A 57,671-nucleotide genomic window follows, 5' to 3' on the forward strand; every position below is an offset into this window, starting at 1 on the left:
GGAAGAAGAAGCCGAAGAGGAAGAAGAAGCTGAAGAGGGAGAAGAAGCCGAAGAGGAAGAAGAAGCCGAAGAGGAAGAAGAAGCTGAAGAGGAAGAAGAAGCTGAAGCGGAAGAAGGAGCTGAAGCGGAAGAAGAAGCTGAAGAGGAAGAAGGAGCTGAAGAGGAAGAAGGAGCTGAAGAGGAAGAAGAAGCTGAAGAGGGAGAAGAAGCCGAAGAGGGAGAAGAAGCCGAAGAGGAAGAAGAAGCTGAAGAGGAAGAAGAAGCTGAAGCGGAAGAAGGAGCTGAAGAGGAAGAAGAAGCTGAAGAGGGAGAAGAAGCTGAAGAGGAAGAAGAAGCCGAAGAGGAAGAAGAAGCTGAAGAGACCGAAGAAATTAAAGAAACTGAATACGAAACAGTAGAAGAAAGTGATGAAGATACAGAAAAGGCTGAAGAGGAGACTGAAAAAGCGAAGGAGCAAACAGAGGAAGCTGAAGAAAGAGCTCAGCAGGCAGAGCAGGAAGCTGTTAAAGCTGAAGAGGAAGCTACTAATGTCAAAGAAAAAGCAGAGACCGCGGAAGAGAAAGCCCAACAAGCTGAGAAAGAAGCTGAAGAAGCCGAAAAAGCAGCAAAAGAAGCTGAAGAACAAAACGGACAAGAACCAGAAGAAAACAGAGACGAGGAGGAAACAGAGAGTTCTGACGACGATGAAAGAAAAATAGATGAAAAGGTTGCTGAGGCTGAAGCGAAAAGGGCAGAAGCCGAAGAAGCAAGAGCTGAGGCTGAAAAAGCACAATCCCAATCAGAAGCATCCAGCTCTAAAGCTGAACAATCAAACGTAAAGGCTGAAGAAGCAAAAGAAAAGCTAGAAGAACAAAGAGAAAAAGAGCGAAAACTGGAGAAAGAAAGCGAAAACAAAGAAAGTAAAAATGATGAGGAAGAAGCTACAGATGAAAAAACTGAAGAAGAAGTAGTAGAAGACAGAGACGAAGATAAAGAAGACGATGAAGAGGACAAAGCTGAGCAGGACCAAAAGGAAGAAAGCAAAACTGAAGAAGATGATGAAATAGAAGATACTGACGAGGACAAAAAAGACGAGGCACACAAAACCGAAGAAGACGATGAAGAAGACAAAGCTGATAAAGAAAAAGACGTTAAGACAGCTGCCTTTTCTTCCAATGGTGGGGATAGCAAAGTGAAGAATAGTAAGCTGAATAATGGAATCGACGAACAATCAAACAGGAGCTATTTCTTGTCAGAGGAAGAAATGGATGAGATTGATAAGAAAGCGTTAGCTAAATTTGCTTCAAACCATGATATTTCAGCAATTTAGTGAAACGTTGAAATATGAATATGGTATCTACAAGGTAAGGGGATTAGAAGGTATGAAAGGGTGGTTTATAAACTGGAAGCTGGTTCTCTTGATAGGTTGTTGCTGTTATTTTCTCCTGCCGCCTGCTGTTACAGTTGAAGCTTCTGAAGGTCTGAAGCTCCATGATGATCAATTTATGGATATTGATTTATTTGCTCCAAGTCAAACAGAGACAACGAAAGTGAAGGTAGAAAATGTAAGTGGCGAAAAGCTATCTTATGACCTGGAACTCTTGCAAACAGCGGGTTCCACTGATTTCTTTGAAATGCTTGAAGTAACCGTTTTAAAGAATCAAGAAAAAATGGCCAGTGGGTCATTAAGTGACGTTCACACATTAGAAGGCATAAATATAAGTGAAGACAGTGAAGATGAAATTGTTTGGGAACTTCATTTTCCCGAAGATAAGGGAAATGAATGGCAGGGCAAAGCCTTTCAGATGAAAGTTAACGTTCTAGCTGAGCGAGAAACGGACAGAGAAGATGATGAACCTCCTACTATTACGAATCCTTCCGTTGATAGTGGAACTCCTACCTTAAATGGGGTGCTTCCACAAACCGGTGAATCGTTCCCAAATTTTTGGTACCTAATAGCTTGTTTTCTTATTCTTTCTGGAAGCTACATGCTCATTAGGTCGGCGCGGACAGGGACAAAAATAAAGGACTTACTAGAATGAAGGTAATAGGCGTTGTATTAATCGTTGTAGGCTTATTCTTCTTAGCACGTCCAGCCGTAGAAGATTACTTTTTGCAAAATGCTGCCGAAGAGCTGCTTGATGATTGGCCTCAGCACTCCCAGATATCTGCTAAAGACCAGGGTGCCCCTCCGTTGACGAGCCGTTATAACGAAGAAGAGAGCCTGAGCGCTGAACTGTTGAGAATTGAAGAGCAATTTCAGAATGAAAGTCCAGCACGAGAGGTACATCTTACTGAAGTGAACAAAGCCAGGCTCCAACAACAAATGAAGGGGCATATAGCTATTCCAGCCATTAATGTTGAAGTTCCTCTGTTTTACGGGGTAGATGTAACAGCTCTTGAGTATGGGGCGGCTTATCTATCAAGTACAGCTGCGATTGGCGAAGCAGGTAATGCTGCTATAGCTGCCCATCGCAGCCATGCATATGGCCGTAATTTTAATCGCTTGAATGAAGTTGAAACGGGACAGCCCATTGAAATTGAAACAATGAGCGGACGCTTCTTATATCAAATAACAGATATTACAGTTGTTGCTCCTGAGCAAGTTGAAGTTTTACTTGGAACTAAGAAGAAGAAAGAGATTACGTTAATTACGTGCCATCCAGTTGAAAATCCGACACACCGTTTAATTGTGAAGGGGGAGTTTATCGAGGAAACGAGGTGAAGTGGTGATACGTTTAAATGGTGGCATTTATGTCGCTTACCTAAATGGCTATACAATAAAATTAAATTATTTATTACATGATAGAGTACACGTGTATATAAATAACCAATATAGTGGAGAAGCATCATTTAACCAAATAAAAAGAAAAATTAACCGTTTGGAAAAGGAAATGGACCCTTATCATTTAAAACAGAGGCATAGCCTTCAATAGGGATGACCGAAATTATATCTGAAGTGTTTCGTTAGTAGAAAGCGAAACACTTTTCTGTCTCTTTGATTGAAAGTGTCGTTTAGCTTGGCTCTCTAAACGTCAGGGTCAAAGGAAACGTGATGTGCAAGACTTCAGTCGGGGAAGCGGATCACGAAAGGTGCAAGTAAATTTGAAGCGAAATTCAACAAGGTTTAACAATACTTATAATTAAATGCAGTGTCTCACACTAGTAATTTAAATTTTAATAGAAGAATTTATTTAATATATTGACATTTTAAATGTAAGCGCTATAATAATATGTAGCGTATGGTTTCTCTCCACTCCTATCCATAATCTTATCAGTTACATGCTGATCCGTTTTGTAAGCGTTTACTTGCAAAGCGGTTTTTTATTGATTCTGTTAACGCACGGGGTAGATTTTTAAATGAGTGTTTATTAAAGTGGAGTGAGATTCCTGTAGGAATAAAGAGACGTGGGCATCCAATGTAGTGAAGATGAAGCTGAGAACCATGTATATCTGCGGTGAAGTTGCTTAGCTTGTAACGAGAAAAAACCGATTACCGGAGCTTTTGTTTAAGAATTTATCTTGTCAAGATAGGGGTTCTAAGTACGGGGGCACTTACATACCTTTTCATACGTAGGAAAAGGAGAGTGATCCCACCGTGTATATTTTACGAGGAGGATTCGTAAAAGGAAAACGATGCGATCTAGTGGCAAGAAAAGACGAGTTAGTAGCTTGTTATGAGTATAAACGTAGGTGGAAAGCGTGGATTATTAATGTTGAAGATGCTTGTTTATCTGCTGGACAAGTTGTTACATTGCCTGAACCACTCAATCTTCAAGAGCAGAAGGAACGAATGAAACAATATAAGAGCTGGATTAACGAAGGGATTACGACAATCGTAGTCCCGTTTATTGTGCCGTTTAGCCATCAGTTGCGCCCAGAATTAACGCAGATGAGAAATTTATTTATTGATTGTCCGCTTGACTATTTCTTTCTACCAGTCGTAAAAATCACTTGTGTAACGCCGACTTTTATACGTACTCTAAGACAAGAAAATATCACCGGCGTCATTTTAAATCCTCCGCTTGAAGATTTACCTCACCATGCCGCCCGTGAATTACTGGGCCCCCATGGACCAGCTGCGTTTGTTAATGGGGAAACGCTTAATAGCCAACAAAAAAAAGCGTTGCAAGACAGTTCTTTTGAAGAGTTTACGTTCCATGCTCTGCCAGCTGCAGGAGAAATCTGGCCCCTCGATTTATTAAAAGTGGTAGGGATGTATCCTAAAAAAGGAAGCTTAAAAATTCGAGGAGATTTAGATTATTTGATATACTATCCATCCCCTGGTTCTTCAGCTGATGAGGCAGGCTCAGAAATTAAAGCTCCTGATGTAGCGGTAAGACGTGGACAAATCTTAAAAGCAGGAGAGCAATTATTTATTCACCCAGGCTCGGGGAGGGAATGCAAACCACTTTCTACAAAACGGTTTCATTCTATTAAGCAAACTAATGAAACGAGGTATTAGCAGTGAATCAAACAATGGAAGGTGCAGTAGAAGCGATTGAAAACGGACAAGTGGAGAAAGGCTTGAACATTTTAGATCAACTAGAGGAAACAGCAGATCATCAACAACTGTTTGATATAGCAAGTTTATACCAGCAACTTGGGCGTGCTGATAAAGCAAAACCGATTATTACGAACCTCTTATCTTATTATCCTGATGAAGATGAATTATTTGTGTTTGCAGCAGAACTTGAAATTGACTTGGACCAAGAAGAAGAAGCGATTGAGTGGCTGTTAGAAATTAAAGAAGGCTCTAATACGTATTTGCAGGCCCAAATCTTGCTTGCCGATCTGTACCAATTACAAGGGTTAGATGAAGTTGCAGAGCAAAAACTTAAACGTGCACTTGAGCACTCTCCCGATGAACCTGTGTTGTTAGCAGGACTAGGGGACTTTCATTTAGAGCGCGGTGATTTTAATAAAAGTATTCCGTATTTAAAGCAGGCTGAACAAAAAGGATTTCAATTCCCGGATGGAAGTTTAGATTTGCGTTTGGCGGAAGCCTATAGCGCCACAGGCCAGTTTGAGGAAGCTTTGAAGTATTATGAAAGAGGCCTTGATGAAAAAACAGAGCTGTCTGCTATTTTCGGCTACGGATATACAGCTTTGCAAGTCGGGGATTATCAACTAGCTGCCAAGCAATTTGAAGAATTGAAGCGTCGTGATTATGAATACGTTACACTTTACCCTTATTTGGCTCGTGCATATGAAGGCCAGGAAATGTTTAAAGAAGCACTTGGGGCCTGTGAACAAGGCTTACAAGTAGACGAGTATAATGATGCTCTTTATGCTGAAGCCGGTAAAATCAGGCTTAAATTAGGGTACTTCCCTGAAGGTGAGGATGCACTGCGACAAGCGTTAGCGATAAACCCTGGAAATTTTGCTGCATCTGTTGCGCTACTTTCATATCTACAGGATGAAGAAAGAGCTGAAGAAGTTCTTGAGTTCCTAAGTTACCTAGAAGATATGGGAGAACAGGCTCCACTGTTTGACTGGAAGCGAGCCAAAGCAAATTGGCTGTTGGAAGACTTTGAAGCTAGCTACAAACATTTTCAGTCTGTTGCTGAGGAATTTAGTGAAGACAGTGAATTTCTAGAAGATTATGGGCGCTTTTTAATAGAATATGGATTTACCGAAAAGGGAATAACCCATTTACAAAAAGCGCTTACATTAAACCCTTCCGATCACGACTTAAGTATGTTCGTTGAACAGCTTACGGCAGAATAATCATAGTTAACAAACAAGATATTCCCTTTCTCTTAGTTTTTTGTAGTATCATAATAGGTAGGAACGATGTGTAGTTGCAGTTTGATTTGTTATCTGGATGAAGGCAAATGAATAAATTCTAATTTTTAACAAAGGCTAAGAGAAAGGAGCAGCTTTAATGGAAGAACTTATCACCACTTCTGAGAAGCGGGCATTTATTCATGATTTTCTGGACACTGTGACCTTAAAGGAGCAGCAGACTACATGGTTGTTGCAATACATCGCCAGTGATGAGGAACTGCTTTCTCATATTCACTTTGTTGAAGAAACAGCGAATTGTCCACGTGCCTTAATGATCTCAACTAATGGGGTTAATGATGCTTCGTTTCGTTACAAGCGAAATACTGTAGTGACTTATGATCCTGAACACTTTCTTCATGATGTAGCCAGGAGAAAGACAGAGCCGCTCTACATTCAGCTGCAGCTGCCAAAGGATAAATGTCCAAATCGTTATCGTTCAGTATTAGAGCAAAACCCTTTCAGTGAGAAAACAAAAACCAGGAAGAATTATTATTCTCAGGAAGCAACTTCGTTAATTGCTTATTTAGAAGAAGAACATGAGATTGCTCAATTAAAACAAGAAATAGACCAGGCTTTAGATGAGCGGGACCAAGCCCAGTTTGAACAATTAAGAGAGAAATTAGGGCACTTAGAAAACAAACGTATGGAGCAGTAAGGGGAACAAACAATGAAATGGAATACAACTGATATTGATACGTATTTTCATGCAAAGGAATATGTAGACACAGTCCTCGTTCCACTCATTCCGGTCGGTTTCGGAGAAGGCATGAAATCCCAGGTTGCGATGGGTGAATACATTACGATTATGGCAGAAGAGCTTGAAAAACAGTTTAAAGGACGGGTATTAAAAGTACCACCTTTTACTTATGCTGTAGATGAAACGAATGAAGAACGTTTAGAGAGAGTGAACAGCTGGGGTCAGATGTTTGAAGAGGAAGGAAAAACCTTCACGATATTTTTAACTGCTGATGCAGAGTGGAAGAAAACAGAAGATTCATTGCCGGGGATGTTGATTTGGCTACCACTCCTTCCACTGGAGCATTTAGAGGTTAAACATAGAAGACAAGCAGTGAGTGATCAGTTGAAACAAATCTTACCTCTCATCATGAACGAATGGAAAAAAAATCCATAGAGTTGAACACAATGAGAACGCACTCAGAAAAGATTGACAGCCAATTGACGGCTAGGCTATCATAGTTATGTCTTAGTATTCATATGTGTGCCCGAAATGTCCAACAGGACTTGACATTATAAGAGTAGGGGGGATATGCGGTGAGTGAAAAAGAACATAATGTATCTCGTCGACAGTTTTTGACGTACACGCTAACCGGTGTAGGTGGATTTATGGCTGCTGGGATGCTTATGCCAATGGTACGTATGGCAGTGGATCCAGTACTCGAAGTCGGCGCTGAAGGTGATATGGTCGCTGTTGCTGATCTCGATGAATTAACTGAAGAGCCACAGTCGTTTCCATTGAACTTTGAACAAGATGATGGTTGGTATGAAGCAGAGATTGAAGAGACAGCTTGGATCTATCTTGATGGAGATGATGTTGTTGCACTATCTCCAGAATGTACACACCTAGGCTGTACGGTGAACTGGGAAGCCAACGAGGACGAGCCTGAACGCTTTTTCTGTCCATGCCACTTTGGCTTGTTTGAGCGTGATGGCACAAACGTACCGAACACACCGCCGACAGAACCATTGCACAGGTACGAGCATGAGGTTCGAGACGGCACTGTCTATTTGGGCAGACCACAACCACAAGTCTAGGAGGGGCGTTTAAATGTTACAGCGTATATATGACTGGGTCGACGAACGCATGGACATTACGCCGCTCTGGCGGGACATTGCCGACCATGAGGTGCCAGAACACGTAAACCCGGCACATCATTTCTCGGCATTTGTCTACTGTTTCGGCGGTTTAACGTTTTTTACTGTCGTTATCCAGTTTTTGTCCGGCATGTTTTTAACCATGTACTATGTCCCAGATATCATTAATGCTTATGAATCGGTCATGTATTTGCAAAGTGAAGTTGCATTTGGAATGATCGTACGCGGTATGCACCACTGGGGCGCCAGTGTTGTAATCGTGATGATGTTTTTACATACATTGCGGGTATTTTTTACCGGGGCATATAAAAAGCCGCGTGAATTAAACTGGGTCGTTGGTGTTCTTATTTTCTTTGTTATTTTAGGACTCGGTTTTACAGGGTACTTACTGCCATGGGATATGAAAGCTTACTTTGCCACGGTAGTTGCCTTAGAAATTGCTGAAAGTGTACCAGTCGTGGGAGAAATGATACGAGTACTCTTAGCAGGTCATGAAGAATTACTAGGTGCGCAAACCTTAACAAGGTTCTTTGCGATTCATGTATTCTTCCTTCCTGGTGCGTTGCTCGGTCTTCTAGCTGCTCACTTTATCATGATCCGCAGGCAGGGTATTTCTGGTCCGCTTTAAAATAGGCCGAAAGCTTGCAAAAATTGACTAATGAGGAGGGAAACCGATGCATCGTGGTAAAGGGATGAAGTTCGTTGGGGATTCTCGGATCCCGGCGGAAAAGAAGCCCAACATTCCGAAAGACTATTCGGAGTATCCGGGAAAAACAGAAGCATTCTGGCCAAACTATCTTCTAAAAGAATGGATGATAGGTGCGGTGTTTTTAATCGGCTTCTTGTGTTTTACAGCTGTCAATCCCGTGTCACTCGAAGGGATTGCAGACCCTACAGATTCTGGTTATATTCCGCTCCCGGATTGGTACTTCTTATTCTTATATCAATTGCTTAAGTACGAATATGCGTCAGGTACGTTTGAACTGTTTGGAAACGTTATTATTCCCGGCTTGGCCTTCGGGGCATTGCTTCTTGCTCCGTGGCTAGACCCTGGACCTGAACGCCGTCCGTCAAAGCGTCCTGTCGGAACAGGACTCATGCTTCTTGCTACCATTTCAGTTATTTACTTGACTTGGGAAGCGGTAGACCAGCACGACTGGGAAGCTGCTGAAGAGCAAGGTGAGATCTTAGACGAAGATGACATTCAAGAAGTCGATATGGACCATGCAGGTTATGAGATTTATGAAGAGCAAGGCTGTATTGAGTGTCATGGTGAACAATTAGAAGGCTCCGGTGCAGCTGGTCCGAATCTATACGACTTGCCTTATGGCGCGGAAGATATCGCTAATATTTCAGTAGAAGGTATTGGCGAGATGCCAGCGGGCATGTTTGATGGGTCTGATGAAGAACTTGAAATCATGTCAGAATACATCGAAGCTGAAGGTCAGCCAAATGGCGACGATGATGAAGACGAAGACGAAGATGATGAAGATGAAGAGGATGAATAGTTTCACTTCGTTTTATAGAGCCGGCCGGTTACGGTCGGCTCTTTTTAATACTACGTTTACGTAGGAAGGAGCGTTTTCCTGTGGGAGCTCAACACCCTTCACTTTATAAACGTCTTATAAAGATAGCGGCATCTCCACTTATGCTGTGTGCCCTGTTTTTAATCAATTTCTTTGGAACCATTTATGGGTACATTTGGTATGCTGGCCAACTAAGCGTAACCCCCTGGTATTTTTGGCCGTTCGTCCCAGATAGCCCAACAGCAAGTTTGTTTTTTACAATTGTGCTCGGTTTGTGGTTGTTTCGAAAAAGAAGCGGTCTAATTGAAGCCTTAGCTGTGGTAACGTTGATAAAATACGGAATCTGGGCAGTATTTATGAATACAGGAGCGGGGCTGTACGGAGCTGAGTTAAATTGGCAAAATTACATGCTGATTATTTCTCATGGAGCAATGGCTGTTCAAGCTGTCTTATATTTGCCATACTATCGCATACGCCCCTGGCATCTTGTTATTGCCTTACTATGGACGGTACATAATGATATCATTGATTATGTGTATAACATGCATCCGTGGGTAAGCACTGTATTGATGGATGACATTCAGCATATTGGATATTTGACATTCTGGTTGGGGATTATAGGTGCAGCTATTGCATATTGGGGCAATGTTCATCAGCGAGCAAGGCATTTGGATTTACCTTCTTAAGAAACCTTGATTGAACAATGGTCTACTCTTGTCCAGCTCTGCATACTCTTGAATCATAAGGGTACAGGGAGGGCTTCAATGTGAGACTTACCGTGATGGGTGGGGCAATCATCTGGCTCCTGTTCTGTTTTGTTGGACAAGAGGCCAATGCTGATGCAGCTAATCATGACCAATCACTTAAGACCGTTTATACAGCTTATCAAGATGTTATTGAATTGGCTGAGCGAGAGCGATGGGCGGAGGCAAAAGATGTTCTTGACTCAATTGAACGAATGCTGCCAGCGATTGATTATGAGGAAGAGGAATTAACGGTTCAAGATATCCATGTATTATTAGAAGCTTATGAAGCAGCGGCAGCAAGCTTGGCAAGTGCACAGCAGGCTCCTGAAAACAGAATGCAAGGCCTTCTCAAATTTCAACTCGCTTTGGATGCAGTAATAAACGAAAATCACCCGCTATTTCAGCGGCTTGCTGGGCCATTTCAGGAAAGACTTGAAGGTTTTGTTCAAAGTAGCAGTATGAACAAAGAGGAAGCACAAGCTCAATTTAATGAGTTAAAAAATGAATTTGAGGTGATTCGGCCGGCTTTATACTTACAGCATTCTGAAACGGTGCGGAGCAGAATAGATAGTTTGTGGGTAGCTGTCGACCGTGGCATGAGAGAGGGAAAAGAATTCCATGAGTTACCGCTTCAAGAGCTAGTGGACGAGCTGGATCAGGCCTTTTCGAATGAAGAAGAGAGACGATCAATAGACCCTACTTTAATTGGCATTATGATTTTTGTTAGTACAGTTCTTGTGGTTTCATTATCATATGCAGGGTGGAAAAAGTATAAAGCGGAACGTCGCCGCGCTAAAATGTCAAAGTCAGAGGATTCTTATAGACAATAAAAGCTGAAAAATTGACGGCTCAAAGACTTTGCCATAAAATAAATAGTGAAAAATGTTCAATAGTGTGGAGGTGAAAGAACTATGGGTTTAGTACCAATGCTTATTTATTTTGGACTGTTAATTTTAATTCCTCTTTGGGCTCAAGGCCGGGTGAAAAAAGCGTTTAATAAATATTCTCAGGTAGCGAACTCGTCAGGGATGACAGGTGCTCAAGTAGCCCAAAAGATTTTAAATGACAACGGAATCTATGATGTTGGCGTAGAACCAGTGAAAGGAAAGCTGTCCGACCATTATGACCCGCGTTCAAAAACAGTGCGCTTGTCTGAGGATAATTACTATAAAGCGTCTGTTGCGGGAAGTGCAGTAGCCGCTCACGAGGTTGGTCATGCGATTCAGGATGCTGAAGAATATGCCTTTTTACGCTTTAGATCCTCCCTTGCTCCGGCGGCCAATATGGGTTCCAATTTTTCATTTATTCTAATCATTGCAGGTATATTATTAACAGCACAGAATCTTCTGCTTGCAGGGATTGTGTTAATGTCTGTGGCTGTTTTGTTCCAGCTCGTTACCTTGCCGGTAGAGTTTAATGCTTCAAACCGAGCCATGCATCAGATGGTGTCAACCGGCATTATTCGAAATGATGAGGAACGTGAAACACGTAAAGTGTTGGACGCAGCGGCTTGGACTTACGTAGCTGCAGCACTTGTAGCTGTACTTGAACTAGTACGCTTTATCATGATGTATTTCATGATGAATGATGATTAAAGAAAAATAAAGGATGGGGGCGGGTCTGCCTGCAACTATTTAATGGTTGCAGGAAAAGGCAGCCCTCTTTTATTTGTTGTGACTTTATTTTATTCGATAAAAGCTTACAGATGTTCAATTGGCTTTTTATTTTCATCTAATGTGAAGCCTTCACCTGCAACGTCTTGCACATCATTTACTGTAATAAAAGCGTGCGGGTCAATCGTAGTAACCAGCGTTTTTAAACGAACGAGCTCATTTCGTCCAACTACACAGTAAAGGACTTCTTTATCAGAACCGGTGAATGTTCCTTTTCCTTGCAATATCGTAGCGCCGCGCTCCATTTCTAGCAGAACTGCATCTGCAATTTGCGGGGCGTGTTCAGAAATAATAAAGGTAGCTTTGGCTGCATAAGCCCCTTGTTGAATAAAATCAATCACTTTGGCAGCAACAAAAACGGCAACAAGCGTATACATAGCTTCACGGTAGTTTAAATAAACAAGTGAACTTGTAATGACTAGAGCATCAAATATGAAGAGTGTTTTCCCCATGCTCCAGCCTAAGTATTTAAAGCCAAGTTTAGCAATAATATCAACACCGCCAGTCGTCCCGCCGTAACGAAAGACGATGCCGAGACCGGTCCCTATAAAGACGCCGGCAAATAGTGCAGCGAGTGTCATGTCATCCTGTAGAGAAAGCTGCATGAGAGGATATGCCTGGAAAAGCCACAAGAAAAAAGATAAACTAATGGTGCCAAACACGGTATAAAAAAAGAGCATTCGCCCAAGAATTTTATAACCAATAAAGAATAAAGGGATATTTAAGACGAGATTAGATAAAGCCGGATCAATTGTGAAAATAAAGTATAAGATCAGTGTGATTCCGGTGAATCCTCCGTCAGCCAAGTTGTTTTCCATGTTAAAATAAACAAGGCCGAACGACATTAATGCTGAACCAAGCGTAATAAAAATGAGCCTCTTACTATGTTTGAAAAGATGCGCCATTGTGCTCCCCCTTTCACGTCTTTCATAGTATAAGGGGAAAAGAAAGCATGAGCAAATGTCAAAAAATAAAACTGGAGGATGAGGAGGTTTGTATGGGAACAAAAACAATCCAGGAAATGCAGCAAGAAGTGGACTATTATATTGGACAATTTAAAGAAGGATATTTTTCTCCACTCTCGATGTTAGCGCGGATGACAGAAGAAGTAGGAGAACTGGCTCGTGAAGTAAACCATCACTATGGGGAAAAACCGAAGAAGTCAGATGAAGAGGCTTCTAGTTTGGAACAAGAGCTTGGTGACTTATTATTCGTATTAATTTGTTTTGCCAATGAACAAAACATAGATATAAATGAAGCGTTTGATCAAGTCATGCATAAATTTCGGACCCGCGATGCCAACCGCTGGACAAAAAAGGACAAAGGAGACGATCAGACATGAACCGTACACCAATTCGTATTATATTAGCTGGAGCTCGAGGAAACATGGGAAAAGAAGCAGCACAATTAGTAGCGGAGACCGAGCACTTTGAATGTGTGGCTGTCTTAGATCACAAGCATGAAGGCCAATTCCTGGCAGACATTGAAGGGATGCCGGCGTTAGAGGCACGTATTTATACCGATGCAGATGAAGTGTTCAGTGCAGTTGAAGCAGATGTTTTGATTGATTTAACTACCCCTGCAGCCGGAAAAGTACATATGGAAAAGGCGCTCGATTATGGGGTGCGCCCAGTAATCGGCACGACGGGATTTAGTGACGAAGATATTGAACGATTGACCAAAAAAGCAGAAGAAAAAGAACTTGGAGCTATTATTGCGCCAAATTTTGCTGTTGGAGCGGTTTTGATGATGAAATTTTCACAAATGGCAGCCAAGTATTTTCCTGATGTTGAAATTATCGAACGTCACCACGACAGAAAACTCGATGCGCCTTCAGGAACTGCAGTGAAAACAGCTCAGCTCATTTCTGACGTTCGTGAAGAAAAAAATCAAGGCCATCCGCAGGAAACAGAAGAAATGCAAGGGGCCCGCGGTGCCGATATGGAAGGCATGCATATTCACAGCGTACGTCTTCCAGGACTTGTCGCTCATCAAGAAGTAATGTTTGGCGGAAGTGGACAGACGCTGACGATCCGCCATGACTCTATTAATCGCCAGTCGTTTATGCCTGGGGTGCAATTAGCGGTGGAAACTAGCTTAAACTTATCAACCTTAGTGTACGGGTTGGAAAACATCATGGAATAAAGGTGTGAAACTGATGAAGATTGCTTTAATTGCTCACGATAAAAAGAAAAATGATATGGTGCGTTTTGTGAAACAACATCTATCTCTGTTTGAACGGCACACGCTATATGCCACTGGAACGACGGGAGAACGAATTACCGAAGCAACGGGCTTGAATGTTGAACGGTTTTTATCAGGCCCTTTAGGCGGAGACCAGCAAATTGGAGCGAGAGTAGCTACAGCCGATATGGACATGATTTTATTTTTACGAGATCCATTAACTGCCCAGCCTCACGAGCCGGATATCACAGCTTTGCTTCGCTTATGTGACGTCCACGGTCTACCTGTGGCTACCAATGAACAAACGGCAGAGCTACTCTTACAAACCATCGATTAAATTCATTATATTTTCTGCTGATGAAAAGGGTGAATCGCGTGACAAACACAATAGATATTCTTGCAATTGGCGCTCATCCTGATGATGTTGAAATTGGCATGGCAGGAACGTTGGCCTTGCATCAACAGCAAGGATATAAGACAGCGATCTGCGCCTTAACGAAAGCTGAACTTTCCTCAAATGGCACGGTTGAGAGCAGACAGGATGAAGCTGAGAAAGCGGCAGCGCTTATCGGGGCAACGGAGCGTATCCAGCTTGATTTTCCAGACCGGGGCCTCGCTGAGGAAAGAGAGGCAATTACAGAATTAACCCGGATTATAAGAAGATACAAACCAACATATGTCTTTGTGCCGTGGCATGAAGACCGCCACCCAGACCACGGGGCTTGCGGCCGTATTTCCTATGAGGCCGTTTTTAACGCCAAAATTCGTAACTACAAACCGGAAGCTGGCGATGCTCATTCGGTCGCACATTGTTTTTATTATATGATTAATAGTTCTGCTAAACCGCACTTTGTGCTCAATGTAAGTGAGGTTTATGAAACGAAACGAGCTGCATTATCAGCGTATCAGAGTCAATTCTCCCCTGGACCTGCCGGAGTGGAGACACCATTAACGAATCAATATGTTGCTGCTGTAGAAGCTAGAGACCGAAAATGGGGGAGTGAGGCAGGAGTGACCTATGCGGAAGGATTTATCTCTGACCGGCCTTTGCCACTTAATCATCTAGGCGGCCTGCAGTTATGAGGCCTTTAAACATTGGAATTACATGTTACCCAACTGTGGGAGGTTCTGGAGTTGTTGCTACGGAATTAGGGAAAATATTAGCAGAGCGTGGCCATAACGTTCATTTTATTTCTTCAAGTTTTCCGTTTCGTTTAGATAAAGTGTACCCCAATTTATATTTTCATGAAGTGGAAGTAAATCAATATCAAGTGTTTCAGTATCCACCTTATGACTTAACATTAGCTAGTAAGATGGCAGAAGTTGTTCGTTCGGAGAACCTTGATATTCTCCATGTCCATTACGCGGTTCCGCATGCTGTGTGTGCTAAACTTGCAAAGGACATGACCGGTGGAAACGTACAAGTAGTAACGACCTTGCACGGAACAGATATTACGGTGCTAGGGTCTGATCCTACACTAAAAGAAGTCATTCGCTATGGCATTGAAGCTTCTGATACAGTTACAGCAGTCTCCAATAGTTTGGCAGGGCAGACTAACGATTTGTTTCATACGACAAAACATATCGAAACAATTTATAATTTTATCGATGAACGCGTGTACGACTCAGAGATGAAAGAAAATTTGCGCGAGGAATTTGGCATTACTGGAGATGAACGTGTTATTGTTCATATGTCAAATTTCAGGCCGGTTAAACGGACGGAAGATGTATTTAAAGCGTTTGAACAAGTAGCCAGGCATGTTCCAGCTCGTTTGCTTTTAATAGGAGATGGGCCGGAGCGCTCAAGCTTAATGAAACAAGTAAAAGCAGCTAACATGGAACAAGAAGTTCTATTTCTAGGAAATCAGAAACGAGTAGCTGAACTCTTGCAAATGGCAGATGTCATGCTTTTATTATCTGAAAAAGAGAGTTTTGGGCTAGCCGCTCTTGAAGCTATGGCAGCAGGGGTGCCGGTGATTGGTACAGACATAGGCGGTATCCCTGAAGTTATAGGTCATAATGAAACAGGATTTATTGTCCCTTTAGGACGGCCTGACTTGGTCAGCGCGCATTGTGTTACCCTGTTTAATAATCCTCTTCTTCATACCCGCTTTCAACAGGCAAGCAAGGACCGAGCTCAGCGCTTGTTTTCAGCAGCTGAAATTGTATCCCAATACGAAAAGATGTATTATCATACATTACAAAGGGGCGGATATCAGTGAAGGAGCGCATGCGGCTGGCGGCACAGGTGATTCAACAGCTTGAAAGTGAAGGGTTTGATGCATATATTGTAGGCGGGGCTGTAAGAAATCGTTATATCGGCTGCCCGATTAAGGATATTGATATTACTACCTCTGCTCCTCCGGCTGTGATAACATCTCTATTTTATAGCTTTGAGACAAATGCTGAGCGCCATGAGACCGTGCTTGTTAAGCTTGAAGACGAGTTGTTTGAGGTGTCTACGTTTCGTGCGGGCGGAAGCGGAGAATATGGGTTATTTGAAGATCTAAAAAGGCGGGACTTCACCATGAATGCCATTGCCTTAAGTCCTGATTTAGATTATATAGACCCCCTGAACGGGCGTAAGGATATTAACGCCCGTTTAATCCGAGCCCCAGAAGAGCCGCTGAAACGATTCTTAGAAGATCCACTCCGACTGTTGCGAGCCATTCGCTTCATCGCTCAATTTAATTATAGATTAGAAACAAACACTGAGCAGGCCGTACCTGCAGTGAAAGAGGATCTCCAAGAAGTAGCACTTGAGCGGGTCGGGCAGGAATTTGAAGAAATACTTTGTTCGTCATTTACTGACCATGCCTTACAAGAAGCTGAACGCTTGGGGATCATAGCAATCATTCTTCCTATTCAACTCGAAAATGTCCAGTATTCGTTTTCTAAGAACGAGTTGATAGAGCGCGAAGAGCATATAGCTGCATTTTTTATAAGCAACCAAATAGGAAGCGTAGCGGCAAAGCAGCTTTTAACGGGCCTGAAACGGTCTAAAGCACTGAAGCAAAAAGTGGGTAAGCTGATTACCTGGTTTGAATGGCGCTCTCAGCATGGTTGGGATGATGAGTCGCTGTACAAAGCCGGTTTAATGCAAGCTATAGCGGTTGAACGATTGCTCAAAGCTTGTCAGTTTTTAAACGTAGCTTATGACCACGAAGTAAAAACCCGGTGGGACAGGCTTCCGATCCACACAAGAACTGATCTCGCCCTTAATGGAGCAGATCTAATATCGTTAACTGGTTATCAAGCAGGAGCCTGGGTGAATCAATGGCTATACGACCTTGAAGTTGCTATACTTAGAAGAGAACTCTCCAATACAGGGGAAGCGGTCAAGGATTGGGTTGTACAAAGGAGAGAAGAAGATGAATCGGGATGAATTGTTGCGGCTGCTCGTTCAAGAAGAGACAGGTTTTGTCTCAGGACAAGAAATAAGCAATAGGCTTGGTATTTCACGGACGGCAGTTTGGAAGCAGATTGAAGAACTACGTAAAAGTGGTTATGAAGTAGAAGCTGTGCCTAGGAAGGGGTACCGGCTCTTGCACCGTCCCAACATGGTTACTAGCGAGGAAATAAAATCACGCTTAGAGACGGAGCACTTAGGCCAACATGTGATTTATAATGAGGAAGTCACTTCTACACAAGATCTCGCGCATGAACAAGCGCAAAAGTCTGCTCCTGAAGGAACGATCGTAGTAGCTGACAGACAAACGAAAGGGAAAGGCAGGCTAGGGAGAGTTTGGCACTCTCCGCCAGAACATGGATTATGGACGAGTCTAATTTTGCGTCCTAACATCCCCCCTTATAAAGCCCCTCAGCTTACCCTGTTAACAGCAGTAGCTGTAGCAGAAGGTGCCGGGAATTTAACCGGGGCTGAAGCAGAGATTAAGTGGCCGAATGATGTTTTGTTAAATGGGAAAAAGCTCTGTGGAATCTTGACCGAAATGCAATCAGAGGCTGATATGATTCACGCAATCATTGTAGGAATAGGCATGAACGTGAACCAACAAGTACAGGATTTTCCTGAAGAGTTAAAAGGGATCGCAACTTCATTAAGGTTAGAATATGGCGCACCGTTCCGTCGTGCTGATGTGTTAAAAGAAATTCTGGAACGTTTTGAATATTGGTATCAGCGCTTCTTGACAGAAGGTTTTGAACCTGTCCGCAACCAATGGGAAGTATATGCCTTATCGTTTGGCCGCCGTATAAAAGCACGGACGATACAAGGAACGATTTACGGTATTGCTAAAGGAATTACTGCTGATGGGGTTCTGCTTCTCGAAGATGATGAAGGAAAAACGCAGCAAATTTACAGCGCAGATATTGAAATTCAATGAAGAAACGAATAGAATGAAAACGGGTACATTTTATTGACCGCATCGGAACAGAGCGGTACAACGTACTACCGATTTTTAAAAATTATTGTTGATGAATCTGCCTTGATCCGATGAAGGACGGGGACAGAAGGGTGAAATGACTACAAAGCATATAGCAAAGGCATGGTTTTACGGTTAGAAGTAGAAGTCCTTCTTCCTTCAGCGGAAGGAAAGGATTGTTTTCTATGGGGAATTTCCCCTGCTAGAAATCTGCTTTAGCCGAAAATCCACCGTCACTTTTCTATACGTGCATCCTTCCTCGCCAGGAAGGATGTTTTTGTGTATAGCGTGACCAGTGAGCGGCTTTACAGAAACATAATTATAAATGTAGAACAAGAGACTGTAGGGCCTTAGCCGTTCTTTTCTTTGCGGGTTCATCGCGAAAGGAGTAAGCATGCATACGACTTCTAGTGTGAAAGCAGTGAAAGGCTCAAGTGAGAAACTGGCTATGATGACAGCCTACGATGCACCGACCGCCTCTCTATTGGAGCAAGCAGGGATGGATATGATTTTAATTGGGGATTCAGCAGGGATGGTTGTCCATGGGTATGATTCCACGATCCCTGTGACGGTTGATGATCTAGTCTTACACACAAAAGCTGTCAGGCGGGGGGCACCAAACACTTTTACAGTTACTGATTTTCCTTTTTTAACAGCACATCAGAGCAGGGATGTAGTAATGGCAGCAGCGGGGCGTTTCATGCAGGAAGGCGGCGCACATGCTGTCAAACTTGAAGGCAGCGAGCCTGCTGTGATAACTGCGGTGAGCCAACTTGTCCAGGCAGGAGTCCCAGTAATGGCTCATCTCGGTTTAACACCCCAGCATGTGAATGTTACCGGTGGCTACAAAGTCCAGGCAAAAGAAGAAGCAGAAGCGAAGAAGCTGTTGGCTGATGCAAAAGCACTGGAACAAACAGGATGCTTTGCACTCGTCTTAGAATGTGTGCCAAAAGATATAGCTGCGGTTGTGACAAACGAGATAGACATACCGGTTATTGGAATAGGTGCTGGTCCGGATGTCGATGGACAGGTGCTCGTTTTTCATGATGCTGTCGGCTTAACGTCTGGTTTTACCCCTAAATTTGTTAAAAAGTATGCTGAGCTTGGAACACTTGCTTCTGAAGCAGTAAGCACTTATGTACAAGAAGTGAAATCCAGCCAGTTTCCTGAAGATGTTCATAGTTTCAAAGAAACAGGACAGTTGGTTGGCAAAGCCTACGGAGGCGCTAAGAGATGAAGTTCATAAATCAACCGCAAGAAATGAGTGCCCTGACCGCACAATTAAAAACAGAACAAAAAAGCATTGCCTTTGTGCCCACTATGGGGTTTTTACATGAGGGACATCTTTCTTTAATTAAGGCAGCGCAATCGAAGTATGACGTAGTTGTAGTAAGCATCTTTGTGAATCCAAGGCAATTTGGAGAGAATGAAGACTTTGATAACTATCCACGAGACCTTGAAAGGGACTTGAAACTGGCAGAAGAACACGGGGCTCATATTATGTTTCATCCTTCTCAATCACAGATGTATCCAGCACCGATGCGCACTGAAGTCAACGTAATAAAAGGGAATGATGTTCTTTGTGCTAAAAGTCGTCCCGGCCACTTTAACGGTGTAGCTACTGTAGTGATGAAGCTCTTTCAACTTGTTAAACCTGATGCTGCTTTTTTTGGCATGAAAGATGCGCAGCAAGTCGCTATTTTAAAAAATATGGTCCACGACTTTAACATGAATGTTGATATCGAAACGGTGGAAACCAGTAGAGAAGAAGATGGTTTGGCTAAAAGTTCTCGCAATGTCAATTTAAATAAAACCGAACGCCAAGAAGCTGCTTCCCTTTATAAAGCTTTAAAGAAAGGCAAAGAGCTTATACAGATGGGAAAAGAGCGTGAAACTCTCCTCTTAGAAGTAGAAAACGAACTTATAGCAAGTACAAGTGCAGAAATTGATTATATCGATCTTTTAACTTTTCCAGAGTTAGAGGTTCCACAACAATTGACAGGCCAGTTAATTTTAGCGGGAGCGATCCGCTTTCAACAGGTACGACTAATCGATAATATTACGTTTGAGCTGTAGGGGAGGAGGGTGTAACATGTATAGACATATGATGAAAGGGAAAATTCATCGGGCCCACGTGACAGAAGCGAACTTGAATTATGTCGGCAGCATTACCATTGATGAAAATTTGCTGCGTGAAGTAGATATTTTAGAAAACGAAAAAGTGCAAGTTGTTAATAATGAAAATGGCGCACGCTTAGAAACATATGTTATTGCAGGTGAAGCGGGAAGCGGGGTTATTTGTTTAAACGGCGCTGCTGCCCGGTTAGTTCAGCCTGGTGATACTGTGATCATTATGAGCTATGCTATCATTGCAGAAAAGGAAGCACACAGCTTTGTTCCAAAGGTAGCCATTATGGATAAGGATAATACCATTAAAGAATTACTGGAACGAGAGCCTGCTTCTACTGTGTTATAGATTGTTGTGATCGATTTTCTCTTATGACCGGGAGAAAATCGATTTTTAATATACAGATATTATATGTTTTCCTCACGCTTTTCAATGTTCTCACAAAATTGGCCGGCTACCGCTTGGCGTAGCGGTTGTTTTTCTTTAAACTAAGGGGAGTAGAAATGAAAATGTTATGAACGAAAGCTGAACGTTTAAGCTCAGTTACATACATGCAGGAGTGAATAAACCATGAAACGCCGCTATGTTGTGCTCGATTTTGAAACAACTGGAAATGCGCCTAAAAAAGGAGACCGGGTTTTTCAGATCGGGGCTTGTGTGGTGGAAAACGATGAAGTGATCTCCACCTATCAAACGATGGTAAATCCTAAGGAACCTATACCTTACTTTATCGAACAGTTAACAGGAATTTCAGACGAGGAAGTAAAAGACGCTCCAGATTTCTCTGAGATTTGTTCTGAATTGTTAACCATGCTCGATGGGTCTGTATTGGTTGCTCATAATGTGAATTTTGATTTGGGCTTTTTAAATGCTGAACTTGATCGTGCTGGTTATTCTCATTTTCAAGGTCCGGTCATTGATACAGTAGAGTGTGCACGAATTTTTTACCCAACAGCAGAAGGATACCGCTTAAACTTACTTGCTGATTGGCTAGGGTTTTCCCACGAAAGGCCCCATCAAGCCGATAGTGATGCATTTGTAACGGCTAAGCTTTTAATTGCAATAAAAGAAAAAATGTATAACTTACCGCTTGTTACCCTGCAGCGCTTAGAAGACCTATTAAAAAACTTAAAAAGCGACTTATTGCCTATACTTTCAGATATCATCCTGCACCGGTTAAAAGGATGGAAACGCACGGTAGACGATAAATATGATGTGTACCGAAACATTGCCTTGAAAAAAGTAGACGAGGAAGGCCTTCAACAAACGCAGGCAAAAGAAGAAGACATTTCAAGAGATCCTTATTTTTTTGAAAACGGCGGCAGCCTTTCTGAGCAAATTCTCCATTTTGAAGAACGCTTGGGCCAAAAAAAAATGGCAGGAAAAATTGATGCAGCGCTCGCTAATCACGAACATTTACTCGTTGAGGCGGGGACAGGATCAGGGAAAACGCTCGCATACCTTGAACCTGTAAGCTGGTATGCATGGCAAGAAAATAAACCAGTTATCGTTGCAACAGAAACGATTCCACTTCAAGAACAAATTATGAAGCAGGAGCTTCCTCTCTTAGACAAAAGTTTGCCATTTTCATTAAGGCGTACCATTTTAAAGGGGAGAAGTCACTATTTATGCCTGCAGAAGTTTGAAGCAGCACTGACTCAAACACCCGCTCTTATCGAAGAGCAATTAACGTTAGCCCAGCTGCTCGTCTGGGTAACGGAAACTAATTTTGGCGATGTTGAGGAATTGAATTTGCCTGGTGGAGCAAATAGGCTCTGGGATGAAGTGAAAAGTGATCCATCCTCTTGTGCCACCCCACAGTGCCCATGGTTTTCCAGATGTTTTTATCAACGAGCGAAGCAAGATGCTAAAGATGCTCATGTAGTGATTACCAACCACGCACTCTTATTTACTGATCTCATTCAAGACCATCCAATTCTGCCGGCATACTCGACTTTGATTATTGATGAAGCGCACCAGCTCGAAGCAACTGCCGGCCGTCACCTTGGCCTGCAAACAGATTATATGAAAGTGACAAAGTGGTTCAGCCGCCTGCTCGGTTCCTCTGAACAAGTGGGAATTTTGGACCGTCTGCTCAAAGAAGACAAGCAGCAAAGCTCTTTTTCAAAACTCTGGGTTGAAGAGCGCAAACAGGGCGCTGAAGAAATTAGACAGGAATGGGATGACCTTTTCCGCATGTTGCATGACCGCTGCAGAAAACAGGCGAAAAATCATTCAGAAACCGGCCGGCTCTCCGTGCGGTTTGACCCGTCCGACCAAAGCGATGCATTAATGAATGCAATCCGTGAAAATGTCGACCGCTTAGTTATGCATCTTTTTGAAGAAACAAGAGCATATCAACCGCTAGTACAGATGGATAAAGAGCAAAACTCTCGAACTGGAGCTATAGCAGAAGTACGGGAAATTTGGACAAATCTTGAAGAAGAAGTTCTCGTCTTAAAACAGCTGCTCTTAGAAAGTGACCCTGACTACGTTTACTGGATGGAATCAGAGAAAAAAGGAGCTTTGAACGCTACCTACCTCTATGCAAGACCGATCGATGTTAGTTCGATCCTTGCAGACCAACTCTTTGCAAAAAAAAGTAGTGTGATTCTAACCTCAGCAACGTTAACGGTAAAAGGTTCTTTCAGCTATGTAGAAAGCCGCCTCGGTCTTCGCGATTTTGGGCCAGGAGAATTAACAATTCCATCTCCTTTTAATTATCAAGAACAAGCGCGTCTTTATATTCCAAATGACATGCCTAGCATTAAGGATAAAGATGAAGACTTGTTTATATACAGGGTAGCGGAATTCATCCATTTAGCGGCTGAATCAATGCAGGGGCGTGTGCTAGTATTGTTTACCTCCTTTGATATGTTAAATAAAACGAACAAACAACTGAAGATCTTTCAAGAGGAAGGGCATTATGTGCTAGTTACTCAAGGAGTACTAAGTGGCAGTCGCAGCCGGCTTCTCAAAACATTTAAACAGCACGAATCAGCTGTACTTCTTGGTACGAGCACGTTTTGGGAAGGGATCGATCTCCCGGGAGAAGAAGTGCAAAGTTTAGTGATTGTCAGGCTACCTTTTTCTCCACCAGGAGAACCGGTAATTAAAGCAAAAATGGAACGCTTGGAAGAAGAAGGTGCTAACCCCTTTGGCGCGCTTTCCCTCCCTCAAGCCATCCTTCGTTTCAAACAAGGGTTTGGCCGTTTAATTCGCCGCGGGGATGATAAAGGTGTAGTCTTTGTACTTGACCGCAGGTTGAAGGAAGCGAGGTATGGTAAAGATTTCCTCAAATCATTGCCTGATGTGCCAACTGAAAATTGCAGTACAGATGAAGCCTTGCATGCTGCTACAGAATTTTTAAGCAAGAAAAAATTTCACTAAACTCCGTCCAGCCCATTTCATAACAAGCGCTTTGCTTGCGTACAATAACAGCGCAGAATCGAGATGGCACTAAAAAAGGGGCTGGTTTAGTGAAGTATCAAAAGTGGCTCTTAGGCTTTTGTATACTTGTTTTGGCAAGCTGTGCAAACATAGATGCCGACCTTGTCATGACTGAAGAGGCAAATATTACGGTAGCAAGTGAAGAAGTTGTCATGACGTTTATGGATTTGCCTGACGGGGAAGCAACGCTCCTGCAGGATGGAAACCAGGAGTATTTAGTAAATACAGGCGGGCCTGAGAGTTTGCCATATCTTATGCACCACTTGAATTTATTTAATGTCGAGACGCTAGATGGCCTTGTGATCACACATGCCGGGGAACCGTATATTAGCCATCTCCATGAGGTGGTTTCGGCGTTTGAACCGGAAACAGTTTATCTTTCACCATATGTAGAAAAAAACTTGGACCCTTCCTTGAAAGAAGAGATCGCTGTAAAAGTCTTAGGTACTGATCTCTCTTCAAAAGAGATTGGCCGACTGACGATGGAAGTACTGTTTGCCGGTAAGGAGCCAGCGTCGGAAGGAGCAGCCGTTTTATCGTTTCAAGTTGGAGGCCAAAGCTTGCTTTATATGGGAAGTGCTGATGAAAATTTGGAAAAGGAGCTAGCTGGCTCTAAAAATTTAAAATCGACGCTACTCAAAGTAGGGGACTTTGATTCGGAAAAAGGAGCAACATCAACCTTTTTGCATTCAGTTGACCCTCAAGCTGCTATCGTCTTCCACCAAGACGGAAAAAAAGGAGACCAACGACTTTTGGAACGACTTGAAGAGGCATGGATTGACATTCATTATGCTGGCATGGAAGGCACAGTTACTTTTGTCTTTCATGAAAATACGTATGAATCCTTTTCATTTCAGACAGAGATGGAAAACCATGATAGGAGATGAGAGGTTGGAAAAAGAGAGAGAGCTGTATTTGACTAATGTCACCGTGGTTGACCCGGAGGAGAGCATGCCAGTCGTTAACTATGGCTATGTGCACATAAAAAATAACTATATTCATGCTTTTGCTGAAGGAGAGCCGCCCCATACAAATGGCGCTGAAGTGAGAGACTGTTCCGGTTGTTGTGTGATGCCCGGCCTCGTTAATACTCACGGTCATTCAGCCATGACTCTTTTGCGAGGATATTCAGATGACCTTGAACTAAAACGCTGGCTTCGTGAAGCAATCTGGCCGGCAGAAGCTAAATTCGATCGTGATATTACCAGTACCGGTAGTAAACTGGCTATGGCAGAAATGATTCGTTCTGGTACAACTACATTTATGGATATGTACCATTTACATATAAATGATGTGGCAGAGCAGGTGAAACAGATTGGCCTCCGTGCTTGTTTAGCGCGAGGAATGATCGGAATGGGAGCAAAAGAGGAACTCGCTGAAAAGCGCACAGAAGCGGTCGAACTAGCAAAAAATTGGAGAGGAGCGGCTGAAGGACGGCTTGAAGCAGCACTTTTTCCGCACGCCCCTTACACTTGCCCTCCTTCTTTTTTGGAAGACGTGGCAGCAGATGCCGCCAGCGAAGCAATACCGCTGCAAATTCATTTAGCCGAATCAAGACAAGAAGTGTCGGACCACTATAAGGATTACGGCCGGCCATTGATTTCGCATATGAAGGAACTCGGAATACTTAGGCCTAGTACGATGATTGTGCATGGGGTTCACGTGACAGAAGAAGATATATCTACTTTCCGGGATGCTGGTGTTTCTCTATCCCATAATCCAGTCAGTAATTTGAAGCTGGGCTCTGGCATTGCCCCGCTTGCTAAGTATATGAAACAAGGGGTCCCTGTTTCTTTGGGCACAGATAGTGCGGCTTCTAATAATACACTTGATTTATTTGAGGAAATTCGGTTAACTGCTTTGCTTCATAAAGGGGTGGCTGAAGATGCTTCAGTGGTCAGTGGAAAAGAAGTGTTACAAATGGCGACAGCAAACGGAGCAGCCATGTTAGGCTTTTCAAATACCGGGAAAATGAAACGAGGACAACTAGCTGACCTGATTGTGCTGGAGCAGCAGGGCTTGCATTTGCAGCCTGAAAATAACTTACTTTCCCACTTAGTGTACAGTGCTTCAGGCCAAGACGTACGTGACGTTTTTGTAAACGGCAGATGTATTATGAGAAACCGCGAGCTGCTAACTATAGATGAAGAGCGCCTTCGTTATGATGTAAAAGAACAAGTTAACAAATTTTAGAGTATACTCATGAGCTTACGTGTATTTAAAATAAAGGGAAGAAATTGTAGAATTATACACGGCTTCCATGCAAAAATTGATATACTATAAGCTGTTCAGTTATAAATAGAGCTGCCTTTAAAATAGGCAGCTCTATACAGGTGAGTGGTGGCTGAACTTTAACTTTTTAGTGGTATATGAGTAGTATGGGTGATTGTTTTAAGGTCATCCCCGGTAAAATCTCACGGGTTTTGCAGTAAGAGACGGGTATAGGCAATGAAACACATTTAGCAAGAAAGGAGGAAACAAACGGCATGAAACGGTGGATTTTATTGGCTATACTTGTGTTATTTTTAGGAGGAAGCGTTACGTTATACTGGTTTTATCAAGATATCCGTGCCATCCCCTCGAACACTGAAGAACAAATGGAACAGTTTGTAGCAGAAGAAGCTCTTTTAGATGAAATACAGAGCGTGTCAACATATAACGGAAGTGAAAGAGTGCACCATGTGGAAGGCATGCATGGTGATGCGGTGTATCATTTGCTTTTGGACGAAGACTTTGAGCTACTGCATGAATTTGCTGAGGATGACATACTGGCAAAAGAAGAAGCTGAAGCCCTTGTTATGGAAGGGGAAGAAGGTCTTACATTACGGTCTAACCAGTTAGGGTATAAAAATGGAGCAGTAGCTTATGAAATCACATACTTGTTACCAGACGGAAGGTACGGGTATGATTATATTCATGCTGAAAATGGCAGTTTGCTGCAACGTTACCGCTTAAGAGGGGATACGTAAAAGAATACTTGCTGGTACGAGTCTTCACGTCTATATAGCAAGCTTGTCACATGCTTAAGCTTTTCGTAAACTAAAGTATAGAAGCTGCTCTGCTTTTCACACCTTTAACATTAAGAGGAGGAAGGAACCATGGAATTAGCCAAAAGAGTCTCGACCCTTACGCCTTCATCAACATTAGCTATTACTGCAAAAGCAAAAGCATTAAAAGCAGAAGGACATGATGTACTTGGATTAGGAGCAGGGGAACCTGATTTTAATACGCCTCAGCATATTATTGATGCAGCGGTGGCATCTATGAGAGAAGGACATACTAAATATACACCATCTGGTGGATTAGTACAGTTAAAAGAAGCCATTATTGCTAAATTTGCAGAGGATCAAAAGCTTACATATGACCCATCAGAAGTAATTGTCTGCATAGGAGCGAAGCATGCGTTGTATACGTTATTTCAGGCATTGTTGAATGATGGGGACGAAGTTGTTATTCCAGCTCCGTTCTGGGTAAGTTACCCCGAACAAGTTAAGCTGGCTGGCGGGGCTCCAATTGAAGTTAAAGCTGAAGAGAAAAACAATTTTAAATTAACACCTGCCCAACTGGAGGAAGCAATTACTTCACGTACCAAAGCAGTCATTATTAATTCACCAAGCAACCCGACCGGCGTTATGTACAGCCCTGAAGAGTTGAAAGAGCTTGGTGACGTTGCGTTAAAACATAACATTTTAATTGTATCCGATGAAATTTACGAAAAACTGGTATATGACGGAGCTACGCACACTTCCATTGCGGAACTATCTCCAGCGTTAAAAGAACAAACAGTGGTAATTAATGGCGTGTCAAAGTCACATTCTATGACAGGATGGAGAATTGGCTACGCCGCAGGGAACAAACAAGTCATTCAAGCGATGACAAACTTAGCAAGTCATTCGACTTCAAATCCGACCGCAAATGCTCAGTACGGTGCAATTGCTGCATACGAACAAGAAGACGGTTCTGTAGAAACAATGCGGCAAGCATTTGAGTCACGTTTAAATACTATTTTTGAAAAAGTAAACTCACTTCCAGGCGTGAGTTGTGTTAAACCTGAAGGTGCGTTTTACTTATTTCCAAATGTAAAAAAAGCAGCAGCGTCCTGTGGTTTTGATTCAGTGGATGCATGGGTAGAAGCATTGCTAGAAGAAGAAAAAGTTGCGCTCGTTCCCGGTTCAGGGTTTGGAGCACCAGAGAATGTCCGGCTTTCATATGCCACTTCCGAAGACGTGATTGTGCAAGCCTTGCATCGTATTGAACGATTTATTGAAACCCATAGCAAGTAATCGGAACAAGAATTGGAGGAAGAAATTGTGAAACCGACCATTGAAACAATCGGCCAGCATGTTGGAGAAGAAGTTACGATCGGTTGTTGGCTTTCGAATAAACGCTCCAGCGGCAAAATTGCCTTTTTACAGCTTAGAGATGGCACGGGCTTTATTCAAGGAGTTGTGCCTAAAAGTGCAGTGAGTGAAGACACGTTTCAATTAAGCAAATCTGTCACTCAAGAAAGTGCGCTTTACGTGACAGGTACCGTTCAGGAAGATGAACGGGCGCCTTCGGGTTACGAATTAAGCATTTCAGGCATTGAATTAATTCATGAAGCCAGTGAATATCCAATTACACCGAAAGAACATGGGACAGAATTTTTGATGGACCATCGTCATCTTTGGATTCGATCTAAAAATCAACATGCGGTTCTTAGAATTCGCCATGAAATTATTCGGGCAACTTATGAGTTTTTCGATAAAGAAGGCTTTACAAAAGTGGACCCTCCGATTTTAACGGGCAGCTCTGCTGAGGGGACAACGAATTTATTTCATACGAAGTATTTTGATGAAGACGCTTATTTGTCGCAATCTGGGCAATTGTATATGGAAGCGGCGGCGATGGCCTTTAATCGCGTCTTTTCATTTGGCCCTACCTTCCGGGCAGAAAAATCAAAAACCAGACGCCATTTAATTGAATTTTGGATGATTGAACCTGAGATGGCGTTTGTAGAACATGAAGAAAGTCTGGAAATTCAAGAAGAGTACGTCTCTTATATTGCAGCAAGCGTGTTAAAAAATTGCCAGTTAGAACTAGAAGCACTCGGCCGTGATAAGAGCAAACTTGAACAAATTCATGCTCCCTTCCCACGTATGACTTATACGGAAGCTATTGATTGGCTGAAAGAACAAGGCTATGAGATTGAATGGGGCGAAGACTTCGGTGCCCCGCATGAAACAGCGATTGCTGAGTATCATAATAAACCAGTGTTTATTACCCATTACCCTAAAGATATTAAGGCTTTTTACATGAAACCAGACCCTGAAAATGAAGATGTGGTTCTTTGTGCGGATCTGATCGCTCCAGAAGGGTATGGAGAAATTATCGGCGGAAGCCAGCGTATTGATGACGAAGCATTATTACGAGAACGTTATCAAGAGCATGACTTATCAGAAGACGCTTATCGCTGGTATTTAGAATTAAGACAATACGGCTCAGTCCCTCATTCTGGATTTGGGCTTGGACTCGAACGAACCGTAGCTTGGATGACAGGGATTGAACATGTCAGAGAGACGATCCCATTCCCTCGCCTGCTCAATCGTTTGTATCCTTAAAGTAAGACTTTGTTAGCAAACGAGGTTGTTTGTTTGAACATCAAAAAAAATTGTACTTTAGAAAAGGTGAAGCTCATTTTCGCTCCAGGCGGATGACTTCGTCACAGTTACAAAGGTGAAAGCGTCAGCTCATGGAACACCTAAGGGGAGGGGCCATAGGAGGAAGGGTAACACCATTCTTTAATAGAGCCTCTCCTGTAAAAGGCAACACTTTTTTTAAATCATCTTAAAGAACTCATATTATAACCAAAGGAAAAAGCGAACTTTACGGCTTTGTGAAGGTTCGCTTTTTCTTTTCAAGGTGGTCTCTCTTTCCACTGAGTCGTGATAATCTGAAAAGAATTATTTTTAGCTGGAAGATAGAAGGCGTGCTATAATGACGGATGAGGTGGAAACCAATGAATCGACAACTTATGATAGACATGTTGAGACAAGGACACGTATCCATTCCGGTACTTTTCTTTGATTATTATAAAAAGCTCGGGCTTAATGAAAAAGAAGTAATGGTATTGTTTCTCGTCTTTCGTTTTGCAGAAGACGGAGAGCCTTTTCCAACCCCTGATATGTTGAGTGAACGAATGACAGTCTCGAGCGAAGAATGCATGACACTGCTTAGAGCGTTAATCCAGCGAAGATTTTTGGCTATTAAAGAAGAGAAGAGTGAAGCAGGAGTGATGTCTGAAAGCTATTCTCTTGAACCTTTTTATGAACAGGTTGTATCGTTGCTTTGTGAAGAAGCTGATCATGTTAATGAAGAGAAAACCATGCAAACAGAACGGGAATTATATGATATGTTTGAACGGGAGTTAGCCCGTCCATTGTCACCTATGGAGACAGAAACGATTTCCATGTGGATTGACCAGGATGGCTACTCATTTTTACTTATCAGGCAAGCTCTTCAGGAAGCTGTGTTAGCAGGGAAGTTGAATTTAAGATACATTGACCGTATTCTGTTTGAATGGCAGAAAAACGGGATAAAAACGCCTGATGAAGCGAGAAAACATAGTGAAAAATACCGTGCTGCCCAGCAATCACGGTCGTATAACCCTCCAAAAGAGCCACTGCCACATTATCCAAATTATAATTGGCTTGATAATTAAAGAGGGAAGGTTAAGTTGAGGTGACTCGTCTTGTTAACAAAAGCAAATATTCGATATGTATTGGACACATTAGAAGATATGTACCCAGAAGCAGAATGTGAATTGAATCATGATAATCCGTTTGAATTGCTTGTAGCTGTTATTTTATCAGCTCAGTGTACCGACGCTCTAGTCAATAAAGTCACTCCGGCTTTGTTTGAAAAGTATAAAGAACCGATGGACTATATAGCGGTAAGCCAAGAAGAACTAGAACAAGATATTCGTTCAATTGGTCTGTTTCGTAATAAAGCAAAAAACTTAAAGAAAATGAGCCAGTCGCTTGTCGACAACTATGATGGAGAGGTGCCGGCCAGCAGGGATGAACTAGTAAAGTTAGCTGGAGTAGGAAGAAAAACGGCTAATGTTGTCGCTTCGGTAGCATTTGATATTCCAGCGATCGCAGTGGACACGCACGTCGAGCGCGTTTCCAAACGTTTAGCTATCTGCCGCTGGAAAGATTCCGTGCAACAAGTTGAAGAAACGTTAATGAAAAAAATACCCGAGGAAGAATGGAGCAGGACCCATCATCGCTTAATCTTTTTTGGGCGTTACCATTGCACTGCTAGAGCCCCGAAATGTGATAGGTGTCCATTGCTGGATGTGTGCCGTGAAGGACAAAAAAGGATGAAGGGAGCGGCTACGTCTTGAGCATGCGCATTCCCGCTAAATATTTACACCAGCCTTTTTATGAGACAAGTACTCAGTACCTTTCTCCTGAATATGAATGGGATGAAGGGATGAAATACTATCCCTTCTATGCAGATATCCTTGCCGATAACGCCAAGATCGAACCTCCTTGGGAAATGGACGAATATTACGTCCCCCAGCTTATCTCGGTAATGAGAGAGTTGTTGGAGATTTTAGAACGTTATTTTGATAATCGGGATCGAGCAGGAGCCAGGCCATACATGCTTGCTTGTATTTCTTCAATCTATTCAGCAGTGTGGTGGATGAATCACCTCCCTGTCCCTCCGGTGGAGCAGTTAACAAAGGACTGTGCAGAACTGGATGTAGTTCCTTATAATTTTAAAGACCGTGTCTCCTTTTTTATGCAGCAACCGGACCAATACCATGTTTACACGCAGCTAGACACAGTGGTCACTGAAATTGAAAAGCTTCATGCTGTAATGATGTTAAAGCGAAAACGCGATAATACGTAGAAAGAGGTTGAACGTAGGTATGACAGCATCCGCAGTCAAAATGCTAGACCATCTCCCTTTTGGTAAAGAAGAACAAGAAAGGCTCGATACGCTTCAGGATAAAAGTAACAACCAATTCACCCTGGCCTTTTGCGGTCATTTTTCAGCTGGCAAATCCACTCTTATTAATGAACTGGTAGGGGCGAACATTTTGCCGGCAAGTCCTATACCAACAAGTGCGAATATTATTACTATAAAAAACGGTGAGCTTATGCTGAACGTGCAAAAATCCAATGGTGAACATGAGCAATTTGTGGAAGATTTGCCGTGGGATGAAGTACGCAAGCTGGGTATGGACGGAGAAGCTATTGAACATATTACTATTCAGGCCCCCCTCCCATTTTTAGGGGAACACGGGGCTTTTGTTGACACACCAGGCGTAGATTCGACGGATCCTTCGCACCAACAGCTTACAATGAGTCAGTTGTTTAAAACAGACGCCATTATTTATGTTACCGATTACAACCATGTCCGTTCAGAGACCAATTTGCAATTTTTAAAGCAGCTTGCCCTAGAAAGAAAGCCGTTATTTCTCGTCGTTAATCAGATTGATAAGCATGACGAAGAAGAATTGTCGATGCAATTGTTTGAGAATGGTTTAAAGGATATGTTATTTCGCTGGGAGATTAAGCCAGTCAAGACGTACTTTACTTCCATGCATGAACTCGATCATCCATTAAATGAGAGTTCACTGTTAGCTGAAGATATTAAACGGCTTGTTTATAATAGCGGTCCGCTGATTTCGGAGTCGTTAGAGCGAATGAAAGAAGGTGCGGTTCGTGCCTTATTGGAACGGTTAAAAGAAGAACATGCTGAAATTTTTGAAATTGCTGAGGAAACCGAAGCAGGAAACGGTGATATTTACACATATAAACAGAAACAAAAGGAAAAAATGCAGCTACTCGAAGCTCAAACGGAACAACTAGAGTCCTTACGTAAGGAACGCCTGCATTTATATCAAAATGCCCAGCTCTTCCCTTATGAAACAACTGAAAAAGCGCGTAACTATTTAGAAAGTGTGCACCCGAAATTCAAAGCAGGTAAGATATTTGCTAAAAAGAAAACAGAAAAGGAGCGAGAAGAGCGGAAACAATCATTATTAAATGACATTAATCAAAAGATTGACTCCCAATTGCTTTTACATCTTCGTGCTCTGTTGAGTAAAGCTTTTCCGTCTTCATCTTCTACAAAACCAGCTTTTGAGAAACGGTTAAATGATTTATCCGTACAGGTGAACGGCCACTGGTTGGAACCGTATGTGCCTAGAGGTGAAATGGATGCTCAATTTGTTTTTCAATTTACTAAGCAATTGAACAAAGATATCATTCAAGCCGTAAAGCAGCAAGTTGAACCATTAGTTGATGAAGCAGTCAGCTTACTCGAAGATGTGTATGAAGATCAGGTAGCTTCTATTAACCAAGAGTTGGAGGGGTTAAGCAAGGTAGAGGCTGTGCTTGACCAAAAAGAAGAGCAGGCAGCTGACATTAAACAGCAAGAGAAACAAGTCCTAGAGTGGTTTGAGCACAACCAAACAACGCAACTCGAAGACCATATCAAAGAAGCGATGAAGCGTGAAAGACCAGCGGACACGGAGTTGCCTTTGTTGAGCAAAGAACTAGAAGATACGTCCGTTCTTTCAGTACAAGAAGAACCTCTCCCTTCAGAAAAAAGCCAGAATAAAGATCGGCATAACCTTGATCTGCGCTTTTTAGAGCAAGTAGATACGTTGCTAGAAAAATATAAGGAGCGGCCGTTCTTAAAAGAAGAAAGAGAGCAAGTTGCCGAAGCTTTATACCATGTGCAGAACGAACGCTTTACCGTTTCACTATTTGGTGCGTTCAGCGCAGGCAAATCAAGTTTTATCAATGCGTTGATGGGAGAAGATATTTTGCCTGTTTCTCCACATCCTACGACAGCCACCATAAATAGAGTGCGGCGCAGTGACAGCGAACATTCGCACGGCGAAGCTGTATTAATCACAAAGGATTTGGCGCAATTAAATGAGGAAATCACTCAAGTTGCGAAACAACTGGGTTGGGTATTAGACGTAGAAACGCTGCGAAAAGAGCGAATAACGTCTTCTAAACAAATAACATCTTGGGAAAAGCAGCATATTGATTACTTGCGTGCTATACAAGCAGGCTTGGCAAAGCAGGAATTACAGTTAAACGATACGTTAGTTATGCCGTTAACAGAAGCTAAAGCATTTGTGAAAAAGGAAGAAGCGGCTGTCTTGCTGCGTGAAGTGATTACCTATTACGATTCATATTGGACCGAAAAAGGAATTGAGTGGGTCGATACACCAGGAGTGCATTCTATGCACAGCCGTCATACAAACGTTGCTTTCCAACAATTAAAACAGTCAGATGCCTGCTTTTATCTTACGTATTATCATCATTCCTTTTCAAAGGCTGACCAATACTTTTTGCAAAACGTTAGTCAAATGAAAGAAGTTATGGGCAATTATCCGTTTTATATCATCTTAAATGCCAGTGATTTAGCAAAAAATGAAAGTGAGCTCCAAGCAGTTAAACAGCATGTGAAGAAGCTAGTAGAAGCAAATGGACTCGCTAACCCTGCGGTAGTACCTGTTTCTAGCCGCGAAGGTTTAAGAGACAAGCAGAAAGGACTTTCTGGAATCCCAAATTCATTTGCGTCATTTGAAGAATTGTTTGAACGTACTACACTTAATGAATTAAAGTGGGTGAGCTATAAACGATTAACGGGCTACGTTGGCTATTGGTATAACAGTTTGAATGAATGGCTGAATAAGTTGAACGAGAGTGAAGAAAATCGCAGCTTACAGCTTGATAAAACAAACGAGCTTCTACATTCAGCCAAATTAAGCATTCAAACCTGGGAACCTGTAGACATGTTTGCACAAACCGAAAGAGAAGCGAATGAATGGCTGACGCATTTCGAAAAGCGGATGGAGTTTGTTATGAATGATTATTTCAGCCAGTCAATTAATCCTACCGTTATAAATGCTAATCAAAAGAAAGCACAGCGAACGCAGCTATATGCAGCCATCCAAGAATGGAACAGTAATATTATGCAGTTCATCAAACAAGAACTTGAAACGCTTATCTTTCGAATTGAACATGCAGCTGTAAAAGAGAGTGAACAATTATATAGTAACCGTTATGAAGAGATCGCAGGGACAATAGGTGAGTATGTGACAATTTCTTCTATTTCTAAAGAAGAGTGGAAAGAGGCTATGCGCTTAGATGTTTCTCTTCCAATTGAGTTAAGTCCTCCGCATGAGCGCACGATCCAACAATATTTTACGAACCGTCGTATGTTTTTTGAGGAAGGGCAGGTTAAATCATGTAAAGACATGCTCATTCGATCGAGCAAAACACAAGTGGAACAGTTATTTGATTTGCTGAAGCATGAGATCTTTAAGCAGCTAGATGCTATGGAGTCGATCATAAGAGAAGAGATGATAAAAGACTTACAGCATACGCTTACGGCAGCAGAAAAGAAAGCTGCCTTCCAATTTGATAATCGTTACCTTGAAGAAGTGAAAGAAGAGAGAGAAGTAGTAAGCGCTGTTTTAAATGAGGCAAGACTGTAACAAAAAAGCGTGTGTTCCACCCAATAAAAGGGAGAACACACGCTTTTTTAATTAAAGAGTGAACCCACAGAGAATAACAGTTGCTGGCACGCGTACTATGATTCTTCTGCTGGAGGAAATGGAACTTCCTCGGGGACATTGGCTGAGTTGGCTTCGGACTCTTCTGTATCCTCCTGCTCTTGGCCAGGAGCTTCCTCATTGTCGTTGCCGCCTTCATTATTACCGCCACCCTGGTTTCCATTACCCGGAGTTTGGCCATTATTTTCATTTCCGTTTTCGTTGCCATTGCCATCGTTGTTTTCTTCCTCTTGTTCTTCCTCAGGTTCATCGAAGTCATCTTCACCTAATCCATTTTCTTCACCTAATCCATTTTCTTCATCTAATTCGTCTTCTATCTCCTCCTCGAGTTCTTCATCTTCCTCTTCGTCTTCTTCTTCGTCCTCATCTTCCTCTTCATCTTCTTCAGGTATGGTTACTTCGACGGTAGCTGGGTCACTTCGTAAATCATCGTCACTTTCATCAACTACTGTGACTTCAAAATAATGCGTAGTACCTGGTTCAGGTTGGTCAAGAATGAACTGCATGTCTGTTTGAGTGGTTAATGTTTCAAACGAATCACCATCTACGGCATGGCCAATCTCAAAGGTGCGTCCGTCGAGCTCATCGCTTGGATAATCCCAACTCATTAAAATTTGCTCACTGTCTTCTTCATAGGTGGCAGATAAGTTTGCCACGCCACTTAGCTCTTCGAATTCTTCAGATTGTTGTCCTGGCTCTGTGCCCTCGACGAAGAGTTCTTCAGTAATTTCACTCTCAGGTGTGAATTCACTTGGAAGCATACCCGTACCTCGTTCAATGGCCAGTCGGACCACCGAGTTTGGCTGTTCAAAATCAGGAGTATCAACTCCTTCATGAATTTGAGTCATAATTTCTCGGAAAATGTGCTGAGGTATTTCACGCTCTGTTGACGTTGATAATGTCCCGCTGCCGCGATCGCTATACCCGTTCCAAATGGAAGCCGTGTATTGGGTCGTATAGCCGGCAAACCAGGTATCAGGAACATCACCGCTGCCGTAACCATAATTTTGCCTTTGCTCAGATGAGTAGTTACTAGTACCTGTCTTACCTGCGATTGGCAAATGGGGCACATTTGCAATGGTCCCTGTGCCTTCAGTCAATACATCTTTAAGCATATCTGTGACCATATAAGCAGTATAATCATTCATCACTTGTTCGGATTCAGGCGTCAAATTCAGCTCTCTGCCATCAGGGAAAACAACTTTCCGCACGGCGTAAGGCTCTGTATATTCTCCGCCAGCGCCAAAGGCAGCATAGGCACCAGCTACGTCTTTACTGGAGACTCCATCCAAGCCTCCGAGTCCAGCAGCTTCTCCTAAATCTTGATCTTCTATATCAAAGCCAAGCTGTTCCCCAAAGGATAACGCATTTTCTACGCCAGCTTCACGCATCGCTTTTACGGCAGGCACGTTTCTAGATTCATATAACGCTTGGCGCATACTCATTTCACCATTGTATTCATTATCAAAGTTTGTAACGGTTTGATCAGTGCCAGTATAATTAATTGGTTCATCAGTTATTTGATGATAGGTCGACCATTGCTCTTCATCAATTACCGGACCGTAATCAAGGATAGGTTTAACAACCGACCCTGGTTGAGACATGGTTGACCTGGTCGCATGGTTCCAACCGCGTTCGACTGCTTCCGGATCACGATTTCCAACGAGAGCCCGGATCGCGCTCGACTGAGTATCCAGCAAGGTAAAGCCAATTTGATGGTCTTCATGGTCAGGGAAAGACTGAATGTAGTTGTTGGTTTGAATTACATTTTGTGCATGTTCTTGGGCCTGAGTATCAAGCGTTGTATAAATTTCCAGACCGCCAGAATATATATCGGACGAACTTAACCCATCAATATCTTCAATTTCTTCCTGTACATGATTGATGAACGATTGATACCTAGCTTCTTCTTCGTCAGGTTCGGATAAATTTAATTGATCAGTTACTGCAACCGATGAAGCTTCTTCTGTTTCTGAAGCGGAAATGAGCTCCTGGTCTTCCATCATTGAAAGAATCAAATTGCGGCGGCTTTCATTATTTTCTGGATTAGAAGAAGGTTCATAATAACTTGGGCGTCGAGGAATTGCAGCTAGTACGGCAGCATCTTCTAGCGTTAGTTCACTAACTTCTTTATCAAAATAAACAGTTGCTGCCTGGCCGACTCCATAGGCGCCATTTCCAAAATAAATAGCATTCAAATACATTTCCAGTATTTCATCTTTCGAATATTCTCGCTCCATCTGCAAGGAGAGCCATTGTTCCTGTACTTTACGGCTCATCGTCTGGTCAGGTGAGAGGAAGGCATGTTTTACGAGCTGCTGTGTGATGGTTGAAGCACCTTCAGCGCCGAAACCACCAGAAATATTAGCAGCTAAAGCACCGAACATACGTTGGACATCAATCCCGCGATGGTCATAGAAACGCATGTCTTCAACTGCTATAAAAGCATTTTTAACATCCTCGGGGACCTCTTCGATCTCTACTAAATTTCGGTTTTCACTGCCTTGCAGCTGAGTAACTTTTTCGTCATTCATGTCATAAATATCTGCTGCTTGGGCAAGTACAAGTTCATCTGGGTCGAGTGGGGGAGCATCTCGAATAATGGCAAAAGCAGTAATGCTTCCTGCAATTAGTGTGACAGCTAAAACAACTATAAAAGCTACGAATATCTTTTTCCAAATCGGTTTTTTTGATTGGCTGTTATTCGTTGCTTTCTTTGAATGATGCTCGCGGCGTTTGGCGCGTTCAGCTGCCTGCCGCTTTTCTTGGCGTGATTTATATTCATTGCTCATGTATAGCTCTTCCTTTCTAATCAATAAAGCCTTTTTCGGTTTCAGACATGTAGACGTTGTAAATGCGGGTAGGTTACACTTTTTTAACCCGCAGAGCGATAAAGTTATGAAAAAGCTTAAAATCTTCTGAGAAGAGGAGAGGAATGAAGTAATTATGAATAATGCCTTTAAAAATATAACGTATCTATTGCTTCGAGAACTTTTAAGGGCGGAGCATAACTTCGTTCAATGAAAACACCTTCATTTCTAACGAGATCAATAGATAAAGATTTCCGTTGAGATTGATCTTCATATTTTGGTATGAAAATGGAAGCAGGTACTAAATAAATTTCTTGAGAGGAATCAAACCCAATAATTAAACAGCCAATTCCACCATGAGCCTCTACGGATTTTAAATGCTCCACCTGATGAGGGTGAATATTTTTAAAAGGAAACGAGGTTTTTGAATGAGTTTCTTTAGCTTCAAAATCAATTGACCTGCCTCTGTATATACCATGATAATCTGTAGTTGAGGGCTGTCGGAAATATGCTTCTGTAATTTTTGCCCGGCTTCTGCTAGGATAATTGACGTTTACGACCTGGATGGGAACAGGTTTTTTGTGAATTAGAGCCCTTCCCGCTTCACGATAATACTTTATGGTTGTATTAATGTCTTCTTCGAGTGTCATGCCCCGCTGTTTATTTGAAGTATGGCGAGAGCGAGCTGTAGTTAAAGTTTGTTTGTTATACGCTTTGCCATTCGGGTATTTCAAGGTCAGCCCTCCAGTGGATAGTTTCATCTCCAACCATCACTATATCCTAGCATATCAGTAATTAGAACAGAAGACCCTATAGACCTATCTGTAGGACCTAAGAGGGACTATCATAGACAACACCGGTATTATCCATGTTATCATGAACGTATAAAGGCGAAAGCGAGGGATAGGATGAATGAAAAACCGATAAATCTTGGTTTTGGGAATATGATGCCTCCGGGGCGCATTGTCTCAATTGTTAGTTCTGATTCAGCTCCGACCAAACGGCTCATTCAAGAGGCAAGAGATCGAAAAATGCTTATTGATGTAACGAATGGCCGCAAAACAAGAAGCATCATATTAGCTGATAGTGATCATGTGATTTTATCAGCAATTCAACCTGAAACAGTTGCGCAACGATTACACTCTACGGAGGATGATGAAACATAGAATAACAGTTGCAAGCTTTTCCGACAATTAAACGGAAAAGCTTTTTAAACTTTACGATTTTTTTACATATTATCGTGGTGAAAGTGAGTTGGAGAGCGTTTTAAAGTCCAGCTGGTGGTGGGCTGTCCCAAAAGTGAATCGTCAGGAAAAACAGCTGAAATAAGTTCGCTTTTATTACAATCATACGTGCCACATCGCCTTCCTCTTTACTACGCCGTTGTCGAATGACATTTTATTACTTCTTATTTAAACGAATAAGCACTTCTTTTGACAGACGTGCAGGAGATATTCGTTAGTTCTAAAATATGGAAAGGAGGAACAAAACAAAGGAGAGGATTTAATGCAACAGCAACTTAAAACACGTGATGTGGCTAAAGAGTTTGGCGTAACAACGAAGACGGTACTCGGCTGGGTGAAAAAACACGAGCTGCAGCTTAACACGAATGAACAAGGCCATTATTTGTTTACCTCCGAAGATGTGAATCAACTATCAGCTTGTCTTGGAGGAGCTGCAGATGATAAGGACAAATCCACTTCGCCTGCTCGTGAACTGCCGCCCTATATGAACGGAAGAGCTAACGTTGTTGATTCTAAGGAATTGCTAAAAAAATTAGAACACGTGTTGTTGCGCCTGGATCATGTGGAACGCTTAGTAGAAACAAAAGCAGATGAAGTTGTTAGTTTTCAATTGCTCCGCCATCGGCATGATATCGATGATTTAAAGCGCAGTGTAAATGCGTTAGAACATGCTGCTGCTGAGGATCACCACGGTACTCCTGTTCCGGCTCCTTTTTCTGATAAGTCTGTCAAAAAACGAATTCTTTCAAGATAAGCCCCTGTTCATGTTACGATGTCTGCATAGAGGGGGTTACTAACATGGCAATTGCTTATCAAGATCTATATACTCATACACTGAGCTTACAAAATAAAACAAAAGAAGCATTAGACATTTTTCAACGAACGAGAGACTTGGAAGAACCACCTGATTTTTATGAGCATATTAAACCGTTCGCTGATGACATGCTGGCACTTTCCGACCGTTGGCAGGAAGAAGCAGAGCAATGGATTGACAAAGAAAAACCTGTTTATATGCATAAACAGCTAATATGGGATACTCATGAAAATCTGCAGATCCTCTCGATGCAGGCCTTTCACCCTAAGACTAAGGAAAAACGTTTTCGTGAAATGATACAAGCAGTTGACTATGTATTAAACGGGGTTAGACAAGCGTTTGACGAGGGTATAGAGAATAAGCAATGAATGGTTAAGTCGGGAAGGACGGTCATAATGAAATATGTATTATCAGCTGAGAAGCTCGAACAGTGGTTGGGCAAAGAGAATGTACGAATAGTTGATTGCCGTTTTAACCTGCAAGACCCTGAAGAAGGAAAAAAGGCATACGAACTGGAAACACTCCCGGGAGCGGTTTATTTTGATCTTGAAGAAGATATGTCAGGTGACATGATTTATGAACATGGAGGAAGGCATCCTCTTCCAGAGATCGACACGTTCACGCACAAATTGGAAAAGGCCGGGATATATGAAACAGATACAGTAGTGGCCTTTGATGATCAAGGGGGAGCGATGGCGTCCAGATTTTGGTGGATGATGCGTTATTTGGGGCATGAGAACATCTTTGTGCTTTCAGTTCCTTTTTCAGAGTGGAAAAAAGAAGGAAGGCCAGTCACTCAACGAAAAGAAAGCTTTCCTTCCTCAAGGTATGAAATTTCTTTGAATCCACCATTGTTAGCCCATTTAGAAGAGGTCAAACAAAAATTGGATTCTAGCTCCACTGTCCTAGTAGATGCGCGTGAAAAGGAGCGTTATCTTGGAGAAAGAGAGTTGATTGACCCGAGAGCGGGACGGATCCCATCTGCAGTACATTTTTTTTGGAAAGAACATTTGCAGGAAGATGGACGCTTTAAAAGTGAAGCGGAGCTAGCTTCACTGTACCGCTCCTGTTCAGAGGAAAAGGAGTATATTGTTTATTGTGGCTCCGGCGTGACTGCTTGTGTAAACATTTTGGCTATGGAAGAAGCTGGATTGAGCAATGTACGTTTATATGCAGGCAGCTGGAGTGATTGGTGTTCTTACGATTCACTTCCTATTGAACAAGGGACACCAGATTAAGTGAATAAGCATACAACAGAGGCTGCTCAAGTGAGCAGCCTCTGTTTGCACGTCTAGAAACTATTATCTTATTCAAAAGCGCCCATTTTTGAAAATGGCAAAAAAGAGACCTAAAAACATAAAGAAAGCGATAATGAAACTAATTTCAATGACTGGCAATTGTACTAAAATAGATGATGAATCACCAAACGTAGAACCGATGATTAAACCTACCATGATAATGCTGAATGAAAGCAGCGTGATACTAAATGAGATACGATTGCTGATACGGTCTAGTTTATTTAAAAACAAGCCCATTTTAGGGATCATCATCTCAACCCCTACATGGCTTTCATTCAAGCGCTTTAACGCTCCTTGTAACTCTTTTGGGATGGAACGGAACGTTTCTTCTTGTTCCTTTACTTCATCTTTAAAGTCAGAAAACCACGCTCGCGGTCGGTAGCGTTCAATGGCAAGCTGGCGCCCAAATGGTTCGGCTGCCTGGGCAATACTTAAATGGGGGTCTAAATGTTCACATACGCCTTCAAGGGTAATGATTGCCTTAGCCAGCATTGTGTACTCTTGGTAGATGAAAATTTGATATCTATGAGCGGTGGAAAAAATATCATTTATGGCTTCGCCTAAGCGCACCCGTTCAAACGGTTGATCATAATATTTATCCAATAAATATTCAACATCGTCCTCAAACCGCTCCATATCTATGTTTTTCGGAATGTAAGCCATCTCAAATATTGCTTTGGTAACCAATAAAGGATCTCGTTTCGTCAAGGCAATGACATAATCAACGAACTGATTTCTCATCTTTCGGTTCAAACGCCCGACTTGACCGCAATCAATATAAGCTACCTGATTCTTTCCCAAAATATAAAGATTGCCGGGGTGGGGGTCGCTATGAAAAAAGCCGTTAAATAACACTTGATGTAAAAAAGAATCGGCAAGAGTGCGAGCTAATTTGGATTGGTCGACTTCTGCTGTAACTTCCTCATTTAAGAATGCACTCATTTTTTTTCCTTCGATTAATTCCATGGTCAGTACTCGCCGGCTAGACAACTCTTCATAAACGTTAGGAATATGAACAGCAGGAAAAACTTCCATATTCTTTTTCATTTTGCCGGTATTGTATCGTTCTTGAGTATAGTTGGATTCCTCCCGGATAGCTGAAGCAAACTCTTCAACAATTCCTTCAAGACGGTAGTATTTTGCCCAGCTGAAACGCTGGGTTAACAGACGGGCAAGGTCTTGAATAATATCTAAGTCTTTTTCAATCACTTCTTTTATATTAGGGCGTGCTACTTTTACGGCTACAGGCGTCCCGTCTTTTAGCTTGGCCTTATGTACTTGACCGATTGAAGCTGCAGCCATAGGTTCAATGGAAAACTCAGCAAAAAGTTCATCCACCGGCCCGTCAAGGTCTTCTTCAACCTGTTTTTTTGCGTCTTCATAAGGAAACGGAGCTACATCGTCTTGTAATTTTTCAATTTCACGAATGATGGAAGGTGGAAACACATCTTGACGTGTGCTGACCATTTGTCCCAATTTTATAAAGGTGGGCCCTAATTCTTCCATTACTTTACGGAGACGAACGCCTATTGATCTTGAATCGAATTCACCAGGGTTCGTCGCCAACCGCTTTGGTAAAGACATAATGTGAAAAAGCCCGACCTCCTGGATAATATATCCGAATCCATATCGGGCGAGAGTGGTTACTATTTTTCTATATCTATTCGCGTGCCGGAACCCTTTCGAAAGCATGAACGACAACTACCTTTCATCACCCTCATTCGGCGGCTGTTCGGACCGATTTTGCAGTAATTCCTCGAGCTGGGCAAGTTTTAATTCGAGGCGGGCCACATCTTCCTTTGTCGCCATTCCTAAGTCAGATAAGGCTTCTTGAATTTTCATTTTGCTCTCATGAGAGAGTTCTTCTTCCTTTTGCGCACCCTTATCAACAAGCTGATCAACCCACTCTTCTGCTTCTGTAGGAGTGATTTTTCCTTTATACACTAAGTCATCCACGTAAGTTTGGACTTTATCTCGAGTTGAAAGAGCAGCACCTAAGCCAAACAAAAACCCTTTTTTAACAAAATCGTTCATGTTAAGTCCCTCCTAAGAACAATAGTAAATTCATCATCTGCAATCAGTACATCTCATTATATACCCTTCTATTTAAGCTCTTAAACGCCTTATGGTTACTAACTTTTTGAATCGCAAGAAAGTTATGCTCAGACCTTAGACGTGAACGTGAGCAAGTAAGACAATGGAGAATGTATAGATATGAAGAGGAGCTGCCCCAACTGGGGACAGCTCCGTTATCCATTGTCTCGAACCATGGCATAAATCATCCAAGCAATCGTTAAAAAGGATAAGCCAGTGAGCGCGGTGATCATTAATGCTCCAGGGTCTCCATTGTCATTGTCAGCAAGGACAGGAGAAGCAGGGAGAAGAGTGATCAAAGAGCTCATAAATGCAATCATAAGCCATTTTGCTTTCATGTGTTAAGACTCCTTCCGTTATGTAATGGGTCGATTTACTAAGAGCCTATATTAGTATATATCATCCCTACGAGTCTCATTATAGAATGAGGCAGGTTTTTTTTCAATTCTGAATCCCGCAGTATGAAAAACGGGCAACGTTAGCCCTTTTACTGATATGAAAACGTGTTATAATAAACGAGATTGTTTCGACATGGAAAATCGATCAAGTCGTTACCTTGATTACATATTCGGTACAGATGAAAGGATACGTCAATAATGAGTAAGATTCATATTGAAGATATTATAATCGCAAACCAAACATTAAAAGATGTTGTAACACATACACCGCTGCAAAAAAATCAAGTACTTTCCGAACGCTATGGCGCTAATATCTATTTAAAGCGGGAAGACTTACAAGTAGTTCGTTCTTTTAAAATTCGCGGTGCTTATCACCATATGCACAGTTTGCCAAAAGAACAGCTTGAAAAAGGAGTAGTGTGCGCAAGTGCAGGAAATCATGCGCAAGGTGTCGCTTATTCCTGTAAAGCACTGCAAGTCCACGGCAAAATATTTATGCCTACGACAACTCCCCGTCAAAAAGTCGACCAAGTAAAACTGTTTGGCAAAGACTACATCGAAGTTATTATCACAGGAGATACGTTTGATGATTCTTATAATGAAGCCATTGCTGCCTCTCAAGAAAACGATCTTGCCTTTATCCATCCATTTAATAATGAAAAAGTTATTGCCGGCCAAGGAACCGTCGGGATGGAAGTGATGAATGATATTGAAGACAAGATTGATTACTTATTTTGCGGCATCGGAGGAGGCGGCCTCGTTTCAGGAGTAGGAACTTACGTGAAATCGATCAGTCCTAAAACCAAACTTGTAGGGGCTGAACCAGCAGGAGCAGCCGGCATGAAAACTTCTTTAGAACATGAGGAAGTAACTGAACTCGACCAAATCGAAAAATTTGTCGATGGGGCAGCTGTGAAGCGGGTTGGAGATTTAACATTTGATATTTGCCAACATGTAATCGATGAAATCATACCAGTCCCAGAAGGAAAGATTTGCACGACGATTTTGGAACTTTATAACCAAAATGCGATCGTGGCTGAGCCTGCTGGCGCATTATCCATCTCAGCTCTTGATTTTTATAAGGAAGAAATCAAAGGCAAGACAGTAGTTTGTGTGGTAAGCGGAGGCAATAATGATATTGGCAGGATGGAAGAAATGATGGAGCGTTCTATGATTTATGAAGGTCTTCAGCATTATTTCATTATCACCTTCCCTCAGCGTGCTGGTGCTTTACGAGAGTTTTTAGATGAAGTGCTCGGTTCAGATGATGATATTACCCGTTTTGAATACGCAAAGAAAAACAATAAATCTGTCGGCCCAGCGCTTGTAGGGATTGAAACAAAATCCAACGAAGATTATCATCAACTCATTGCGAACTTGGAGCAAAAAGGCTTTTTCTATGATGAAATCACTCGCGATGAAAGCATGTTCAACTTCCTTATTTAATATTGCGTAAAAGATCCTCGACCAGCCTAGCTGATTGAGGATCTTTTTGTTAAGCACCTGCTCCTTTTATTAGTATTAGTTTTTCGGCTATTTTTAAATCTAAAGTAGGAAGGGCGATGAATCCCACTTTCAAAATGCGGAGGAGGGCAGAGACTACTGCGAAGCAACCTCGAATAGGGGCAGTTGAAAACCTCGCAACGAGCGTTTTTGTCTCATGAGGATGGGCGAGGCTTGCCCGCAGAAAGGGAGCCCAGGGAAGGAATATCAACACACTTAAATAAAAGGGATTTTAAGTAAGCTATCGAAGAATAAGATTAAACACCAAACAACTAAGGGTGGAGAAGAAAAGAAACCAATAACATAAGACAGATAAGCGAGGTGGTTATATGATTGTAAATCAGTGGCTGCGAACATATGAGTGCATCGACCAACATGTACATGGTAAGCATGCCGGCCAATTAAGTGAAGCATGGAAGGACCCTGCTTTCCGCGAAGACCCTAACTATCAGTCCGTGTTATTTGCCATAAAAAATCACGACATCGGATGGAAGAAATTAGATCGAAGTCCATTGTGGAGCAAAGAGAATAATTGCCCCCATGATTTTACAACCTATCCGATGGACAAAAAAATTAAAGCGTATCGTGAAGGTATTAGTCAAATTGAAAAAAAAGATACATATGCCGGCCTGTTAATGAGCTTGCATTACGCTAGTTTTTTTAAAAAACCAGAGACGAAGGAACAAACTGAATTTGTACACGGTGAACAGGAAAGGCAAAGAAAATTAAGAGCACTGACAGACACTAAGAAGGAAGAAGATCATTTAAAGCTGCTACAGTTTTGTGATGATCTTTCCTTGTTTATTTGTATGAATAGGCCTGGCGTTCCAAAGGATGAAGAAGTAGCTTGGTTTCGCTCTGGGTTTCGCCAAACCTTTTCTTTGTTGGGCCATAAAACCATTCATGCTTCCTGGAGCGGCCGGCATACGGTCCGTGTACACCCGTTCCCCTTTGAGAAACCCATTTATACTGTTATTCCTGTATTTCATATTGCCATCCCGAATAAAAATGAATTGTTTCGTGATGTATGGAAGGAGGGTATAATAGGTAATCGGACAGTCCTTATTTGCGCCAATGAGTCATAATGAATAAAGGAGGACCTTATCATGCGATTAGATGGAAAAAGGGTTTTAGCATTAGTTGATGATGAATTCGAAGATTTAGAACTATGGTACCCTGTTCTGAGATTACAGGAAGAAGGGGCTGCGGTAGACCTTGCAGGTAAAGAAGAAAAGAAGGTCTATATGGGTAAATATGGTGTGCACGCTACGGCTGACATATCTTTTGCTTCAATGAAACCAGCTGATTATGATGCTATCTTGGTTCCAGGTGGATGGGCACCAGATAAATTAAGGCGCTATGAAGAGGTTATTGCTGCTGTCAAACATATGAACAATGAGAAAAAAATTATTGGCCAAATCTGTCATGCAGGCTGGGTATTAATTTCAGCGGATATATTAGATGGTGTCACCGTAACAAGCACCCCAGGTATAAAAGATGATATGAAAAATGCTGGAGCAACGTGGCATGATGAAGAAGTCGTGACAGACGGTCATATTATTTCCAGTCGCAGGCCGCCTGACCTTCCGGCATATGGTGCCGCTTTAGTGGAGGCAATTGAAAAAAACTAAGATCTCTGCAGTACTGTCAGCTCTCTGGAAAGGGGAGGGCGGTATTGAAAGTTAAAGTCTGTGCTCGCAGACGGTAAGGTTTTGTTCAGTTAGCAGGCGGGAATGTTCCTCTAAGAAGATGGAGGAGGGATAAAGAAATGGATGAAAATTTTAAATATGAACTTGAACAATTCGCTTATAGGGCTGCAGAATTAAAAAATGCCTGGAACCGACTCCCTGAATTAGAAAAAGAACATTTGAAAAAAGAGTATCCATTTGATAAAGACCTGCCTACTCTTGTTAGAGAAATTGCTGAGTGGAGAGAACGAGTTGACCACATGAAACAATAATCGGTTTCTTACCACCCTTTTTTCGAGGGTGGTCTTTTACTATGGTTTCGAAAGGTGAACCGTCCCTCGGCTAAACCGAAGCTTGTAGAATCTGAACTACTTTTACGCAGGGTTTTTTTCGAGGCATTGATTGAGTATCTTCTTTAAATGGTTAACTAAATAGGGCGTGCACGTTAACAAACTTTTTAACTTAGCTAAGTGATAAGGTATATTCATTTAAGAAGTGGTGGGAGTTTGTAAAAGGAAGGGGTAATTACAAGGTGGTGGAGAGGACATGCATGAAGTGACGCAAACTCAAGTAGAAGCAGATATTGAGCAGGGTGAGAAATACGTAGTCTATTTCTTTTCGCCATTTTGTGGCACGTGCCACAAAGCAGAAAAAATACTTGAGACCCTTGAAGAACTAGATCTTAATGAAACGATAGTTAAAGCGAATATACAACTCATGCCGTGGATTGCTCCGGTTAAAAGTGTACCGGCTCTTGTGGTGTTCAAGCATCAAAAAATTCAGGAGATACGCTATCAAATGGGGCCAATTACTGAATTGAAAGAATGGTTTGATGAAGTAGTTGCTCCCCTCTAGATTGAAGATAATCATACCAGGAGGCAAACGAACCTTAGTTATATTACGGGTGAAGTTTTCCTTTATCGGGTAGAATGAGTGATGTTTCATTTTAATCGAATTTAAAGGAAAGAAAGGATAGGAACTTACATGTTACCAGAGATTGAGCTGAAAGAGCCGATTACTAACGCAACCCAGTCACTAGAGAAATATGGAGGAAGACCGTTAATGCTGACATTTTGGACATCTTGGTGCCCGGATGCCAGACAAGATTGGGAAAATAAAAAGAAAGTGGTTTCTCGTTTGGAAGCAGCCGGTTTAAATGTCGTCATGATAAATGTGACAGGCAGAGAACCAGATCAGGAAAAATTAGAAGCTTTTATTAATGAGGAGAAGGAATCTTTTAAAATCTTGCTTGATGATGGCACCACTCTTTATGATTACTATCGCTGCAAGGGCGTACCAACTACGATTCTCTTTAATCCAGAAGGAGAAGTGGTTCATCAATATGATGATACAGCCTCCTTTGTAGAGATTATGGAAGGATTAACAGAATTAATTGACCCTGACGCCTGAATGGTGGAGCTGATGCTCATTTCGTTATTACACGCAACGAACACCAATAAAAGGAGTAGCCAGCCGATTGATTGCAGGCCTAGAGGCTGGTACTCCTTTTAAATGTCAAACTTATTTAATAGCTCCGTCTCGGATGATTGTTTTCATTTGTTCGCTATTTGGATAATTATTGGCGTCATATTGGTTAATTACTTCATCCAAATTATAAGAAACCCGGCGAATCGTTGCTTCAATTTTTCCTGTGGAAGTATCAATGATGGCATAGGAAGGGCGAGGGTCATGGTCGAATGGCAAACCTACACTCCCAGTATTTACAATTGTTTTCCCATTCACTTCTCGTACAAACGGAGTGTGGACATGACCATATACATACACGTCAGCGTCGCGTTCTAACGTTAATTTATTACGTAGTTCGTCAGCTGAGGCATCTTTTTTAACAGGTTCAAACAAACTGTCAGGGGTGGCGTGAAATGTATGCATTTTCAATCCATTTCCTATCTCATCGTAAAATTCAGCAGGCAGCTGGGCAAGGTAGTCCATATCGGCTTCTGTCAGCCGTTCAGCTGTCCATTCTCTTTCTTGATTCATTATAGCAAGTGCTTTTTCAGGAACTTCCTCTTTTTGCAAGCCGCGAACAGTCCAAAGATCTGCATTTCCCTGCAATACTTTAGCAGGCAATGCTCGTACCGTTTCTAGCGCATTTTTAGGTTCAGGGCCACGAAAACAAATATCACCTATTACATAGAGCTGTTGAACATCTTGCTGCTCCATGTCATTAAGTATTGCCTTAAGTGCACGTGCATTTCCATGAATGTCAGATATTATTGCTGTTTTCAAAACAATTCCTCCTCTCAAGCCTTTGCACGGTAAGTAAAAACTGTGGATTGGATAAGGAACAACCCTGACAGTCTAGTTTGATTATACATGATCTTCTTAGAGAAGACGATAGAAAGCTAACGCTCTGGTCCGTGTGCGTGTAAGATTAGAAGGGACTATGTTACAATCCATACAGTGAGATATGATAGTGGAAGGAGTGCTAAACCTATGAAGATTGTATCTATTGAACCGACTCCGAGTCCGAATACAATGAAACTAAATCTTGATCAATCCTTGCCGAGCGGAACGAGCAATAACTACCGACCTGATAACAAAGAAGAAGCTCCCGAAGCTATCCAGAAGTTGTTTACTATTGAAGGAATCAAGGGAGTTTATCATGTGGCGGACTTTATTGCGCTTGAAAGGCACCCAAAAGCAGATTGGCAGGAAGTACTTAAAAACGTGCGAGCTGTATTTGGTGAAGGCAATGCCTCTTATGCCGCAATGTCAGAAGCTAAAGATGCATTTGGAGAAATTCAAGTTCAAGTCCAAGTTTTTAAGGGAATACCAATGCAAGTAAAAGTAACCGATGGGGAAGAAGAAAAGAGAGCGGGCTTGCCAGACCGGTTCCAGCACGCTGCTTTTCAAGCACAGCAAGAGGGTGACAATCTGGTGATGGAGCGTAAGTGGGAAGATAGAGATGCCCGCTACGGTTCAGACTTAGAGGAGGTTGGGGCAGAAGTAGCGGAAGAAATCGTAGCGGCATACAGTGAAGAACGCTTAAATGCACTGGTTAAGCTTGCCCATGGTTCTGAAGACAGTGCTGCAAAAGCAGCTAATCGTTATATGACTGTAACAGAAGAGATGCTGGATGAACCGGATTGGAAGACACGCTACGCCTACCTCGATAGGATGAACCCAACAGAAGCAGACTTGCCTGTTCTCGATAAGGCCTTAGATGATGAAAAACCGGCCATCCGCCGCTTAGCAACTGCGTATCTTGGCATGATCGAGACATCAGCTGTCTTACCTTATTTGAAAAAGGCGTTGCAGGACACATCGGTTACTGTGCGCCGTACGGCTGGAGACTGTATGTCTGACATCGGCGACCCAGAAGCGATGGGGTGGATGATTGATACATTAAAAGATAAGAATAAACTTGTACGCTGGCGTGGTGCAATGTTTTTATATGAGCTCGGAGATGAGCGTGCTCTGCCTGCGTTGAGAGAAGCACAGCATGACACTGAATTTGAAGTAGCAATGCAAGCTAAAATGGCGCTTGAACGAATTGAAACAGGGGAAGAAGCCAAAGGTTCTATCTGGAAGCAGATGACAGAGACTATTGAAAAGAAAAAAGACCAATAAAGGAGAAATATTATGGAAACAGCAGCTCTTAAAGACGAACTAGAGAAGCGCGGAATGGAAGAAGTACTTGAACTGATGGAAGAGGCTGAAAAGGAAGAGTTGGCCGAACTTGAACTTGTAGAGTCCCTTGGCTTGCTCCGGGATGAAACATTAAATGAAGCGGTGCTCACTTATTTAAAATCATTAGGCGTAGAGATTATATACGTTGATGACGAAACAGTCGATGAGTAATTAACAGAGAGACATGGAGGAAAAGGATGCGTAGTGAACCTTCTGAAAAAATTTCAAAAAAAGCGTTACCTGTATGGCGGCTCAAAGGAGCGATAGAAAGTTTGTTTTTTGCTATCGTTCCTATCGGCTATTATTTTCTTTATGAAGGCGTCGGCTGGCCGGAATGGTTATTATGGGTGTTGATCGTAGGCTGGGTATTCTTATCTTTCGTACAAACATTTATCATACCTTCTGTTCGCTGGAGAAGGTGGAGGTATGAAGTATTAGCTGAAGAAATTGATATTCAGTACGGAGTGTTTATTGTACGGAGGGTTTTAATCCCAATGGCACGGGTGCAGCACGTAGATACAGAACAGGGACCGATTTACCGCCGTTACCGGCTGGCGGCTGTTTCGATTTCTACAGCCGCAACGATTCATCAAATCCCTGCTTTAACTGACGAAGTAGCTGACGATTTAAGAGATCAAATCGCAGGCTACGCCCAAACGGCTGATGCCGATGAATAATGAAAAACGCATGCACCCGGCTGCTATTCTAATTCTCTTTTTTACCCGCTTACGAGAATTTATTGTTCCGCTCATTTTGATTTTTGTTGTAGGAGGTACCGGTGGAGGATTTTCCTTTCGCTGGTTATTGCCTGCTTTTATTGTTTTTTTCTTAATAACTAGTATTTTTAATTGGCTGTTTTACAAATATACATTTAATGAAACCGAACTTCATATCAAGCATGGCGTTTTTGTAAAGAAAAATAGATATATCCGTCGAAAACGTGTACAAAGCTTTGATGTGACCGCGGGTATATTACAGCGGCTGTTTGGTTTAGTTAAGGTGAAAATTGAAACAGCAGGCGGCGGGGGAGAACCAGAAGTTGAAATGGTCGCGCTTGAAAAAGTAGAAGCGCAGAACATTAAACAACAACTCTTATCTGAACCAGGTACTGATGAAGAGGGTGTAAATAGTACAAATGAAGAGAGGGAAATAACAGCTGATGAACAAGTAACCGGGAGATCAGCCCCGGTAGGCCCAGAAGTACGTTGGCACCTGCCCAAATCGCATTTATTGTTGATGGCTGTTACTTCTGGGGGTGTCGGGCTCGTTTTTTCGGCACTAGCAGCTCTCTTTTCTCAATTCGATCAATTCATTCCGACCCATGTGTATGAAAATACGATCGGTTTTTTCCTCGCTTCAAGTATTTTGTTTATACTGTTATTAATTGTGGTGATTGCGTTCTTAGCTTGGTTAATTGCGATTGGGCTTACCTTAATTAAATATGGCCGGTTTAAAGTAGAAAAAAAAGGTGACGATCTCATTGTTTCCAGAGGGTTGCTAGAACGGAGACAGTTAACGTTGAAAACATATCGCATCACTGCGGTCCGCGTCGTCATCAGCCCGCTCCGTCAACCGTTTCGCTTTGCTTCGGTATATGTAGAAAGTGCAGGAGGAGGTTCCCAAGAAGAACAAGGGTCGACACTGTTACTTCCAATGGTTCCTTTTCGCAGCCTGGAAAAGACTGTTCAGCATTTTGTAACTGATTTTCCAATTGAACGTCCATTGACCTCATTGCCTCGGCGTGCACTTCTTCGTTATTTACTACGGTCAGCTGGGCCTGTTTTCGCGGTGGCGCTTGGAGCGTCTCTGTTTGTACCGTATGGCGCTTGGAGTTTCATTCTTGTGCCAGTCGCTCTGGCACTTGGCTGGTGGCGGTATAATAGTGGGGGATGGACACTTGATGAAAGCGAGTCATATGTCCTTTTACAAAGTCGTTTGTTTCAGCTCGCCCGAGTAAGTGTGCCGCGCCATAAAATTCAAGACGCAACGTACGCACGAACGGTAACGCAAAAATACCGGGACCTTGCTCACTTTTCTGTAGCTGTATTATCCACTGCCGCAGGAAAAACATTTCAAGTGAAAGACTTAAGTGAAGATGATGCCCGTTCGATTCATAGCTGGTATTCTTATCGACCCACTTCGTTCAACCAGAAAAGGGAGGATGAAGAGGAATAACATGCAGCTGAATGTTTGCGTTGGTAGTATGTGAAACCCTGCCCGCGTGGAGCCTTCTGTTGGGGGAACCAAAAGCAACAAAGACGGCGAAAGCAGCCAATAGAAAAAAGAGGCACGCCTAGCTTTTAGTAAAGCAGGCTGCCTCTTTTTTTATTAGTGGTGGTGGAAACGAGGTTGCGGGCTCATGTGGGAAATACGGGTCATGGGAGCCCACAAAACCCTCGCCGAGCATCGAAGAGACTCATGCCGCGTTCGCGGCAAACGGCGAACAGCCAGAAGCCATAAGCAAAATCAAACTATTTAAATGGAACATAGTTCAGTAGGACAGAAAAAACCGTGTATATGAACGGGTGTTACTCTTTGTATTTATCTTTTGTAAAGGAATTGGTGTAAGTGACGATATGGCGTATGTTTTGGTCAGTCGTGCATTCGAAGCGGTCATATACGGTATCGTCATCATCCTCAAGGAGTTCTCTTTCATATAAGTGCTGAATAAATAAAGTAGATTCATGATTTTGAAAGATTAACAGATTTACACCAGAAAACGTAGTTTCATTCTCTGATTGTAATAGTTGATGCAACAAGGTATTGTGACAATGACTCAGGTCTTTGCGGGTAAATCCAAATCGTTGAACACATTGGTCCAATGTTTTTTTCGACGGGGCTTCTAATTCATTCAGCAAAATTTGAAACGGATCAAACTGTTGGCGGTGAATACGCACAGTTGCACCTTGCGTGGCCTGCACCCGTTCATTCTTTTCTGTTATAAACGTAAATCCATCTTCATGGTAGGCAGAGACCCAGGTATCGTGGTGCTGGATTTCCAATTCAAACGGACAGCCTATTAAGTCTAAAAATTCTCCAGTGGTGGTATCTTTTAGCACTGGACTACGCCGTTTTAACTGAAGTTCGTAAAGAGCGTGCGTGTCATTATCCGGGTCTTTTTCAGCTTCGGTTGTTTCTGTATGTGGATGAATAGAAGAGGTACTCTGAGCAATTGATTTGCTGTTAAAAGCCATTTTATGCTCATTCAGTTTTTGTTCATATTGGTGCAACTGCTCTAGATTAAGCTGGATTTCTTTCATCCGCTCTTCAATAGCAACAAGAACGGTGGCCGAATAGGATGAGGGTGCTTCATCTTCATAGGCATGGATACGGCTTCCTGTTGCTTCTACAATATCACCTTGTTGATAAATTAATGCGCCGCCTTGGTCGAGAAAGGGATAGGAATATACCCCTTGGATTGAAATCAATCCACTCCATGCTTTCCTGGGTGGTGCGTGTACTTCGGTTAAAGTACCAATATACGTTCCTTGTTCTTTTTCATCGACAATTACTAATTTACCTTCATACTGTTTGGCTTCTTTTCGGTCCATCGAAACCCTCACTTTTTCCACGTTTAATCAAATTTTATGCTCTAGGAGCAGCAGATAAGAGTTCAAATAACTCCATCAAATAATTAAATTATTAATGTCACAAACCATCGTGCCTAATTCAAACGACAAAGTCCTTTTATATTATACTTAAAAGGTAAGAGAACGATCAAGTTTTAAAAGGAAAGTCCTGCTTAGCGTTAGATTTAATCCTTACTGTTTCGTTTAAAATAATCAAACAGGCCCATCGCTGAAATGTCTGCATCCAATTGAATCATTGAACGAACTGGGTGTTCTTCCGGGATCTTTACTAAAGCTTGGTCTTTTTCAACATAATTAAATAATTGTTGAGCAAGCTCCGTTTGATTGCCATGTTCTTGGTATACCTGAGTTCCAATCGTTATAAAGTCTTCCAAGCGCTGGCTTACTTCTTCATAGATTTGAGTCGTGTTATCTGAAGGGCCAAAGTGGCCAAAAAAGATGGTTTTCGGTTTCAAGCTAAAAATCCTTTTTAAAGAATGGTGCATCGCCTCTGGATTGAACTGGTTCGGTGAAGTCGAAGGCAGATAAAGCTCGGCGTTGTAATATTCTAAATCAGGATAGCGGATTCCAGCTGTATCTCCAGTGAAAACACCATGGGTCTGACTATCATATATGCTAAAGTGATGATTGGCGTGACCGGGGCTATCGATAAAAGTTAACGTGCGCTTTGAACTGATGTTTAGTCGGCTAGAATCGCTCATTTCTTTTAAACGGTGCTCTGGAATCGGAAGAACAGGGTCAAACAATTCTTCAAACCATTCTCCATAAACAGCACGAGTCCCTGCGACCAGACGTTTGGGATCGGCTAAGTGCCGCAAACCTCTAGGATGAACAAATACAGTAGCATTAGGACATTCGTTAACCAGGTGGCCGGCTCCCCCAGCATGATCAAGGTGCACATGGGTGACAATAATGTGTGCAATTTGTTCTTTTGCGATGTTAAGCTCAGCCAATCCAGCTAAGATTTGTGGAACAGCTAAGCCAGGTCCTGTTTCTATAATAGTGACTTTATCTCCTATTAAGATATAACTACCGGTTCGGTTTGGAATATTCAGATCGAATCCATCAATTAAATATACATCTTCTGCAACGCAGATCGGTTTATGTCCACTCAAAAGGCTTCCCCCTTTATTTCCAGCATCTTCATATTCAGTGTATTGAAAAGAGTAAGCATCGTAAAGAATTTTATACCAAGGCTTTGTAAAATGTTGCTGTTGATTTTCATTAAACAACGCTCACTTGCCTCGGTTATCGCTGCATTCCTTGTGAAAACCACCCTGCAGGCTCTTCAGCTAATGCTATTCCCGAAGGCTTGCGCTTTGATCTACAAGCAACATACGTCTAAACTATCAACATTCGCACCAAACAGAGCCTACCTCAAAATAAATAACGAGGTAGTAGTTAATGTCTACTAGAGGGTAGTTACTGCTAATTTAAAAAGGTTCAACAACATACTGGTCTTTTAGAGGCATATGTATGTATGAACATACGAAAAGACAGAAAGGTGACGTCACTCTCTGTCTTTTAAATGGCGGTCATATCGTACATTATTAAGGCGCAGAAGCTGTTCCCAATGGTTTTCTTTTTCCGCATTAATGCTAGCCTGGAATTGCTGGATGTTTAATTCCATCTTAATCAACGCTTCGTAAAAAGCTTCCATTTCACTTTCTTGCTTTTCGGCAGGAAGGGTTTCGTATGCTTCAATAAGTGTAGGAAGGTCCTTTGTGATCAGCCTGCGAATGTGGTGTCTCTCTTCAATATCCAATTGCTCTGCTTTGGAGCTTAATGGTTCGAGCTGATCGATTAATATCGATAATCGATGGGTGAGCACATGATTAAATTTACCTTCCTGACGCCGGATATCCCTCTTTAATGAAGCAAGAGCTCCTTGGAGTTGATCTACTTCCTTTGAACCGGTGGAGTTTTCAAGCTGGTCCCTTGTCTGCTGAGAAGCGGAAGGGACATTGCGCAGTTGGCCTAAAAGAGCGTCATCCAATTGATCTAGTTGATTAAAAATACGTTGAAAATGAGGAGACTTATGAAGGCTTCGCACATAGGTTTTCCCATTTTTCATGTAATGCACAGACGCTTCCTTTAAGCGCTTAGCGCGACTTTTTGGCTGTTCATATTTTCGCAAGCATTCAATTACTATTCTTTTCTTAATAGCGGCATCCGACTGGGCCGTCTCATAGCTCAACAATTTAAAACGTTTTTGATTGATTTTCAGTCGCATTTTAAAACTTTGATCATTTTTTTTAAAAGTTTGTGCCGGCTTTTTGGCTTGCGTACTAATCGCATGATGAATGATTTTTTCGAGGGCAGCTTCTGTTTCTTTTACGATAGCTAAACCATTAGGGTCTGAAAAAATTTGATCGTCTACTGGCTTTAAATGATCAGGAAGTAAAAACTTAAGCCACTGTTGTTCAAACCAATCTTTCATAAGGAACTCACCTACTTCCAAACAGACCGGCCTCTTTAATCAAGCAGCTTGGTCCGCATTTCTTCATTAAGTTGGTCTAATTCTTTTATGAACTTCTTGCCTGATTCTACAATGCGTTCATTTGAGGCTTCTGTCATTTCAATTGCTGCATTGACGTCTTCATAAGCTTTACGAAATGATTCAATAGCAACTGCTGGTTCTTCTAGTGTTTTTAATGTATCTTCCGTATTGGCACGCAATGTTTCTGCATTCGAAAGAAGCATATTTTCAGTTGCTTCATTAACATTTTGGACGGCATTAATGACATCTCGTTGATTGCCTAAAGCCATTTGAATTGAAGCAGTAACCGTAATAATATTTTTGGTCATGGTAATCGCATTAAATATTGCTTCTTCTAGTTTCTCGTTATTTTCTTTAATCATGTCTACTGAAGCAAGAGACTGTTGGAGAACCATAACCGCTTGGGACATATTTTTCACTCTTGAGACTACTTTTTGCTGTCCTTTTTGGAGTGGGGCCGGGTTTTCTCGCCATTCCTCTGACAGCATTTCAGCTTCTAGCATCTCATTTAACTGTTTGCCTGTCTCAATTTGTTTATCGAGTTCAGTTATGCGCGCTTTGGCTGTGTCTTTTAATTGGTCGAGCATCACATTATCCTCTTGTAATTTATCTCTGCCAGTTAAAAGGGCTTCGATAATATTCTCTACTTGCGCTTCGACTGTTTGATATTTTCTTGCATATTGTTCCATCGGGCTTCTACGCAACAGTTTGTTTAGTACTTTTTGAAGTTTTCCTTCCTGGAGATGATCTGGTTCAAGTTCAGCTACTACTTGTTTTAATTCGTGCAGCCTCTCTGG

Annotated in this window: 58 protein-coding genes (1 of these 58 cut by a window edge); 47 read left to right on the forward strand and 11 right to left on the reverse strand. The window is 42.1% G+C overall.

All coding sequences use genetic code 11. The features are described 5' to 3' along the window. The 13 genes from D469_RS22295 to D469_RS0104980 all read left to right on the forward strand — a co-directional run. A partial coding sequence (locus D469_RS22295) for a hypothetical protein (protein WP_018922259.1) occupies positions 1 to 1,309 on the forward strand: 1,309 nt, incomplete at its 5' end. A gap of 52 nt (positions 1,310 to 1,361) precedes the next feature. Beyond that, on the forward strand, positions 1,362 to 2,021 hold the full coding sequence (locus D469_RS0104920; protein WP_018922260.1) for a hypothetical protein: 660 nt from the start codon (positions 1,362 to 1,364) through the stop codon (positions 2,019 to 2,021). Further along, entirely contained in the window at positions 2,018 to 2,704 is a 687-nt protein-coding gene (locus D469_RS20970; RefSeq protein WP_018922261.1) for a class D sortase, read from the forward strand. Before D469_RS0104920 ends, D469_RS20970 begins: the two co-directional genes overlap by 4 nt. 873 nt (positions 2,705 to 3,577) lie before the next feature. Further along, positions 3,578 to 4,444 (forward strand): hypothetical protein, encoded by an 867-nt coding sequence (locus D469_RS0104935; RefSeq protein ID WP_018922263.1) that lies wholly within the window; start codon positions 3,578 to 3,580, stop codon positions 4,442 to 4,444. A gap of 2 nt (positions 4,445 to 4,446) precedes the next feature. After that, a complete protein-coding gene (locus D469_RS0104940; protein WP_018922264.1) occupies positions 4,447 to 5,709 on the forward strand; it encodes a tetratricopeptide repeat protein in 1,263 nt (420 codons plus the stop codon). A 157-nt stretch (positions 5,710 to 5,866) separates the two neighbouring features. Continuing rightward, the gene (locus D469_RS0104945; RefSeq protein ID WP_018922265.1) at positions 5,867 to 6,424 is read left to right on the forward strand and encodes a YpiB family protein; all 558 of its coding nucleotides are present in this window, start codon (positions 5,867 to 5,869) and stop codon (positions 6,422 to 6,424) included. A gap of 12 nt (positions 6,425 to 6,436) precedes the next feature. Further along, positions 6,437 to 6,901 carry a YpiF family protein gene (locus D469_RS0104950; protein WP_018922266.1) on the forward strand — a complete coding sequence of 155 codons (465 nt, stop codon included), beginning with the start codon at positions 6,437 to 6,439 and terminating at the stop codon, positions 6,899 to 6,901. Positions 6,902 to 7,041: 140 nt separating this feature from the next. Next, positions 7,042 to 7,542: a ubiquinol-cytochrome c reductase iron-sulfur subunit gene (locus tag D469_RS0104955; protein ID WP_018922267.1), complete on the forward strand. Its 501-nt coding sequence runs from the start codon at positions 7,042 to 7,044 to the stop codon at positions 7,540 to 7,542. Between the two features lie 13 nt (positions 7,543 to 7,555). Then, positions 7,556 to 8,230 (forward strand): menaquinol-cytochrome c reductase cytochrome b subunit, encoded by a 675-nt coding sequence (gene qcrB, locus D469_RS0104960; RefSeq protein ID WP_018922268.1) that lies wholly within the window; start codon positions 7,556 to 7,558, stop codon positions 8,228 to 8,230. A gap of 46 nt (positions 8,231 to 8,276) precedes the next feature. Continuing rightward, positions 8,277 to 9,110, forward strand: coding sequence for a menaquinol-cytochrome c reductase cytochrome b/c subunit (locus tag D469_RS0104965; RefSeq protein WP_018922269.1), 834 nt, complete (start codon positions 8,277 to 8,279; stop codon positions 9,108 to 9,110). Between the two features lie 80 nt (positions 9,111 to 9,190). Next, positions 9,191 to 9,814 (forward strand): DUF1405 domain-containing protein, encoded by a 624-nt coding sequence (locus D469_RS0104970; protein WP_018922270.1) that lies wholly within the window; start codon positions 9,191 to 9,193, stop codon positions 9,812 to 9,814. 80 nt (positions 9,815 to 9,894) lie between these two features. Next, complete coding sequence (locus D469_RS0104975; protein WP_018922271.1) at positions 9,895 to 10,704, forward strand: sporulation protein YpjB; 810 nt, start codon at positions 9,895 to 9,897, stop codon at positions 10,702 to 10,704. Between the two features lie 81 nt (positions 10,705 to 10,785). Continuing rightward, positions 10,786 to 11,469: a zinc metallopeptidase gene (locus D469_RS0104980; protein ID WP_018922272.1), complete on the forward strand. Its 684-nt coding sequence runs from the start codon at positions 10,786 to 10,788 to the stop codon at positions 11,467 to 11,469. Positions 11,470 to 11,573: 104 nt separating this feature from the next. Here the strand turns inward: D469_RS0104980 and D469_RS0104985 are convergent, their stop codons facing one another. Beyond that, positions 11,574 to 12,452 (reverse strand): YitT family protein, encoded by an 879-nt coding sequence (locus D469_RS0104985; RefSeq protein ID WP_018922273.1) that lies wholly within the window; start codon positions 12,450 to 12,452, stop codon positions 11,574 to 11,576. 92 nt (positions 12,453 to 12,544) lie between these two features. Here D469_RS0104985 and D469_RS0104990 point away from each other — a divergent pair, with 92 nt between their 5' ends. The 20 genes from D469_RS0104990 to D469_RS0105090 all read left to right on the forward strand — a co-directional run bounded on the left by D469_RS0104990 (position 12,545) and on the right by D469_RS0105090 (position 35,206). After that, positions 12,545 to 12,889 (forward strand): nucleotide pyrophosphohydrolase, encoded by a 345-nt coding sequence (locus D469_RS0104990; RefSeq protein WP_018922274.1) that lies wholly within the window; start codon positions 12,545 to 12,547, stop codon positions 12,887 to 12,889. Continuing rightward, on the forward strand, positions 12,886 to 13,692 hold the full coding sequence (gene dapB, locus D469_RS0104995; RefSeq protein ID WP_018922275.1) for a 4-hydroxy-tetrahydrodipicolinate reductase: 807 nt from the start codon (positions 12,886 to 12,888) through the stop codon (positions 13,690 to 13,692). The genes D469_RS0104990 and dapB overlap by 4 nt, the downstream gene beginning before the upstream one ends. Before the next feature lie 13 nt (positions 13,693 to 13,705). Continuing rightward, positions 13,706 to 14,068 carry a methylglyoxal synthase gene (gene mgsA / locus D469_RS0105000; RefSeq protein ID WP_018922276.1) on the forward strand — a complete coding sequence of 121 codons (363 nt, stop codon included), beginning with the start codon at positions 13,706 to 13,708 and terminating at the stop codon, positions 14,066 to 14,068. Positions 14,069 to 14,106: 38 nt separating this feature from the next. Further along, the gene (gene bshB1, locus D469_RS0105005; protein WP_018922277.1) at positions 14,107 to 14,814 is read left to right on the forward strand and encodes a bacillithiol biosynthesis deacetylase BshB1; all 708 of its coding nucleotides are present in this window, start codon (positions 14,107 to 14,109) and stop codon (positions 14,812 to 14,814) included. Beyond that, positions 14,811 to 15,953, forward strand: coding sequence for an N-acetyl-alpha-D-glucosaminyl L-malate synthase BshA (bshA, locus tag D469_RS0105010; protein WP_018922278.1), 1,143 nt, complete (start codon positions 14,811 to 14,813; stop codon positions 15,951 to 15,953). The genes bshB1 and bshA overlap by 4 nt, the downstream gene beginning before the upstream one ends. Further along, positions 15,950 to 17,116 (forward strand): CCA tRNA nucleotidyltransferase, encoded by a 1,167-nt coding sequence (locus D469_RS20975; RefSeq protein WP_018922279.1) that lies wholly within the window; start codon positions 15,950 to 15,952, stop codon positions 17,114 to 17,116. Before bshA ends, D469_RS20975 begins: the two co-directional genes overlap by 4 nt. Continuing rightward, the gene (locus tag D469_RS0105020) at positions 17,103 to 18,074 is read left to right on the forward strand and encodes a biotin--[acetyl-CoA-carboxylase] ligase (RefSeq protein ID WP_018922280.1); all 972 of its coding nucleotides are present in this window, start codon (positions 17,103 to 17,105) and stop codon (positions 18,072 to 18,074) included. Before D469_RS20975 ends, D469_RS0105020 begins: the two co-directional genes overlap by 14 nt. A 433-nt stretch (positions 18,075 to 18,507) precedes the next feature. Next, positions 18,508 to 19,350, forward strand: a complete 843-nt coding sequence (panB, locus tag D469_RS0105030; protein WP_018922281.1) for a 3-methyl-2-oxobutanoate hydroxymethyltransferase — start codon at positions 18,508 to 18,510, stop codon at positions 19,348 to 19,350. Continuing rightward, entirely contained in the window at positions 19,347 to 20,189 is an 843-nt protein-coding gene (panC, locus tag D469_RS0105035) for a pantoate--beta-alanine ligase (RefSeq protein ID WP_018922282.1), read from the forward strand. The genes panB and panC overlap by 4 nt, the downstream gene beginning before the upstream one ends. Before the next feature lie 16 nt (positions 20,190 to 20,205). Beyond that, on the forward strand, positions 20,206 to 20,589 hold the full coding sequence (gene panD / locus D469_RS0105040) for an aspartate 1-decarboxylase (RefSeq protein ID WP_018922283.1): 384 nt from the start codon (positions 20,206 to 20,208) through the stop codon (positions 20,587 to 20,589). Between the two features lie 222 nt (positions 20,590 to 20,811). After that, the gene (gene dinG, locus D469_RS0105045; protein ID WP_018922284.1) at positions 20,812 to 23,631 is read left to right on the forward strand and encodes an ATP-dependent DNA helicase DinG; all 2,820 of its coding nucleotides are present in this window, start codon (positions 20,812 to 20,814) and stop codon (positions 23,629 to 23,631) included. Positions 23,632 to 23,720: 89 nt separating this feature from the next. Continuing rightward, positions 23,721 to 24,578, forward strand: a complete 858-nt coding sequence (locus tag D469_RS20980) for a ComEC/Rec2 family competence protein (protein WP_018922285.1) — start codon at positions 23,721 to 23,723, stop codon at positions 24,576 to 24,578. Between the two features lie 4 nt (positions 24,579 to 24,582). Next, complete coding sequence (locus D469_RS0105055; RefSeq protein WP_018922286.1) at positions 24,583 to 25,884, forward strand: amidohydrolase; 1,302 nt, start codon at positions 24,583 to 24,585, stop codon at positions 25,882 to 25,884. Between the two features lie 293 nt (positions 25,885 to 26,177). Then, entirely contained in the window at positions 26,178 to 26,660 is a 483-nt protein-coding gene (locus D469_RS0105060; RefSeq protein ID WP_018922287.1) for a hypothetical protein, read from the forward strand. Between the two features lie 129 nt (positions 26,661 to 26,789). Next, positions 26,790 to 27,974, forward strand: a complete 1,185-nt coding sequence (locus tag D469_RS0105065) for a pyridoxal phosphate-dependent aminotransferase (RefSeq protein WP_018922288.1) — start codon at positions 26,790 to 26,792, stop codon at positions 27,972 to 27,974. 27 nt (positions 27,975 to 28,001) lie between these two features. Continuing rightward, positions 28,002 to 29,291 (forward strand): asparagine--tRNA ligase, encoded by a 1,290-nt coding sequence (gene asnS / locus D469_RS0105070; RefSeq protein WP_018922289.1) that lies wholly within the window; start codon positions 28,002 to 28,004, stop codon positions 29,289 to 29,291. Between the two features lie 398 nt (positions 29,292 to 29,689). Next, positions 29,690 to 30,391: a DnaD domain-containing protein gene (locus D469_RS0105075; protein WP_018922290.1), complete on the forward strand. Its 702-nt coding sequence runs from the start codon at positions 29,690 to 29,692 to the stop codon at positions 30,389 to 30,391. A 30-nt stretch (positions 30,392 to 30,421) separates the two neighbouring features. Continuing rightward, a complete protein-coding gene (gene nth / locus D469_RS0105080; protein WP_018922291.1) occupies positions 30,422 to 31,078 on the forward strand; it encodes an endonuclease III in 657 nt (218 codons plus the stop codon). Between the two features lie 2 nt (positions 31,079 to 31,080). Continuing rightward, a complete protein-coding gene (locus D469_RS0105085; RefSeq protein ID WP_338053732.1) occupies positions 31,081 to 31,590 on the forward strand; it encodes a YpoC family protein in 510 nt (169 codons plus the stop codon). A gap of 19 nt (positions 31,591 to 31,609) precedes the next feature. Beyond that, a complete protein-coding gene (locus tag D469_RS0105090) occupies positions 31,610 to 35,206 on the forward strand; it encodes a dynamin family protein (RefSeq protein WP_018922293.1) in 3,597 nt (1,198 codons plus the stop codon). 95 nt (positions 35,207 to 35,301) lie between these two features. Here D469_RS0105090 and D469_RS0105095 read toward each other — a convergent pair whose 3' ends face one another. Together D469_RS0105095 and recU are read right to left on the reverse strand one after the other, a co-directional pair. Continuing rightward, positions 35,302 to 38,076: a transglycosylase domain-containing protein gene (locus tag D469_RS0105095; RefSeq protein WP_018922294.1), complete on the reverse strand. Its 2,775-nt coding sequence runs from the start codon at positions 38,074 to 38,076 to the stop codon at positions 35,302 to 35,304. A 167-nt stretch (positions 38,077 to 38,243) separates the two neighbouring features. Next, the gene (gene recU, locus D469_RS0105100) at positions 38,244 to 38,834 is read right to left on the reverse strand and encodes a Holliday junction resolvase RecU (RefSeq protein WP_420834850.1); all 591 of its coding nucleotides are present in this window, start codon (positions 38,832 to 38,834) and stop codon (positions 38,244 to 38,246) included. 168 nt (positions 38,835 to 39,002) lie between these two features. On the opposite strand from recU, the gene D469_RS0105105 reads away from it, so the two are divergent. From D469_RS0105105 to D469_RS0105120, 4 genes are all read left to right on the forward strand, one after another. Continuing rightward, on the forward strand, positions 39,003 to 39,260 hold the full coding sequence (locus D469_RS0105105) for a DUF370 domain-containing protein (RefSeq protein WP_018922296.1): 258 nt from the start codon (positions 39,003 to 39,005) through the stop codon (positions 39,258 to 39,260). A gap of 340 nt (positions 39,261 to 39,600) precedes the next feature. After that, on the forward strand, positions 39,601 to 40,092 hold the full coding sequence (locus D469_RS19675; RefSeq protein WP_018922297.1) for a MerR family transcriptional regulator: 492 nt from the start codon (positions 39,601 to 39,603) through the stop codon (positions 40,090 to 40,092). Positions 40,093 to 40,136: 44 nt separating this feature from the next. Beyond that, on the forward strand, positions 40,137 to 40,520 hold the full coding sequence (locus D469_RS19680) for a YppE family protein (protein WP_018922298.1): 384 nt from the start codon (positions 40,137 to 40,139) through the stop codon (positions 40,518 to 40,520). Positions 40,521 to 40,547: 27 nt separating this feature from the next. Continuing rightward, the gene (locus D469_RS0105120; RefSeq protein ID WP_018922299.1) at positions 40,548 to 41,390 is read left to right on the forward strand and encodes a sulfurtransferase; all 843 of its coding nucleotides are present in this window, start codon (positions 40,548 to 40,550) and stop codon (positions 41,388 to 41,390) included. 72 nt (positions 41,391 to 41,462) lie between these two features. On the opposite strand, the gene D469_RS0105125 is transcribed toward D469_RS0105120, so the two are convergent. The 3 genes from D469_RS0105125 to D469_RS0105135 form a co-directional block, all read right to left on the reverse strand. Next, positions 41,463 to 43,034 carry an ABC1 kinase family protein gene (locus D469_RS0105125; RefSeq protein ID WP_018922300.1) on the reverse strand — a complete coding sequence of 524 codons (1,572 nt, stop codon included), beginning with the start codon at positions 43,032 to 43,034 and terminating at the stop codon, positions 41,463 to 41,465. Between the two features lie 117 nt (positions 43,035 to 43,151). Then, a complete protein-coding gene (locus D469_RS19685; RefSeq protein WP_018922301.1) occupies positions 43,152 to 43,484 on the reverse strand; it encodes a phasin family protein in 333 nt (110 codons plus the stop codon). Between the two features lie 215 nt (positions 43,485 to 43,699). Further along, positions 43,700 to 43,882, reverse strand: a complete 183-nt coding sequence (locus tag D469_RS0105135) for a hypothetical protein (protein WP_018922302.1) — start codon at positions 43,880 to 43,882, stop codon at positions 43,700 to 43,702. A gap of 258 nt (positions 43,883 to 44,140) precedes the next feature. Between D469_RS0105135 and ilvA the strand changes: the two genes are divergently transcribed. The 6 genes from ilvA (at position 44,141) to D469_RS0105165 (ending at position 48,543) form a co-directional block, all read left to right on the forward strand. After that, positions 44,141 to 45,388, forward strand: a complete 1,248-nt coding sequence (gene ilvA, locus D469_RS0105140; protein WP_018922303.1) for a threonine ammonia-lyase IlvA — start codon at positions 44,141 to 44,143, stop codon at positions 45,386 to 45,388. A 386-nt stretch (positions 45,389 to 45,774) separates the two neighbouring features. Then, complete coding sequence (locus D469_RS19690) at positions 45,775 to 46,530, forward strand: DUF3891 family protein (protein WP_018922304.1); 756 nt, start codon at positions 45,775 to 45,777, stop codon at positions 46,528 to 46,530. A 21-nt stretch (positions 46,531 to 46,551) separates the two neighbouring features. Beyond that, positions 46,552 to 47,076 carry a type 1 glutamine amidotransferase domain-containing protein gene (locus D469_RS0105150; RefSeq protein WP_018922305.1) on the forward strand — a complete coding sequence of 175 codons (525 nt, stop codon included), beginning with the start codon at positions 46,552 to 46,554 and terminating at the stop codon, positions 47,074 to 47,076. A 137-nt stretch (positions 47,077 to 47,213) separates the two neighbouring features. Then, positions 47,214 to 47,405: a hypothetical protein gene (locus D469_RS19695; RefSeq protein ID WP_018922306.1), complete on the forward strand. Its 192-nt coding sequence runs from the start codon at positions 47,214 to 47,216 to the stop codon at positions 47,403 to 47,405. A 274-nt stretch (positions 47,406 to 47,679) separates the two neighbouring features. Further along, positions 47,680 to 47,988, forward strand: coding sequence for a thioredoxin family protein (locus D469_RS0105160; protein ID WP_018922307.1), 309 nt, complete (start codon positions 47,680 to 47,682; stop codon positions 47,986 to 47,988). A 129-nt stretch (positions 47,989 to 48,117) separates the two neighbouring features. Then, complete coding sequence (locus D469_RS0105165; RefSeq protein WP_018922308.1) at positions 48,118 to 48,543, forward strand: TlpA family protein disulfide reductase; 426 nt, start codon at positions 48,118 to 48,120, stop codon at positions 48,541 to 48,543. 111 nt (positions 48,544 to 48,654) lie between these two features. On the opposite strand, the gene D469_RS19700 is transcribed toward D469_RS0105165, so the two are convergent. Continuing rightward, on the reverse strand, positions 48,655 to 49,380 hold the full coding sequence (locus D469_RS19700; protein ID WP_018922309.1) for a metallophosphoesterase family protein: 726 nt from the start codon (positions 49,378 to 49,380) through the stop codon (positions 48,655 to 48,657). Positions 49,381 to 49,587: 207 nt separating this feature from the next. On the opposite strand from D469_RS19700, the gene D469_RS0105175 reads away from it, so the two are divergent. From D469_RS0105175 to D469_RS19705, 4 genes are read left to right on the forward strand one after another with little or no spacing between them, the layout of a single operon-like run. Beyond that, positions 49,588 to 50,724 (forward strand): conserved virulence factor C family protein, encoded by a 1,137-nt coding sequence (locus D469_RS0105175; RefSeq protein ID WP_018922310.1) that lies wholly within the window; start codon positions 49,588 to 49,590, stop codon positions 50,722 to 50,724. 12 nt (positions 50,725 to 50,736) lie between these two features. Next, positions 50,737 to 50,955, forward strand: a complete 219-nt coding sequence (locus D469_RS0105180) for a hypothetical protein (RefSeq protein WP_018922311.1) — start codon at positions 50,737 to 50,739, stop codon at positions 50,953 to 50,955. Positions 50,956 to 50,981: 26 nt separating this feature from the next. Further along, positions 50,982 to 51,461, forward strand: a complete 480-nt coding sequence (locus tag D469_RS0105185) for a PH domain-containing protein (RefSeq protein ID WP_018922312.1) — start codon at positions 50,982 to 50,984, stop codon at positions 51,459 to 51,461. After that, on the forward strand, positions 51,454 to 52,959 hold the full coding sequence (locus tag D469_RS19705; RefSeq protein ID WP_169577110.1) for a PH domain-containing protein: 1,506 nt from the start codon (positions 51,454 to 51,456) through the stop codon (positions 52,957 to 52,959). The genes D469_RS0105185 and D469_RS19705 overlap by 8 nt, the downstream gene beginning before the upstream one ends. A gap of 353 nt (positions 52,960 to 53,312) precedes the next feature. Here the strand turns inward: D469_RS19705 and D469_RS0105195 are convergent, their stop codons facing one another. The 4 genes from D469_RS0105195 to D469_RS0105215 all read right to left on the reverse strand — a co-directional run. Continuing rightward, the gene (locus D469_RS0105195) at positions 53,313 to 54,335 is read right to left on the reverse strand and encodes a DUF2777 family protein (RefSeq protein WP_018922314.1); all 1,023 of its coding nucleotides are present in this window, start codon (positions 54,333 to 54,335) and stop codon (positions 53,313 to 53,315) included. Between the two features lie 203 nt (positions 54,336 to 54,538). Further along, positions 54,539 to 55,489 carry an MBL fold metallo-hydrolase gene (locus D469_RS0105200; RefSeq protein WP_018922315.1) on the reverse strand — a complete coding sequence of 317 codons (951 nt, stop codon included), beginning with the start codon at positions 55,487 to 55,489 and terminating at the stop codon, positions 54,539 to 54,541. 395 nt (positions 55,490 to 55,884) lie between these two features. After that, positions 55,885 to 56,814 carry a hypothetical protein gene (locus tag D469_RS0105210; RefSeq protein ID WP_156816910.1) on the reverse strand — a complete coding sequence of 310 codons (930 nt, stop codon included), beginning with the start codon at positions 56,812 to 56,814 and terminating at the stop codon, positions 55,885 to 55,887. Between the two features lie 35 nt (positions 56,815 to 56,849). Then, positions 56,850 to 57,671 carry the 3' portion of a toxic anion resistance protein gene (locus D469_RS0105215; protein WP_018922318.1) on the reverse strand. Its footprint extends 240 nt past the window's final position, so only the last 822 of its 1,062 coding nucleotides appear in the window; its start codon lies beyond the right edge, outside the window; the stop codon is at positions 56,850 to 56,852.

It is taken from the genome of Salsuginibacillus kocurii DSM 18087, from assembly GCF_000377705.1.
Lineage (GTDB): Bacteria > Bacillota > Bacilli > Bacillales > Marinococcaceae > Salsuginibacillus > Salsuginibacillus kocurii.

What these genes read in the sequence shown, in the direction of transcription:
- D469_RS0104920 (WP_018922260.1), top strand. Translation starts at nt 1,362, where the DNA reads ATGAAAGGGTGGTTTATAAACTGGAAGCTGGTTCTCTTGATAGGTTGT.
- D469_RS20970 (WP_018922261.1), top strand. Translation starts at nt 2,018, where the DNA reads ATGAAGGTAATAGGCGTTGTATTAATCGTTGTAGGCTTATTCTTCTTA.
- D469_RS0104945 (WP_018922265.1), top strand. Translation starts at nt 5,867, where the DNA reads ATGGAAGAACTTATCACCACTTCTGAGAAGCGGGCATTTATTCATGAT.
- D469_RS0104950 (WP_018922266.1), top strand. Translation starts at nt 6,437, where the DNA reads ATGAAATGGAATACAACTGATATTGATACGTATTTTCATGCAAAGGAA.
- qcrB (WP_018922268.1), top strand. Translation starts at nt 7,556, where the DNA reads ATGTTACAGCGTATATATGACTGGGTCGACGAACGCATGGACATTACG.
- D469_RS0104965 (WP_018922269.1), top strand. Translation starts at nt 8,277, where the DNA reads ATGCATCGTGGTAAAGGGATGAAGTTCGTTGGGGATTCTCGGATCCCG.
- D469_RS0104980 (WP_018922272.1), top strand. Translation starts at nt 10,786, where the DNA reads ATGGGTTTAGTACCAATGCTTATTTATTTTGGACTGTTAATTTTAATT.
- D469_RS0104985 (WP_018922273.1), bottom strand. Translation starts at nt 12,452, where the DNA reads ATGGCGCATCTTTTCAAACATAGTAAGAGGCTCATTTTTATTACGCTT.
- D469_RS0104990 (WP_018922274.1), top strand. Translation starts at nt 12,545, where the DNA reads ATGGGAACAAAAACAATCCAGGAAATGCAGCAAGAAGTGGACTATTAT.
- dapB (WP_018922275.1), top strand. Translation starts at nt 12,886, where the DNA reads ATGAACCGTACACCAATTCGTATTATATTAGCTGGAGCTCGAGGAAAC.
- mgsA (WP_018922276.1), top strand. Translation starts at nt 13,706, where the DNA reads ATGAAGATTGCTTTAATTGCTCACGATAAAAAGAAAAATGATATGGTG.
- bshA (WP_018922278.1), top strand. Translation starts at nt 14,811, where the DNA reads ATGAGGCCTTTAAACATTGGAATTACATGTTACCCAACTGTGGGAGGT.
- D469_RS0105020 (WP_018922280.1), top strand. Translation starts at nt 17,103, where the DNA reads ATGAATCGGGATGAATTGTTGCGGCTGCTCGTTCAAGAAGAGACAGGT.
- panB (WP_018922281.1), top strand. Translation starts at nt 18,508, where the DNA reads ATGCATACGACTTCTAGTGTGAAAGCAGTGAAAGGCTCAAGTGAGAAA.
- panC (WP_018922282.1), top strand. Translation starts at nt 19,347, where the DNA reads ATGAAGTTCATAAATCAACCGCAAGAAATGAGTGCCCTGACCGCACAA.
- panD (WP_018922283.1), top strand. Translation starts at nt 20,206, where the DNA reads ATGTATAGACATATGATGAAAGGGAAAATTCATCGGGCCCACGTGACA.
- dinG (WP_018922284.1), top strand. Translation starts at nt 20,812, where the DNA reads ATGAAACGCCGCTATGTTGTGCTCGATTTTGAAACAACTGGAAATGCG.
- D469_RS0105060 (WP_018922287.1), top strand. Translation starts at nt 26,178, where the DNA reads ATGAAACGGTGGATTTTATTGGCTATACTTGTGTTATTTTTAGGAGGA.
- D469_RS0105065 (WP_018922288.1), top strand. Translation starts at nt 26,790, where the DNA reads ATGGAATTAGCCAAAAGAGTCTCGACCCTTACGCCTTCATCAACATTA.
- D469_RS0105075 (WP_018922290.1), top strand. Translation starts at nt 29,690, where the DNA reads ATGAATCGACAACTTATGATAGACATGTTGAGACAAGGACACGTATCC.
- D469_RS0105085 (WP_338053732.1), top strand. Translation starts at nt 31,081, where the DNA reads ATGCGCATTCCCGCTAAATATTTACACCAGCCTTTTTATGAGACAAGT.
- D469_RS0105090 (WP_018922293.1), top strand. Translation starts at nt 31,610, where the DNA reads ATGACAGCATCCGCAGTCAAAATGCTAGACCATCTCCCTTTTGGTAAA.
- D469_RS0105095 (WP_018922294.1), bottom strand. Translation starts at nt 38,076, where the DNA reads ATGAGCAATGAATATAAATCACGCCAAGAAAAGCGGCAGGCAGCTGAA.
- D469_RS0105105 (WP_018922296.1), top strand. Translation starts at nt 39,003, where the DNA reads ATGAATGAAAAACCGATAAATCTTGGTTTTGGGAATATGATGCCTCCG.
- D469_RS19675 (WP_018922297.1), top strand. Translation starts at nt 39,601, where the DNA reads ATGCAACAGCAACTTAAAACACGTGATGTGGCTAAAGAGTTTGGCGTA.
- D469_RS19680 (WP_018922298.1), top strand. Translation starts at nt 40,137, where the DNA reads ATGGCAATTGCTTATCAAGATCTATATACTCATACACTGAGCTTACAA.
- D469_RS0105120 (WP_018922299.1), top strand. Translation starts at nt 40,548, where the DNA reads ATGAAATATGTATTATCAGCTGAGAAGCTCGAACAGTGGTTGGGCAAA.
- D469_RS0105125 (WP_018922300.1), bottom strand. Translation starts at nt 43,034, where the DNA reads ATGTCTTTACCAAAGCGGTTGGCGACGAACCCTGGTGAATTCGATTCA.
- D469_RS19685 (WP_018922301.1), bottom strand. Translation starts at nt 43,484, where the DNA reads ATGAACGATTTTGTTAAAAAAGGGTTTTTGTTTGGCTTAGGTGCTGCT.
- D469_RS0105135 (WP_018922302.1), bottom strand. Translation starts at nt 43,882, where the DNA reads ATGAAAGCAAAATGGCTTATGATTGCATTTATGAGCTCTTTGATCACT.
- ilvA (WP_018922303.1), top strand. Translation starts at nt 44,141, where the DNA reads ATGAGTAAGATTCATATTGAAGATATTATAATCGCAAACCAAACATTA.
- D469_RS19690 (WP_018922304.1), top strand. Translation starts at nt 45,775, where the DNA reads ATGATTGTAAATCAGTGGCTGCGAACATATGAGTGCATCGACCAACAT.
- D469_RS0105150 (WP_018922305.1), top strand. Translation starts at nt 46,552, where the DNA reads ATGCGATTAGATGGAAAAAGGGTTTTAGCATTAGTTGATGATGAATTC.
- D469_RS19695 (WP_018922306.1), top strand. Translation starts at nt 47,214, where the DNA reads ATGGATGAAAATTTTAAATATGAACTTGAACAATTCGCTTATAGGGCT.
- D469_RS0105160 (WP_018922307.1), top strand. Translation starts at nt 47,680, where the DNA reads ATGCATGAAGTGACGCAAACTCAAGTAGAAGCAGATATTGAGCAGGGT.
- D469_RS0105165 (WP_018922308.1), top strand. Translation starts at nt 48,118, where the DNA reads ATGTTACCAGAGATTGAGCTGAAAGAGCCGATTACTAACGCAACCCAG.
- D469_RS0105175 (WP_018922310.1), top strand. Translation starts at nt 49,588, where the DNA reads ATGAAGATTGTATCTATTGAACCGACTCCGAGTCCGAATACAATGAAA.
- D469_RS0105180 (WP_018922311.1), top strand. Translation starts at nt 50,737, where the DNA reads ATGGAAACAGCAGCTCTTAAAGACGAACTAGAGAAGCGCGGAATGGAA.
- D469_RS0105185 (WP_018922312.1), top strand. Translation starts at nt 50,982, where the DNA reads ATGCGTAGTGAACCTTCTGAAAAAATTTCAAAAAAAGCGTTACCTGTA.
- D469_RS19705 (WP_169577110.1), top strand. Translation starts at nt 51,454, where the DNA reads ATGAATAATGAAAAACGCATGCACCCGGCTGCTATTCTAATTCTCTTT.
- D469_RS0105195 (WP_018922314.1), bottom strand. Translation starts at nt 54,335, where the DNA reads ATGGACCGAAAAGAAGCCAAACAGTATGAAGGTAAATTAGTAATTGTC.
- D469_RS0105210 (WP_156816910.1), bottom strand. Translation starts at nt 56,814, where the DNA reads ATGAAAGATTGGTTTGAACAACAGTGGCTTAAGTTTTTACTTCCTGAT.